This window comes from Sphingomonas sp. SFZ2018-12 (genome assembly GCF_022496715.1).
Classification (GTDB): domain Bacteria; phylum Pseudomonadota; class Alphaproteobacteria; order Sphingomonadales; family Sphingomonadaceae; genus Sphingomonas.
Genome location: NZ_WTFM01000004.1, coordinates 54909 through 110988, shown reverse-complemented (window position 1 = coordinate 110988; position 56080 = coordinate 54909). Strand labels below are relative to the sequence as shown.

Sequence of the window (56080 nt, the reverse complement as noted above, 5' to 3'; positions counted from 1 at the left end):
CCATTCCGCGCGAATATGGCGGCTTCGGCGCCGAACCCGACATCCTCACCTCGCGCATCATCGCCGAGGAGTTCGCCGCGGCGGGCGTGCCGGGCGGGCTGTCGAACCAGGGCATCTCGATGCTCGTTCCGACGCTGCTCGAGCTCGGCACGGAGGAGCAGAAGCGCCGCTGGATCGCGCCGACGCTGCGCGGCGAGATCGTCTGGTGCCAGGGGTATTCGGAACCGGGCGCGGGCTCTGATCTGGCGGCGCTGCGCACCAGCGCGCGCGAGGAGAACGGCGAGTTCGTCATCAACGGGCAGAAGATCTGGACCAGCACCGCGCATCAGGCGGACATGATCTTCTGCCTCGTGCGGACGGAAGCGGACGCGCCCAAGCATGCGGGGATCAGCTACCTCATCTTCTCCATGAAAACACCCGGGATCGAGGTGCGCCCGCTGCGCACGATGACGGGCCACGCCGAGTTCAACGAAACCTTCTTCACCGACGTGCGCGTGCCCGTGGACCAGATCGTCGGCCAGCGCGGGCAGGGCTGGATGGTGGCCAACGCCACGCTCGGTTACGAGCGTGGCATGCTGGGCGACCCGGCGGCGCTGGAGAATCGCCTCGCCGCGCTCGTGCAGCTGATGCACGATGAACGGATCGACGGCGTGCGCGCGATCGACAACGCGGCATTGTGCGACCGGCTGGTGGCGCTGCAGGCCGAAGTCGCGGCGATGAAGTTCAACGGCCTGCGGCTGCTGTCCAATTCGCTGAAGGGCGAACCCGGCGGCCTCGCCAAGCTGATCGTCAAGCTCCAGTCGTGCGAACTGGCGCACCAGATCTCGGCGCTGGCGATCGACGCCATGGGGGAGCTCGGCCTGCTGTACGGCGGCAGCCGGCGCGAGCGGGCGGGCGGAAGCTGGCAGTGGAACTACATGTTCCAGCTCGGCCTCATCGTCGGCGGCGGCACCGCGCAGATCCAGAAGAACATCATCGCCGAGCGGGGGCTCGGCATGCCGCGCGAGCCGAAGCTGGAGCACGCGCGCGCACCCAAGGCGGAGGCGGCATAGATGGATTTCGGTCTTTCCCCCGAGCAGCGGATGCTGCGCGACGCGGTCGATCGGCTGCTGCGCGAACATTGCCCGCTCGATCACGTCCGCGAGGTCGCGGAGGGCGGCCATGCCGTCAGTGCGGCGGTGGTGGCGGCGCTGTCCGAGCTTGGCCTTTCCGGCATCATGGTGCTCGAGGAGCACGGCGGCCTCGGCCTGGGCCTGCTCGATGCCTTAGTAGTGGCGGAGGCGCTCGGCGCAGCGGTGGCGCCGGTGCCGTTCGTGGCGCGCTGCGTCCTCGCCCCGCTTGCGCTGCGGCTTGCCGGCACGCCGGCGCAGCAGGCGCGCTGGCTGCCGCGCATTGCCGACGGCAGCGCGCGCTTCGGCGTCGGGCTGACCGAGGTCGTCAACCGTCGCGACGGCGGCGGCGTCACGGCCGCGGACGGCACGCTCAGCGGCTCCGCGCTGTTCGTGCTCGACAGCGCCGACGCCGATGCCTTTGTCATCGCCGACCAGGGCGGCCAATTGCATCTGGTCGCCGGCGAGGCGGACGGGCTCGAACGCCTTCCGCTGTCCACGATCGACCTCACGCGGTCGGTGGGAGAGTTGCGGCTCGACGGCGTCGCGGCCGAGCCGCTCGGCGAGGACGACGGCGGGACCGCCAACCGGCTTGTCGCCGCGGGCCGCGTGCTGCTCGCGGCGGACAGCGTGGGCGCGGGCGACGTGATGATCGCGCGGGCGGTCGATTATGCCGGGGAGCGCGAGCAGTTCGGGCGCGTCATCGGCAGCTTCCAGGCGGTCAAGCACATGTGCGCCGAGATGGCGGCGCGGCTGGAGCCGTGCCGATCGCTCGTCTGGTACGCGGCGCATGCGTTCGACGCGGTCCCGGATGAGGCTTTGCTGATGGCATGTCATGCCAAGTCTCACACCGGGGAGGTGGGCCGATTCGTCGCGCGTACCGCCACGGAGGTCCACGGCGGGATGGGGTTCACCGACCTGCTCGGCCTCCATTACTGGTTCAAGCGCATCGGCTTCGACCGGCAGTTGCTCGGCGGGCCGGAGATCGTGCGCGCGGAGGCGGCCGCGCTGCAGGGCTGGGGCAAACGCGCCGCCTGAGACGAGGAGCAGCAGGCATGACGCAGTGGAACCTGGGCGACATCCTCGACGCGATCGAGCCCGTAATGCCCCACAACGCCCCCGCGCTGATCCACGGCGACCGGGTCATCACCTGGCCCGAGATGGCGCGCCGTTCAAACAACATCGCGCGGGCGCTGCGTGCGCGGGGCGCGGGACCGGGCGCCAAGGTCGCCTTCTATATGCGCAACCGGCCCGAATACGGCGAGCTGATGGCGGCGTGCTTCAAGGGACGCCTGACCCACGTCAACATCAACTACCGTTATCGGCCCGACGAGGTGTTCTACATCTTCGACGACAGCGACAGCGAGGTCGTGGTCTACAGCGCCGAGTTCCGCGCCTGCATCGAGGAGCTGCACGGCCGGCTCGGCAAGGTGCACACCTTCGTGGAGATCGGTCCTGAGGCGGAGCGCGCCTCGTTCGCGCTGCCCTACGAGGCGCTCGCGCGGGAGGGCGACGGCGCGCCGCTCGGCATCGCGCGCTCGCCCGACGACGAGTTGTTCATCTACACCGGCGGCACGACGGGGATGCCGAAGGGCGTGATGTGGCGGCACACCGACATGCGCGAGGCGCAACTCGACGCGCAGCGGCTGATGGGGCCGACGCCCGCCGACCTTGCAGAAACCGCGGCGCTGACCGCGCGCGACGGACCGGGCCGGCGTACGATGCCCGCCTGCCCGATGATGCACGGCACCGGCTTCATCACGTCCATCGGCACGCTGATGAGCGGCGGCTGCATCGTGACGCTCGGCGGTGAATCGTTCGATGCCGACGAGCTGTGGCGGTCGGTCGATCGCGACCGCGTCGAATCGATCGCGATCGTCGGCGACGCCTTCGCCAAGCCGATGCTGGCCGCGCTGGATGCCGCGCCCGGGCGCTACGACACGTCCAGCCTCGTCACGATCGTTTCATCCGGGGTGATGTGGAGCCGCGAGGTGAAGGCTGGGTTGATCCGGCACATCCCGCAAGTCGTGCTGATGGACAGCTTCGGCGCGTCGGAAGGGCTGGGGTTCGGCCTGTCGGTCACCAGCGCGGCGGGCGAGACGGCGACCGCACGCTTCACCATCGGCGGGCTGTGCGACGTGTTCGACGAGCATGACCGGCCGGTCGTGCCGGGCAGCGGCACGCCCGGTTTCATCGCGCGTAAGGGCGCGATCCCGATCGGCTACTACAAGGATCCGGAGAAAAGCGCGAAGACGTTCCGCACCATCAACGGCGTCCGTTACTCGATGCCTGGCGACTGGTGCACCGTCGCCGCGGACGGGACGCTGACGCTGCTCGGGCGCGGCAGCGTGTGCATCAACACGGCGGGTGAGAAGGTCTATCCGGAAGAGGTGGAGGAGGTGCTGAAGACGCATCCAGCGGTCGCGGACGCGCTTGTGGTCGGCGTGCCCGACGAGAAATGGGGCCAGGCGGTGACGGCGGTGGTCCATGCCGCACCGGGGGCGACAGTAGACGAGGCGGCGGTGCGCGCTCACGTGCGCGCCGCGCTCGCCGGCTACAAGACGCCCAAAGCGATCGTCGTCACGGACCGACCGCTGCGCGCGCCGAACGGCAAGGCGGATTACAAGGCGGCGACCGACATCGCCGTCGCGGCAGTCGCTGCGCGATGACGGGCGTGCCCGACATCGACGCGCTGGTGATCGGCGCGGGCTTCAGCGGGATCTACCTGCTCGGGAAGTTGCGCGAGAACGGCTTCAACGTTCGGCTGGTGGATGCGGCGGCGGAGCCGGGCGGCATCTGGTACTGGAACTGCTACCCTGGCGCGCGAGTCGATTCGCATGTTCCGATCTACGAGTTCTCGGACGAGCGGGTGTGGCGCGACTGGACCTGGTCGGAACGCTTCCCAGGCTGGCGCGAGTTGCGTCGCTATTTCCGACATGCCTGCGACGTTCTCGACCTCTGGCCTGCAATGACGCTCGGCGTCAGGATGCGCTCCGCCGTGTTCGACGAACATGCCGGCTTCTGGCGAGTGGAACTCGCCGATGGAGAGCGGCTGACCACCCGCTATCTGCTACCGTGTACCGGCTTTGCGGCCAAGGCGTACATCCCGTCACTTTCGGGACTCGACAGCTTTGCCGGCCCGGCCCACCACACCGCCCACTGGCCGCAGGAGGGCATCGACTTTGGCGGCAAGCGCGTCGCGATCATCGGGACCGGCGCGAGCGGTGTGCAGGTCGCTCAGGAGGCGGCACGCGAGGCTGCGCAGCTGACGATCTACCAGCGCACACCTATACTGGCTCTGCCGATGCGCCAGCGCCCATTGACCGCGGCTGAGCAGGAGCAGGCCAAGCCCGGTTACCCCGAGATCTTCCGTCAACGCCGACTGAGCAGCGGCGGGTTCGAGATCCTGCGGCTCGACCAGTCCGCGCTCGAGGTGTCAAGCGAGGAGCGCACCGCGGCGTTCGAGCGGCTGTGGGCGGCGGGCGGCTTCCACTATTGGGTCGGCAACTACGCCGACATCCTGGTGGACGAGCGCGCCAACCGGCTGGCCTACGATTTCTGGCGAGACAAGGTGCGCGAGCGGATCACCGACCCAGCGTTGCAGGAGAAGCTCGCACCCAGCGACCCGCCGCATCCGTTCGGGGTCAAGCGGCCGTCGCTCGAGCAGACTTATTACGACATCTTCAACCAGCCGAACGTCGAACTCGTCGACCTGCGGGAAGAGCCGATCGAACGGATCCTGCCCGACGGCATAGCCACGAGCGTCGGTGAGCGCCGACACGACGTCCTGGTGCTCGCGACCGGTTTCGACGCAGTGACGGGAGGGCTGATGCAGATGGACATTCGCGGGCGCGGCGGGGCGACGCTGGCGCACGCGTGGGGCGAAGGCGCACGCACGCATCTCGGCTACGCGGTTTCGGGCTTCCCTAACATGGTGTTCCTCTACGGCCCGCAGAGCCCGTCCGGCTTCTCCAATGGTCCGACTGCCGCGGAGGTGCAGGGTGACTGGGTCATCCGGTTCCTCGAGCATCTGCGCACGGGCGGGTGGTCCCGCTTCGAGGCCGAGCCGGACGCGCACGCGGCATGGGCGCGCCACATCGACGAGATCGCCGCCATGACGCTCTTTCCCAGGGCCGATTCCTGGTACATGGGAGCGAACATCCCAGGCAAACCGCGTCAGCTACTCAACTATCCGTCTGTGGTCGGCTATGCCGAGATCTGCGATGCGGTCGCCGAGGCGGGCTATAGCGGTTTCCGGCTGTCGGCATGAGCGCCGCCGAGGCTACCGGATCGTCGGACATCGACCCGATATGGGCCGAGGACGGGTCGCACCTGCCGGACTGGTTCGTCGATGCGCTGGCCGTTCCGCGGGAAGAAGGCTTCGTCACCGTAGAGGGCGCGCAGATCCACTACCTGCGCTGGGGCGACCGCGCAAAGCCGGGCGTGCTCATGGCGCACGGCTTTCTTGCCCATGCGCGCTGCTGGGCGTTTATCGCGCCGTTGCTCGCCGCGGACTACCATGTGGTCGCCTATGATCTTGCGGGCATGGGCGACAGCGACGCGCGCGTGGGGATCGATGGTGACGGCCGCGGGCGCGAGATGATCGCGGTGGCGGAGGCGACCGGGCTGTTCGACGGTGCTGCGCCGCCCGTGATCATCGGCCACAGCTTCGGCGCGGGGGTCGCGGTGACCGCGATGACGATCGCGGCCGAACGGTTCGCGGGCGCGATCATCTGCGACCTGATGATCATGCGGCCGGAGGCGCTTGCCGCCTACTGGCGTGGCGGACGCGGCAGCCCCGGCTCGGGCGACCCGAACAAGCCCGCCAGCCGGTATCCCGATTACCCGACCGCACGCGCGCGCTACGTGCTCGCGCCGCCACAGCCCGCGGGTGAGCCGTTCCTGATGGACTACATGGCCTATCATTCGCTCCGGCGGGACGGGGACGCGTGGACGTGGAAGTTCTCGCCCGCGGTGTTCGCGCGCGGCAACTCGGCGGACGAATGGATGACGATGGGTCGCCGTGTCGCCGCGGCGCCCGGTCGGCTGGCAATCATCTACGGCGAGCACAGCGCGCTCTTCGGCAGGGATTCCGCGGCATATCTGCGCGAACTGGGAGCCGGCGCGATCCCGATCGTCGCGGTGCCCAACGCGCGCCATCACCTGATGCTGGATGAGCCGCTCGCCTTCGCGACGGCGCTCAGAAGCATCCTTGCTCTCTGGAGATCGGCCCGCTGAACCAATCAGGAATGTCGGGTGTGATCCTCGTCTCCGGAGGATTGTCCGACGGCGAATTCCAGCTGCGCAAGGCACAGTTTTCCGGTTCCGTTTCGCTCGACGCCTTCGGCATGCACCACTGCGACACGACGCCCTACGCGCACCAGCGTCGGCGTCGTGCTGACTGCGCCCAGTCTGACCGGGGCGAGAAATTGAAGGTTCATGCTGATCAGCCGGCAGGACTGCCCTGGCGAGAGTGTGCGGGAGAGAGCAAGCTGTGCGGCCAGCTCAAGAAAGGACGCGATCGCGCCTCCATGCAAGGCGGGCAGAATGGGATTCCCGACAAGCTCCTCCGTGGGGATCAGCGTGAACGTTTCACCGCTTTGCGTCATCATGGTACCGAGTAGCTTCGCAAAGCCGTTCCGCCCGGTACTGGCCCCGATCGCGCCTTCGTTCATGGGGCGACAGCCCGATTGATCGAAAAGACGCCTTGGGCAGTCGCGATCAGGTGAGACGGATCTGTATCCCAGACTTCGGCGCGTACGAACGCACGGTGCTCGGTCGCGTCGTAGCAGTGAGCCCACGCCGTCGCGGGGCATCTCGCCTCGGCGGATCGCACATGGTCCACCTTCAGGTTAAGGGTGGAGATCGCCAGCCGTCTGCCCAATCGGGACATCACGGCAACGCCGCAGGCCTGATCGATGAGGCTCGTCAACACGCCGGTTGCGAGAACCTCGTCCTCGTCCGCCAGCTCCCGACGCCAACCGACCCGCAGCGAGCTGAGGCCATCGCCGATAGAAACCACCTCAAGGCCAAGCCTATTGCCCCATGGTATGCTTCCTGGTTGCAGGCTCCAGTCTCCAGCCACAAACCCCTCCTTGCCCTGACCCTTACTGATCCGCACTGCACCCACACGCCAGCCGGATCAGAAACGGTACGGTTTACTTACCTTTGTCTCCGCTTTAATGCCTGCGTCTTGAGATGGAAACGCAATCCAACAAATTCCTTGTGCTCGCGGTCACCAGCCTTCTGCTGGGCACGCTCCTCGTCTTTACCCTTTGGCTGTTTGATGCACGCAATGGAGACGGAAACCCCTATCTGATCCGTTTCACCGGGAGCGTCGCCGGCCTGGAAAAGGGATCGCCAGTGACCTTCTCGGGCGTCCCGGCGGGCCATGTCACGTCCATACGTTTCGACAAAGATGATCCGTCAGCGGTTCTCGTCACCGTCAGCCTCGAACCGAGGACTCCGATCGTCGCAGGCGTAAAGGCGACGATCGCGCGATCGGCGCTGGCGGGAACGGCGAACATCAGTCTCGACGGCGCGACATCCGGTGCGCCCCGGATTGTTGCGAGGAGCGACGGCGAGCTCCCCATCATCCCCGCCAAGGAAGGTGGGCTTCTTGGCGGGGGAGGGGATCCCGTCGCACTCGTGGAGAAGATCAGCCAGACAATCGATTCCGTGTCGCGCAACCTTGATGCCGCTCAGCAGCAGCGCGCCAGCGATCGGCTGGCGGCGCTGGCGGAGAGCTCCGCGGGCTGGTCGGACAAGGCGGGAGCGGCGTCCGACGCGCTTACCGGCACGCGCGGGCGTGTCGTGGCCGTGGGGAACGCCTTGCAGCGATCCGGCGACAGCGCCGAACGGCTGGGAGGCGTTCTGGAGGATCGCGGCGCGACTATTCTCACCAGAGCGAATCGCGCGTTGCTGAACGCCCGTGACGGATCCGAGCGGTTCACGGCTCGCGTCGAGGCTATTCGGCCTACAATACGCGACACCACCACCGAGCAGTCCAAGCTGGCCGAGACGGTTCGTTCAGCAAGGAACAAGGTTGGCGGCGTCAGGGAAACGGCGGCCCGCATCGATCAGGAGGGGCTGGGAGTGGGTGCTCCGTCTCTCCCGACCTACAAGCCGACGTCACGGCGGTGAACAACCACGGAACAATCGATGAGCCCTCGCCCGAGAGCGGGCGGGAGGCAAGCAACCGCCCCTCTCGGCTTGATTTCTCGTAAACGGGTCCGGATCGCGCTACCCTCGATCCAGGAGAACGAGATTGAGTGATGACGAAAAGAAACGCCGGCGCCCGAGGAAGATGGGCAGACCGACCACCGAGGACGCGCTCCGCCTGACATCGCACATCCTCAAGAGCGCTCGCGAGCTGTTCTTCGAACACGGTTTCGACGGTGCCAGTGCCGACATGATTGCCGAACAGGCGCGCATCTCCAAGCGGACCCTGTACGCGCGCTTCGGTAGCAAGGCCCGCGTGTTCGAGGCGGTGATCCTCGATGAGATCGACACGCAGCTGCGCGCGCTCGAACCCTCCGGCAGCGACGAGCCGGACATCGGATCGCGCCTTCGCGTGATCGCCGATCGCCTGCTCGAGTGGCTTCTGACACCCCGGATCGCCTCCATGGAACGCGTCGTCATTGCGCAAGCCGTGCGCTTTCCCGCGCTAGCGGCGAACATCCATGACTTCGGTTACCAGCGGGCCGTCCAATGGGTGGCGTCGATCCTCGCCCACGCCGATGCGAAGGGAGAACTGTCGCTGGCGGACCCCGTGTTCGCTGCCGAGCAGTTCGTCACGCTCGTCGTGGTCGCACCCATGCGCCGCGCAGCGCTGGGGCTGTCTCCTCCAGCATACGACGAGGCAGCGCGGGATCGCATTTCACGCGGCATCGACCTGTTCCTCGATGGCTGCCGCCCGCGGCAGGAGGATGGTTGCAGCGCGTGATGCCCACCACCGACGACGAGTCTCAAATCGGTGAGCGCGCGCGGCTGGCCGAGCTCATCCAGATTATGGGGCGCCATGGGCTGAACGGGCTCGCCTCGCGCCTGGGCCTGCTGCCCGGTCGCTCGGAGCAGCCAGTGGACGTCGGTACGCCCGAGCGGGTCGTCGCGCTGCTGCGGGACCTTGGACCTGTCGCAGTCAAGCTGGGGCAAGTGCTAGCCACCCGCGAGGACCTGCTCGGGCCGGAATGGGTGCGGGCGCTGTCGACGCTGCAGGATCGCGTGACCCCGCTGCCGTTCGAGGCGCTGGAGCCGACGATCCTGGCCGCGCTCGGCTCCCCGATCGCTGATGTGTTCGCGAACTTCAACCGCGAGCCGATCGCGGCGGCGTCGATTGCGCAGGTTCATGCTGCAACCTTGCGCGACGGAACCGAGGTTGTGGTCAAGGTACGCCGGCCGGGGATTGCGGAACGCGTCGATGCCGACCTACGGCTGCTCCGCCGCATCGCGCGGCTCGCGGCCCGGCACTCACCGGAGATCCGCCGCCTCAAGCCCGACGAACTGCTCCGATTCTTTGCGGAGAGCTTGTCGCAGGAAATGGACCTCAGCGCAGAAGCGGCAGCCTGCGAGAGCATCGGCGCGTTCCTGCAGCCGCTCGGCGTCCGGACGCCGGCCTTCTACTGGGATCAGGTCGGCCGCCGTATCAACGTGCAGGAGCGGCTTGACGGCATGCCGGTCCGCGAAATCCTCGACGGGGTGGGTGAGGGCGGTGCGGGTGTCGCCGGCAGATATGCCGATGCGGTATTGCGGATGATAATCTTCAACGGCCGGTTCCACGCGGACCCCCATCCCGGCAACGTCTTCGTCCTGGCCGATGGCTCTCTGGCGTTTATCGACTTCGGAGCCGTTGGCGTGCTCAGCCCCGCCCGGCGGAATGAGGTGGTCACGCTCGTCCTCGCCATCGCCGGCGAGGACACGCGATCGGTGACGGACGTGCTGCTGCAATGGTCGGGCGAGACCGACGTCGATCGCCAGGCGCTGACCCGCGACCTCGACGCGCTGATCGGCCAGTTCCGCGGGGCGGTACTTCAGCAGATCGAGCTGGCCGACATCTTCGGACGCGTCTTCGCGCTGCTACGAACGTACCGCCTGGCGCTGCCACCCGACCTCGCCCTGCTGCTGCGCACCCTGCTGATCGCCGAAGGGTTCGTGCGACGGCTCGATCCTGGCTTCGACATTGCGGCGCGCGCCGCGCCGATCGCGCGCGAACTGCTGCGGGAGCGGATCGGCCCGGCCGGCCTCAAGCGGGGCGGACGCCGGCTGGCGACGAGCCTTGGCCGTCTGGCCGCCGCCTCGCCCGAGCTGGTGGCCTTCGCCGAGCGGGTTGCGCGGTCGGGCGCGCTGCCGATCGAATTACAGGGAGGCGCGGTTTCCCCAACGCCGACGTCGCCCCGGCGCGCCGATCCCAACATCCTGTCAGCCGGACTGCTTGTCGCCGGCGCGATCCTTCAGCGCGACCATGATGTTGTCGGCGCAATGATGATGGCGTCTGCGGTGCTGCCAGCAGCCTGGGCCTGGTTCGCGAGCAGATAGAGGCGCTGACCTCCGGCTGCCCAGCCTTCCGCATATCCGGATCCCCGCCCTTGACCTATCACGCGCTTGTTCGCCTATCGGGCCTCATCACGGAGGAGTGGAACAACCCGGGAGAGGTGGCGTTTTCGAGTAAGTAAACCAGTCGGTGTATAAACGGCGCCCTGGTTCGATCGAGCAAGGGCTGTCGCGTGTCGGAACAACCGGATCAAGAACCGCATGTACCGGATGAGGAGTGGTCTGACTTCGGTGCTGCACTGAGCGACCTGACGCCCAGGCTGGCGAGCTACGCGCGATCGCTGACCAGGGATCCCGATGCTGCCCAGGATCTCGTTCAGGAAACCGTACTGAAAGCCTGGCGCAGCCGTGCGTCATTCGAGCCCGGCACGAATTTGAAGGCGTGGACCTTCCGTATCCTTCGCAACTCCTTTCTGTCGCAGGTTCGTCGTAAAGTTGCGGGACAGGCAGGCGGGACCGCCGAACTCATCGATATCCCGGTGGCTTCAAACCAGGAATCGGTCGTGACGTTGGGCGATGTTCGCCGTCTGTGGCCGCGTCTGACACCCGAGCAGCAGCGGTGCATCCAATTTGTCGGGATCGAGGGTTTGAGCTACGAAGAGACAGCCACGATCGAACGTGTTCCTGTCGGCACGATCAAGAGCCGGGTCGTGAGAGGGCGGCAACTGCTGCGTGCACTGCTGGATCACGCTAACAGTAGCAGGCGCTACAAATCGGAACCTCAAATCGAGGCGAGCGATACAACCTGTCAGGTTGAGCCAGCGATAATTGACGATGTACATAAAAAGCAGATCGAGCTGTTGCAAAGCTGGCGTACGAAGCGTGCTGCTGATCGCTGTTTGGCAAGCTGAATGGCCCGGGATCGAATGATCCCGGTCTGATGCCGCAAATTTCAGGTCTCCCACCGAATTGGCCAGCAGAAGAAATGTCGCTGGCGATATCGCACAAAAGGACGAAGCGATCACGGTTGGTCGAACAGATAAATCCTGTGGTCTGCCCTACCACCCGACATCCTCCAGCGCGTCCTGTGCGGGCTGACTTCCGGGCTGCACCCCCATCCACTTCCGGGCATCCAGGCGCTTACCCGTCACCGCCGCGGCAGCATCGGAACAGAGCCAGAGCAAGGGCGGCACCACGATCTCGGGCGACAGCAGTCCGTCGCGTGCACTATCCGGCAGTCCTTCGGGAATCATGCCGGTCAGCGTCGCGCCCCCCGGCAGGAGCGCGTTCACCGTGATGCCGCTGTCCGCAAGGTCCTGCGCCCAGATCGCGGTCTCCGATTCCAGCGCCGCCTTGGACGGGCCGTAGGGCGAGAAGCCGCGCCGTCGCATCGTCTCGCGGTTCATCGAGATGTTGACGATTCGGCCCCATCCCGCCTCCAGCATGGCGGGGACGGCGGCGCGCGCCATCAGGAACGGGCCGTTGACGTTGGTGTCGGTCACCATGCGCCAAGTGTCGGGGGCGACCTCCCAGAACCGGGTCGGTTCTGTCAGGAAGGTGTCGCTCACATACTTCATGCCGCGCCCGGCATTGTTGACCAGGATGTCGAGCCGGCCGAAGCGCACGAGCGCGGCGCGCACGACTGCGGCACAATCCTCCGCCCGCGTCACGTCGGCGAGCAGCGGCCGCACCCGATCGTCGCCGCATGCCCGCTCTGCCTCCCGTGCGACCGCTTCGACCTCGGCGAGTTCGCGCGCGGCGGTGGCGACGACCCGCACGCCGGCCTGCGCCAGCCCGAGCGTCATCGCGCGGCCCAGCCCGCGACCGCCGCCCGTCACGATCGCGACGCGGCCGGCAAGGCCGTGTCCGTCGCTCCCGCTCATCGGTTCAGCGCCTGCATCTGCGGCGCGGCGTAGCGCTCGCCCGCCGTTGCCCCCTTCGGCGCCGCGCGGTCGAGCCGCTCCAGTTCCCCTCGGGTGAGCGTCACGTCGAGCGCGCCGACATTCTCCTCCAGGTAGCGGCGGCGCTTGGTGCCCGGGATCGGCACGATGTCTTCGCCCTGCGCCAGCACCCAGGCGAGCGCCAGCTGGGAAGGGGTGCAGCCCTTCTCCCGCGACATCGCCTCGACCGCCGCGACGAGATCGAGATTGCGCTGGAAGTTCTCGCCTTGGAAGCGGGGGCTGTGCCGGCGATAGTCGTCAGGCGCGAGATCCTCCACCCGCCGGATCGCGCCGGTCAGGAAACCGCGGCCGAGCGGGCTGTACGGCACGAAGCCGATGCCGAGCTCGCGCACCGTGTCGAGGATCTCGCCCTCGGGATCGCGGCTCCACAGCGAATATTCGGTCTGCAGCGCCGCGATCGGATGCACGGCGTGCGCGCGCCTGACCGTGGCGGGCGCCGCTTCGGAGAGGCCGAGGTGGCGCACCTTGCCCTCGCGGACCAGCCCGGCCATCGCGCCCACCGTGTCCTCGATCGGCGTGTCGGGGTCGACGCGGTGCTGATAGTAGAGGTCGATCGTCTCGACGCCGAGCCGTCGCAGGCTCGCCTCGCAGGCGGAGCGGACGTAATCCGGGCGCCCGCACACGCCCGTGAAGGTGCCGTCCTCGCCGCGAACGTTGCCGAACTTGGTGGCGAGAACCACCGCGTCGCGGCGATCGCGGATCGCACGCCCGACCAGCTCCTCGTTACGGCCTACCCCGTACATGTCGGCGGTGTCCAGAAACGTCACGCCGAGATCGATCGCGCGGTGAATGGTCGCGACCGCCTCGGCTTCGTCGGCCTGCCCATAGAATTCGGACATGCCCATGCAACCGATGCCCAGCGCAGATACGCGCAGCCCGTCGCCCAGCTTTCGTTGCTCAAGCACCAATTATCTCCTATTGTAAGATCATGCCGGTTGGCCGGTCGTCGGTAGCAAGGCGGGCCGGCACCGGTTCAGCCTTCTGACAGCAACTGCTCGGCGAGCTGGCTGTGCTTTTCGTCGGCCTGCTTGGCCTCGTCCGCGCACGCCTTCATGTCGCGCGCCGCATCGTCCATGCCGGTCTGCCGGCAGTAATTGGCCATGGTCCCGAACGAAGCGATCCAGTAATGAAGCGCGAGCTGCCCGCTGGCGATGATGCCGAGGTCGCGTGAGGCATCGTCCGGTGCCGCTTCGCGGATCCTGCGGCTCACCTCGTAATGCGCTTCGAGCACAGGGTTGTCCTGCTGATCGGCCGGGCCCGCCTGCTCGGCGGCGCGACGGATGCGGTCCGCCCATTGGCGGGAAGTCCGGTTGCCCTCTTCGAGCGCGGATCGCAGCGCCGGGTGGCGCGCGTCGTTGTTGATCTCGTCGGTCGCCTTGGCGGCGACGTCGCTGCCGGCCTGCATCGCGGACAATCCTTGCGCGACCAGCTTCTTCAGGTTGTTCTCGTTCATCAGGTTCGTCCTCGTCCTGCCGTGCCTCGGTCAGGCACGGTGAGGGGTTCTAATCTCGTCGCTTCGTTCTGTTCCGTCGGTCCTTCCTCGATCAAACCGCAATCAACATTTGGAGCTCATGGCCGACCTCCGGGCCTGCACCTCCTGGGGCTTGCAGGAGCGGGCTGCGTGAACCAGCGCGGCAGGGCAGGCATGCGGGAAGCTCGGACCGGCGTTGCAGGCGTGAATAGCGTCGTAAGCGGTCCGAACCGAGCCGAAGCGGACCTTCTTGAGAGCCTTCCCGACAGGAGCATGCTGACGGTGGCTCCAGGCTGAATTGATTGGACGGAGGCGCTGCAGTGACGGGAGCCCGCGGAAGATGACGCTCGCATGTTTAACATAATCACTATTACAATCTGCTAGGCTGATAATAGTGATTATGTAAAATCGTAGATCGTTTGGCAGGTAGTCAGGCCGCCTCGAGCCAGTCCGCCATCGACTCCCGTGGCAGATACCCGCGATTGCGCAGGATCGTAACGATGACGCTGTCGCGTACCCCGAAGCGGCTCGCGGCGCGCACGATCTGCTCGCGGGTCGGACGGTTCACGTCGACGACGTTGCGCAGCGCCTCCATCGGACAGAGCAGCGCCTGGGCGAACGCGCGCTGGAACTTCTGGCGGTCGGTTCGCGACCGGCTGATCACGCCGAAGCCTTGGCCACCGGTCCAAACCTCGTCGCCGATCATCCTCGCCAGCTCGAACCGGCGATCGTTGAGGGGTTTCATCGCCAAGGCCAATCGCGACTGTGAGCCGTTACCTTCCGTCTTGGCGGAGAACGGCAGATGACGCGCCGTCGCCGTTGCTTCCTTGAGCAACTCCCACCGGACCTGAAGAATGTCGCCCAGATCGGCCCAGCGCACGGTATTGCCGAGGTTGAGGGCAGCACGCAGCGCGATCGCGGCGTCTTCGGCCGCCTGCCACGGGGTCTGGCCGGGCAGCGTTGCCGGATCGATTTGACCCTGTACCGAGGCGAAGTCGACAACGACGTCGGACGCCTCGACTGCCTCCAGCACCGCTTCCAGCGCAACTGGCGCAGCTTGCCCCTTGGTCGCGAGCGCAGCTTCGTCGATCGCCGCCTCGCCGACCCTCTCCTCGAAGCCGAGCAGCGCCTCGACGACCGCCTGGGGAGCCTGGTCGGGATCGTAGCCGAGACATGCTTCCAGACGTCGCCATCCCGCGAGCTCGTCGTCTGCGCGCTCGCGGGCGAGTTGCCCGATGAGATCGGCAAAGGCCGCGCTGTCGGGCAGATCGCGACAGCGCAGCAACGCGTCGAAGAAGCGCTCGAGGCCGGTCTCGAACTCGTCCGAGAGCATCGTCAGGGGGCGCTCATGGAGATAGCGGATGACGCTGCCATCGTCCTCGACCCCGGTAACCGGCGCTACCATCACCCGCGGTCCCATCCCATAGATCATGAAGGGCGGCAGGACGGTATCGCCGGACGCGGCGCTGAGCTCATGGCGCAGTCGCCATTCGGTGCTCGGAAAATGAGGATCGTCGAGCGGCTCCCAGCGCAGCCGCCAGAAATTGTCGACGAACCAGAAGCCGAGCAGGAGCGGCGACGCCCGAAAATAGTCTCGCCGGGTCCCCTCATGTTCGTCGAGCAGGCGAGTGAACACCGTTCGACCGACCGCCATGCGGATGTCGGCGACCCCCTGCGACCGGTCCCCTGCCGGCCAGTCAAGATCGATGTCGAAGCTCACAGCTCTATCTATACCGCTCCTGGGCTCCTCGCAACGCGGCAAGCATTGCGGGCTGTCTCTGCGCGCGCGACAGCGACAGATACCAGTTCTCGAAACGCGCAATCACCTTGCGGCCCAGTGCATTGGTCGGCAGCAAAGGATAACCGTGGTAGAGCGCGCGCCCGGGAATGGTTTGCCGCAATTCGTAGATCCATCCATCGTCGTCCAGCGTCCAGAGCATCGTCGGGTCGCCTTGCCGGACGAGGTCGCCGAACAGGCCGGCGTCAATTCCTCGCCGCAACAGCTGCGGAATACGTTGCTGATCGGCGATCCCGAAGCCGGTGTCCTCACAAAATGTCCGATCGGGAGCACGGCCACGATACGGTTCCAGCCCCCAGGCATAGGGATCGCGCTTGTGCTTGGCATACCCGCCGTATGTTGCGCGACCGCTTAGTTGGGCGCGCTCGGCGGCCGATGGCATCCCCGGCGAAAGGTCACGCTTCTCGTTCTCGCTACGACGTGGTTGAAGGATGCGGGGCGATGGCTTGCGACGCATGCTTGGCAGACTGGGAATCAATCAGCGATAAGTCGGTCAAGCGGAAGATCGAAGCGAACCCGCAGTCCTGTAGGCTCGAAATCTCGGTTCCACTTGCCCCCGAACTGTCGCACTAGGCTCCGCTCGATGAGCTTGCTCCCGAACCCGTCGCGCAACGGAGGCGTGACGTCGCTCACGCCGACCTCGATCCAGCTGAACTGCAACTGCTCGTCCTGAGCAGTCCAGCTTACCTCGACGAAACCCTCAGGGTTCCTCAATGCCCCGTACTTTGCAGCATTGGTGCAGAGTTCGTGAAGCGCCAAGGAGAAGGCGGTCACCGCCTGCGCCTTAATCACGAGCTGCGGCCCCGAGGAGCGTATGCGCCCGGCCGCCCCTACCTGCGCCGAACAGGCTCTAAGGACGACGGACTCAAGCGACGCCTTACGCCAGTTGTCCTGCGTAAGCGCTTCATTGGCCGCCCCGAGCGCAGTGAGACGCGCGTGAAAGGTGTCGAGCGCGTCCTCGACGCCTTCGCCTTGAAAGGTCTGCGTGGCGATCGCCTGGACCACCGCCAGCATGTTCTTGACGCGGTGATGGAGTTCGCCCGTCAGCAGTTCGCGCGCATCCTCGGCACGTCGCCGTTCGATCGCCTCACGCGTCCGACGAAGCGCCTCCTGCAGAAAGGCCAGCTTGTCATCGGACCAATGCCGAACGTTACGGTCATGCAGGAAGATCAGGGCTACCAGCCGGCCATGCTCAAGCAGCGGCACGTTCACCAGCGCGCGAATGGTAAGCGTACGGAACCTCTCGGCATGGCCGGCAGTGTGCGGATCAGACTCGATGTCGTCGATGACGACAGGCTGTCCCGCTGCGAGTTGGTCGAGCGGCAGGCCATAGTCCTCGAATTGGTAGGAACCGGCGAGACCCGCTACACCTTGCGATGTCCAGTCGCGGTCGATTGTGAGCGTCCCCGCAGCCTGATCAATCGTCCCATAGCCGGCACGGGTAAGTTCGAATGTTCGCCCGAGGATCTCGCCGAGCGCCTGCGTCATCTCCGACGTATGCCGGGCTCGTCCCAAACGATCGGAGAGTTCGACCAGCGCCGCAGCCCAGAGTTCCCGCGTTTTTCGACGCGTGATATCCAGCGCCGTTCCTGGCAGCCGCGTTGATCGGCCTTCGTGGTCGAAGGTTGGTCGACCCTGAAGAGTGATCCAGCGCGGAAGTTGGGCATGCTGTGGAACCCGATAGTCGATCGCAACCGCCACGCCATCGTTACGGGCGCTCTCAAGCGCGCTCTGGACATGCGCGCGATCGGCGTCATGAACCGCTCCCAGAAAGCGCGTAAGCGACTGTTCTTGCTCGTCGCTTGCTGACAGTCGGTGCAGCTGCCAGAAGCGATTGTCGCCGCGCAGGACACCTGACGGAAGATCGAGCTCGAAAGTGGTCAACCCAGGGCTGGCCGCAAGCGCCGCTTTAAGGCGCTCGTCCATGCGCGCGCGACGCTCTGCCTCTTCCCGCTGGCGGGTACGGTCGCGCAGGATCTTGACGAAGCCCTGCTCCTGGCCCTCGACGAGGAGCGGCATCATCATGCCGGTGGCGAAAAACCGCTTACCTCCCTTATGCAGGTGCCAGCGGTCGTCTTCGGCACAGCCGTTCTCCCGGGCGCCGAGCATCTCTTGCTTCGGTACGCCTGCAGCGCGATCTTCGGGTGTGAAGATGAGGTCGGCAGAAAGCCCCCTCACCTCTTCAAACTCCCACCCGAGAATGCGCCGCGCACCCTCGTTCCAATCAGTGATCACGCCCTCTACATCCATGATGATGATGGCGTAGTCGGTCGTGCTGTCCAGCAAGGATCGATAGCGCGCCTGATCGGTCGCTTGCCGCTCCGCGACACGCTCCAGTGCCCACTCGAGCGAGTGGAAGCTCTCGGGCCCGAGCGGGCCACGGCTGCTCTGAAGCTTGACGACTTCTGCCCGCAAGCGGGCAAGTTCGTCCTGTGGATCGGTCATGATGGTTGGCGTCCCCTGCAGCGCAGAGAGCGCCCAACCTCCAACCTATTATCCGATCAGACGAAGTTCCAGCATCTTCAATGGATCGCGGACGGATATGCCGGGTTGAGCGAGTGTGAGCACCTCCAGTCTACACACAATCCTCGTCGTCGACGACGATCCCCTGTTGCGCATGCTGGCGGCGGACACCTTCACCGATGCCGGCTACACCGTATTTGAAGCGGATAGCGGCAGTGCCGCGCTCCAGCTGTTGGAATCGGGAGCGGATGTCTGCGCCGTGTTCACGGACATCCAGATGCCGGGCGATCCCGACGGCCTCAAGCTTGCGAGTCTCCTGCGGACCATGTGCCCGGATTGCGCCATTCTTGTCACCTCCGGGCAGGTTACGCCTGAACCGCAGGATCTGGCCAGCGGCGCCCGGTTCGTTCCCAAGCCATACCGGCCCCGCGAGCTGCTGGCGCTGGTAAGAGAGATGCTGGAGCGGACGTAGACCGGAGCTTGCGCCCGGCACACAAGTTCCAGCGCAACGCCTCCCCCTCGCCTCAAGCAGCCATCATCAGGACGTTCCGCCCTGCCCGCTTCGCGCTGTACAAGGCAGCATCGGCGACGGCCATCGTGGCATCGAGGCTCGTGTCCGCACTGAGCGGCGCAATGCCTCCGCTTACGGTGATGCGGATCGTCGCTCCGCCGACCGATACTGCCATCTTCTGGGTCGCATCGCGAAGCCGGTCACACACTGCGAGCGCCTGTTCGGAGTTCGCGCGAGGCAGCAGGACCGCGAACTCTTCGCCGCCGAGCCGGGCGACGACATCGCCTTCCCGCACCATCCCTTTGGCCAAAGCCGCGAACCGCTTCAGGACCAAATCGCCGGCCGCGTGGCCGTGGCGATCGTTGACCTGCTTGAAAAGATCGATGTCAAAGGTTGCGATCGCGCCGCCCCCGCCCCCGGCAAGGTGACGTTCGCAGCAGCGTTCGAACGATCGGCGGTTCGCAAGTCCGGTCAGCGGATCGGTTATCGCTGGGATGGCGAGGCTTGGTATGGCGGCGACATCAACCGCTTCGTTGCGAAGACCGAGGGCGAAGGCACGTTCGGCAAGGGCATCGAGAGTGCCGAGGTGCAGGCGCTCTACTCGCGCACGATCGGCCCCTATTGGAACCTGCAGGGTGGCATCCGCTACGACTTCAAGCCCAATCCGTCGCGCACCTATGCCACATTCGGCATCGAGGGATTGGCTCCGAATATGTTTGATCTCGAAGCTGCCGCCTTTCTGTCCGACAAGGGCGACGTGCTGGCGCGGATCGAGGGCTATTACGATCAACGGCTGACCCAGCGCTTCATTCTCCAACCCCGCGCCGAGTTCAACCTGGCCGCGCAGGACGTGCCTCGTGACGGCTACGGTGCCGGGCTGATCGACGCCGAGCTGGGGCTTCGACTTCGGTACGAGCTCCGGCGCGAGTTCGCCCCTTATTTCGGCGTATCGTGGGAGCGCCAGTTCGGCGACACCCGCCGCTACTCGCGTGCGCCGGGCGAGAACACGGGCGGGTTCAGCTTCGTCGCCGGTATCAGGACGTGGTTCTGAGGAGCCGGCGCGCCCGTCTGCACCTGTTCGCGAGCCGCACGCATAGGTGGCTTGGGCTCATCATCGGCGCGCAGCTCCTCTTGTGGTTCACCAGCGGCGCATTGATGAGCTTCCTGCCCATCGACCGCGTGCATGGCGATCACCTGATTAATCGCAAGGCCGTGGCGGCGCTGCCTACCGGCGTCCCGCTTGCACCGCCATCGGCGATCACCGAGGCCAGTGCCGCGCCGGTCGAGGCCGTCACCTATCGCCTGTGGCTGGGCCGCCCCATTGCCGAGGTGACGGCGGCCAAGGGCACACGGCTGTTTGACGCGCGGACCGGCGCGGCGCTGCCCGCCCCAACCGCGATTGATGCCGAGGCGGTCGCCCGCGCCGCGTGGCGCGGAGACGGCCGACCGGAGGCCAAGGTGGACCGCATCCAGTGTCCCAGCCCCGAATATCGCGGTCCGCTCCCCGCATGGCGTGTCGCCTTCGCCGACGCAGACGCGACTCGCGTCTTCGTCGCGGGCGACACCGGCCGCATCGCGGCGGTCAGGACCGGGACGTGGCGGCTCTACGACTTCTTCTGGGGGCTACACATCATGGACTGGAGCAACCACGAGAACTTCAACACGCCTTGGCTGCTTGCGTTCGCGATTGGCGGCGTGGCGCTTTGGCTGGGCGGAGCGGTGCTCCTTTACATGCGCTGGCCGAAGCGGTCGCGACGGGCGTCCAAGGATCAATCAACGCTCCAGCAGGGGCATGCGTGACGGACGACAAACCCGACAAGATGAAGCTGATGATGGGAACGGGCCGGGCCGCTTAACCGCGGTGACGTTCACGCTCGTGATGTATGGCCTCATGGCCCTTAGCATCTAAGCGCTCACCCGCCAGTTCAGGTCTGCCCCCCTCCGGCGTCCTGGCGGCGTCTCTGCTCAGCCACTTGCACCTTGATAGGGAGATTGCGTGCGCGGCCTGTCGCTCATCAGGTCTTAGTGGCGGGCTCAAGCCTTGAAATAAAACGTTGAGGGGTGAGCGGCTGCGCCGCGTAGCAGATGGGGGTAGCACGAGGAGTTCGAAGGAAATGCGCTCTATTTCGATATTCACCGCTTTGGCGCTCGTCGCCACGCCCGCGTTTGCCCAACAGAGCGGGAAGCAGGCGATGGACCACGGCCAAATGCAAGGCATGGACCATGGCCAGATGCAGGGCATGGATCACGGCGATATGGCCGGCATGATGGCGGGCAATCCCTACGGCCAGGCCGAAATGGACATGCACCGGAAGATGATGGCGGCCAAGCAGGGTGATGCGGCAGAAATGTGGACCCGCAAGATGATCGAGCATCACCGCGGCGCGATCGCGATGGCGCGGGTCGCTCAACGTGATGCGAAGGATGCCGAGACCCGCCAGATGGCGACGATGACGATCTCGAAGCAGGAAAAGGACATCGCGGAGCTGCAAGCCTGGCTTCGTAAGCATGGCAAGCGCGCGCAGTAAGGCGCGCTGCACCCGCCCTGCCGTCCCCCCAACCACCCGCGGCAGGGCGGGATCACTTCCGTTGGAGCTGACCCATGACCCATCGCCCTCGCTTCCTAGCCGCAATGCTCTTGATCGCCGTTCCGAGCGTCGCATCGGCTGCGGCGGATATCGTCATGCACCGCGACCCCGGCTGCGGCTGTTGCGAGAAGTGGGCGGCGCAAGTGCGCCAGCAGTTCGGCCGCAACGTGCAAATCGTTGATGATGCCAACCGCGCCGCGTACCAACGCCGGCTCGGCGTGCCGACCTCAATTGCGTCCTGCCACACCGCCATCATCGACGGCATGGCATTCGAGGGCCACGTTCCAATCGCCGACATGAAGCGGGTGATCGCCCAGCACCCAAAGGGTGTGCGCGGCCTGGCCGTCGCCGGAATGCCGATGGGTTCTCCCGGCATGGAGGTCGCGGGCATGCGGCCCCAAGCCTATGACGTGATCGCGTTCGGCCCGAGCGGCCAGCGCGTCTATGCTCGCCACGGCGGCTAGACGAGGGTCTTAGCGAGAACGGGGGCGGTTGCCCGCCCCCGCCCCGTTTCAGTGGTTCATGCCTGGCATCGGTGCAGGCTTGGAATCACCCGGCTTCGCCTTCATCTTGTCGCAGCAGTCCGCGCAATCCTTTGCAGCACGCCTTGTCGGCGCCGCAGCAGCAGCCCGCATCGGTCGCGAACGCCGCGGTCGGGAGGGCGAGCGCCAGGGCGGCGCGGATCAGTTTCAGTCATGTCATCAGTATCTCCGTCGGTTGAACGTGTGAGCTGTCGAGGAGGTCACACCGTTCGCGGCGGGGGCGTTGCCGGTGGCACCGGCAGCCCGGCCAACTCTTAAGCCGGAGCAGGAATTGGCGTTGTCGACGGCAAGCGCCACGGCGCAGGCCTAATTAGGGTAGGCTGGTGGACGGCCGCGCATGGTGTTGTGCATGCCGACCCGGGTGCCTTCTTCGTCGGCGTCCCCTTTCAGTCGCAACCGGCCATGACCGGCGCCACCGGCGCGGCGCTCGCCGCCGCCTCGCACCACGGTCCCAGGCGCAGGAGCAGGAGCGCCGCGAGCACGCCGAGCAGGGCGACGCGGAGCAGGCTGGCGGAAGGTTGCGACCTGGTTCCCACGTTCCCTATCCGCGCGCGCGCCGCTTCGATGTCAATTGCAGCCTCAGTGCGCCATCGACAGCGCGGACGGGGCGAACAGCATCCACAGCGCCATTCCCACCATCATCAGGTTCTCGGTCAGCGAGATGAAGCCGAGCGGCACGCTGCTTGCGCCGCCGACGCAGGCGCACTTCAGCTCGCGCTTGTCGATATAGACGGCCTTGAAGACCGACACCGCCCCGATCGTGCCGATGACGAGCGCGACGGGCACCGACAGCCAAGTCAGCGCGCCCGCGATCATCAGCACGCCCGCGCCGCCTTCGGCGAAGGGGTAGATGTAGCCGTATGGCACCCAGCGCCTGGCGAGCAGATCGTAGTTGAGGAACATGGTCGAGAACTTCTCGACGTCTTGGAGCTTCAACAGCGCCAGCACGCACATCGAGAAGGCGATGAACCACTCGCCCGCACGGACGGTGAACGGCGTGCCAAGCACGGCATAGCTGGCGGTGAGCGCCATCAACGCCGTCATCGCGAACACCGCGATCACCGGCTTGTAGCTGGTCTCGTCCTTCGCCGGCACGTGACCGCCGAAGAAGCGGGTGAGGTCGTCGTTGCCGCCGATCCGCTTGGCCCCGATGAACGTCTGCGGCGTGGTCTTGACGTCGTGCTTCGCCTTGAACGCCTCGGTCTCTTCCTTGGTGCGCAGCCAGTGATCCTCGACCTCATAGCCGTGCCGCTCGAGCTGCCACTTGGACTTTAGGCCATAGGGGCAAGTATGCTCGGGCATCACCATACGGTAGAGCGCCGCCTTCTTGGGCGCGGTGGTCGCCATATCGCTTCTCCAATTGGTTACACGACTTATATAGGGTCTGTACCATAGTCCGGAGTCAAGGCATGACGAGCATGACGATCGCGGGGCTTGCGCGCGAAGGCGGCGTCGGTGTCGAGACAGTTCGCTTCTACCAGCGCCGCGGCCTGCTGGGTACGCCCGAGCGGCCCGGCGGGTCGGGATCGGCCGGCGGATTTCGGCGCTATGGGGACGACGACGTTCGACGGCTCCGTTTCATCCGCGCGGCGCAGTCGGCCGGGTTCACGCTGGAGCAGATCGGCGAGCTGCTGGCGCTGGACGCGACCGACGATCGCGCGCGCGCGCGCCTGCTCGCCAACGAGCGCATTGCCGCGCTGGATGCCAAGATCGAGGAACTCGAGCGGGTCCGCACAGCGCTGCGCCGGCTTGCGATGGAGTGCGGGTCCGGGTCGGATGGGCCGTGTCCGATCCTGAGGGCATTTGAGAAGTAGCGAGCTAGGTTCTCTCCCTATGCCCAGGATGCTCTCCGGCACGTTGCGGGAGAACGACGATCAGCAGCAGGATGGCGGCCGCCAGGACTGCGGACGCGAGCGGCCGACTGAACGCGAGCCCGCCATGATCGAACGGCTTGTCGAGAAAGTCGCCCACCGCAGCGCCAAGGGGTCGCGTCATAACAAAGGCGGCCCAGAACAGCACCACGCGGCTGGCGTTCGTCATTAAGTAGAGCAGCGCCAAAACGGCCAGCAGACCCGCGAAGATGCCAGCCGCACCGATATAGCCGAGGTTGCCCGTATCAGCCGTCCAGTCTCCAAGCGCGGTGCCGAGTGTCTGCGAGAAGGTGATCGTGACCCAGTAGAACAGCTCGGCCTTCGGCTCGCGCACGGTGCTGACCGAGATCGAGCCCAGCGTTTGATACCAGACCAACAGCGAGGCCAGCACGCAGCCGAGCAGCAGCGCTGATCCCCCGGTATAGCCGATGCCGAGCGAGCGCGTGGCGAAGTCCGCCATCGTCGTTCCCGCGGTCGTGGAGGCGATGATCGTTGCCCAATAAAGGAACGGGTGAAAGCGCGTTGACGCGACCTGCCACCAGACCAGGGCGACCAGCACCGTCAGGAATATCGCGGTCCCGACCAGATAACCGAGGTCCATCGTCATCGAGACGGTATCGCCGCCCGTTTCGCCGAGCGTGGTGGCGAGGATTTTGATGATCCAGAAGCCCAGCGTGACGGCCGGCACTTTACTCGCAAGTTCCCGGTTCGTTGTGTCCAACACAGCGCGCGTGCTTGCCCTCGCCAACGCCGCACCGGCGTTCGCCGGGCCGATCCCGCAACCCTATTACTTCCCGAACGGGTCGCGGGGTGTGAAGATCAACTATGCGCTTCCGGCCGCCTGCGACGCCAACACCAAGGCCGCGGTCGACACGATCAACGCCGCAGGGCGCTCGTTCCAGCTCACCGGAACGACGCAGAACTACACGTCGACTTACTACTCGGCGACCGAGGACCCGGATTTCATCAACATCCAGGACGGCTCCAGCATGTCGGCGATCATGCGGACCATCATTTACGGCTATTCCGGGCCAGCACCTGCGCAGGCGATCGACGCGACCGTGTACGTCAATACCGACCGCATCTACTACGACACGGGCCACACGGCGCAATCGACCGATTTGATCTGCGGTTCGTCGATCACGTCGAGCAACATCGGCCAGCATATCGACTGGCAGTCCGCGATGACGCATGAGATGGGTCACGTGAAAGGGATGGACCACCGCACCGATGGTTCGACAGGGCCATGCTTGATGACGACCTATCTCAACCCTGGGCAGATCAAGCGGAGCCTATGCTCTGACGAGCGGGCGCTGCTGGTCGGGTTCTATGGCTGACCGAGGCAAGGCCTCGACCGGGGCGGGATGGCTTTTGGCCTTCATCGCCCTGGCAGGGTGCGACCGCGGCTCCGAGAAGGAGCCGCGGCCCACCGAGCTCTCCGGCCCCGTCGGAACCGAGTATTCGATCCACCCCCGCAATGTGGCCGGCGACCGCCTACTGATCGCCGGCTGCTGCACGTTCGACGTGGGACAGGCGCGAATCACTAAGTTGGAGGGCGACGTTGACGGCCGCATGGTCGAGGGGGAGGGTTATCGGGTGGAGATTTCATTCGGGAACGGCCTGGCTCGCCGGCCCCTTTCCGCGGCCGCGCCCTCGACGCTCAACATCGATGGGGTGACTCTCCGGAAGTTCAGGCCAGCAAGCCCCGGACAGAAAGAGCCCGATCTCCTCTACGCCGCTATCGTCCCTCTCGATGCAGAGGCGCAACGTCGTCGTGTTCGGAGCCCGGGCCTTGAAGTCAGGGCTTGGTGCGCGACCACCGCGAGCTGCCAGGCCGCAACTCGGTTGGTCGAGGGGATCAGATTCTGACCAGTCCCGTCAGTAGCGCTGAGCGTGAGCGCGGGGCGCTGATTGCGAGCAGCCGCGGGAGATCGCGAGCATATTGTCAAAAAGCGTGAGCAGACGCGCGCTCTGACTGTCAGCTAATCCGAGCAGAAAAGTGGTCTGTTTGCGAGCAGGAGCCCATCCGATTGCGAGCGGCTACAAATAGGGCACCCACCGTTTGGCGAGGAGATCGTAGCCGAGGAACATGCTCGAAAAGCTCTCGATATCCTGGAGCTTCAGCATGGCGAGGACGATCATCGAGAAGCCGATGAACCACTCGGCCGCGCGGATGGTGAACGGTGCCCCGACCACGGCGTAGCTCGCCGCCAACGCCATCAGCGCCGTCATCGAGAATACCGCGATCACCGGCCGATACGTGACCGCCTTGGGATCGCGGACGGCCTTGCCGAAGTATCGGCGCAGATCGTCGAAGCCGCCGACCCGCTCGCCGTTAATGAACATCTGCGGCGTCGTCTTCACGTCGTACTTGGCCTTGAAGGCGTCCTGCTCCTCGCGCGTCGTCAGCCAGTGGTCCTCGACCGAATAGCCCTCGCGCCGCAGCAGGTCCTTGGCCTTCAGGCCATAGGGACAGGTGTGCGTCGGCATCACCATCCGATAAATACTGGCGCTCTTCGCTGCCGCGGCCATGTCACTTCTCCGGGGGATCGTAACGCCTATATGGGGTCCGTACCATAGTCCGGAGTCAACCCATGCCCGCCATGACGATTGCAGGTCTCGCATCGGTGCTACCGATACAGATGTGACCGATCCTCGCAGCCGTCGCCCGGACCCTCGATTTGCACCGTGCTATGCTCGATATCGAACCGTTTGGCGAGCAGGCCGCTGACGGACCGGCGAACGGCATCCGGGTCCGCCCCTTCCGCGAGCGTCACATGCAGGGTGTGCACCGGTGAGAGGATGGTCGAGCACGTACGCTAAGCGTTCCGACCTTGCTGGTGGAGCCGGAGCGACCTGAACTGTTCACGGGGTTTGTCGATGTCGCCTCAGAGAATGTCGCCGTTGAGGCCGACGTACTCCCAGCGCAATGGCGCGACGTGAGCGAGCAGTTCGTCGGGCACGTCGACCCGGTTGCCAAGCAGATTCCGGACGACGCGGTCGAGATAGACGGTGTTCCATAGCGTCGGTGCGGGCGAAGGCGGCCACCATCAGCGTCGGCCGTTGCCGGAGGACTCTCGCTGCGCCGCCGCGTCGAGCTCGGCCACGGCCTGCGCTGCGGCCTCACAATCGCTGCCGGTCTCTTGGCCCCGCTCGCAGCGTGTGACGACCAGTCTCGCCTCTTCCGCGTGGAAGCGGAAATAGCCGGCGTCGCGTGGTTTAATCAGCCCGCATCCGGACAGAACGATTGTTGCGGCAACGGCGATGATCGCCTGCTGCTTGCTGTTCCCCATTATGTCGATCCTCTCCATATTCCGGCCCAACGCCACTTCCCTCCGTTGCGACGCCATGCGTGAAATCCGCTGCGGTGAAGCCTTCCAACCAATCTGATGAGGATGATCGAGCTGGCTGGTGAGATCAGGCTAAAAGCACGTGCAAAGCGTGTGATGCGGACAAGCATCGAAGCTGCCATGAGCCAAAGGCCGGCAGGAAACGCGGGCAGCAGGTCAGCCATCAATGGCCACCCCTTGATCGCCCGAAAGTCGCGACCCGCCAAAGATACCAGATGACGGCCAGCGCGAGCACGGCGTTGCTGATCGGTTCGATGACGCTCGCCACCTGGCTATAGCGTTCGCCCAGCTCATAGCCCGCCAGCACGAGGATAACGGTCCATATGGCCGAGCCGGTGAGCGTCGAGACCAAGAATGGACCAAGGGGCATCCCGCTGACCCCTGCGGGCACCGAAATCAGGGTCCGGACTCCCGGGACCATGCGCCCGAACAGAACCGCCCAACGACCGTAGCGGTCGAACCAGCGGTCGACATGATCGACCTCACCGCGCGTCAACGTCAGCCATCGGCCGTGGCGGGAAGCAAAGCGCTTCAATCGTTCGATGCCGATCCAGCGGCCGACATAGTACCACAGCACCGCCCCTGCAGCCGATCCGAGGGTGCCGGCGATTGCCACCACCCACAGCGAGCCGCGCCCCTGCGCAGCGGTGTAGCCGGCAAGTGGCAAAATCACTTCCGATGGGATCGGCGGAAAGACGTTCTCAGCCAGCATCAACAGGAAGACGCCAAAGCCGCCGAGTGACGCGAGGATCGATGTTATGATGTCGAACACAAACCAGCCTCGTCAGAAGATCCAATAGGAGATCGCGCAAGTCACGAGCAGGAGGGCGACGACGGACCCAACGATCCGACTTTCCAGGCGCGGACATTCGACGTCCTGATCCGCACGGCGACCTGCCAAGCGGGTCGAACCGGACACCGCCACGAACCTGCGGCAATCCGATCCAGCTCGGCATCCGACAACCCGAAGAACGATTTTGCTTCACCTCGCGATCGTCCCGCCAACCCCATCACCCGCAGCACCACGTCGCTCCATGCGACGTCGATCGCGCTCGGCCGATCGACCATCGTGCTGCGCGCGTCGCCGCCCGCCCACGAGGGGACAGCAGGCCGATTATCTGGTGGGGATTGCGCTCCAGCAGCGTCGCCCAGCGCAGCAAGCGATGTTGGCGGTCTCGCGCCGCGATGGTCGTCGCCGGTGACCAGCGCCGGGTAAGGGATCGCACAGGCCGCATCCATCGGCTCGCCCAAGGGCTCGTCATGGGCTCGCCGAGCTGCCAACGTCGCCATTGGTGGCACGCTTGAGCGGACGAGAGCAGCGCAGGGTGAGGAAGGTAGTGGCGCTCAGGATGAAGGCGATGTCGTATAGGCCGTAGCCTACGGCCGCGCCGAGTGCCCCAGTCGCCCACAGACTGGCCGCCGTCGCCGTACCTGACGCCTTGTCGCCCTTCTTCAGAATCGCGCCGCCCCCGATGAAGCCGACGCCCGTAATCAGACCTTCGAGCAACCTGGCTTGCGCTGGAGACGTGCGGCCGAGGATCGCGATGCCCACCAGCACGAAGCCGCAACTGGCGATGGCAACCAACGGGAATGTACGGATGCCTGCGCTGCGGGCGTCCTTCTCGCGATCCCAGCCAACAGGAAGGGCGAGCGCGTAGGCGACGGCGAGACTGATGATATGGGTGGCGATCTCCCACCACGAGCTTTGAAACATGCCGGCCTGCCTGTTCTACGCGATTGCTCCAGATCGGAGGTAAAGGGCTAAGGTCGGGACGAGAGTCCCACAGACGTTCAGGCCCAAGGCGGGGATCGCGAACATCGGCGATCCCTACCGGTGCAGACATGCGATGATGGCTGTCACGACGGCGGTGGTTTCCGCAACGTCGCGCACTCTCACCGTATCGAGGCCAATTTCAGCGGCGGGATAGTCATTCCCACCGGGGAAGATCGCGTCGCCGATGAACAGCATCCCGTCGAGCGGGACGCCGCTTTCAGCACTCAGGCGCTTCAGGCCATAGCCCTTGTCCACCCCTGCCCTGGTCACGTCGATCGATGTCGTGCCACCTAGATTGATCGAGAGGTCCGGCAGCGTCGCGCGCAACGTGGCCTGCAACGCGGTCCTCTTCTTTCGGTCGGGATCCCACGCTTCCTTTTCCTTTAGCGGCGCTGCCTGCCCCAGCCCCGAAAAGGTGATCTGGCTGCCCCGGTCCTCGATCCGTTCGCCCCAGATACGTTCGTCGGCGAGGCTGGCATCGGTCAGGGCTTGATCGAAGGCCGCGCGGATCGTCGCCTTCTCTGCGTCGTCGAACAGCTCGGCATAGACCGCGCGCCAAGCGCCGTTGATGAACCGATAGAGTTTTGTGCCTGTGGTCGGCATCAACCAGAGACGGTCAAGCGCGGCGCCGGCAGGAAGACGCGAGGCGACCTGCTTTTCGAACTGCGGCCAGTCCCCGCCCGAGATCACCGCCACATCCGTGACGGCGAGCAATCGGGCGAGGGTTGTGGCCATATCCTCCGACAGCGGCCGCTTGCTCTCGGCAAGCGTGCCGTCGAGGTCGAAGGCGATCATCCACTTCATGCCGCCTTCCCCGCCGGATCGCGGTAGGCGAGCAGCCTGAGCGCATTGATGACAACAAGCAGCGTTGATCCCTCATGAACCGCCACCGCTGGCCCAATACCGAGGCCCAGGATGGTGGCAGGAACGAGGAAGGCGACCACGCCCAGGCTGACGAAGACGTTCTGGCGGATGATCCCGCGTGTGTGACGGCTCAAGCCGACCGCGAACGGCAGGTGCGCCAGATCGTCGGCCATCAATGCGACGTCGGCTGTCTCCAGCGCCACGTCCGAGCCCGCCGCGCCCATTGCAATGCCGACCGTTGCACTGGCCATCGCCGGCGCGTCGTTCACGCCGTCGCCGACCATCGCGACCTTGTCTTCACCGGCGAGCTTCTTGATCGCGGCAACCTTGTCTTCGGGCATGAGGTCGCCCCACGCCTCATCGATCCCGACTTCGTTGGCGATCGCTTCGGCGACTTTCTGGTGGTCGCCAGAGATCATTATCATCCGCGACACGCCCATCTCGTGCAGCCGGCGCAGCGCGGTCTTTGCCGCTTCGCGGGGCGTGTCCATCAGGCCGATCGCGCCCAGGTCGCGGTCCCCCTTGCGGACCACCATCGTCGTGCGACCGTTCTCGCGCAGTTTCGCGATCGCGTCCTGCGCTCCCTGCCCCAGCGCCGGAATACCCTCACTCCCGAACATCTCGGCCTTCCCGATCCAGACCGTCTCGCCATCCACGCTCGCGGTGACGCCCCGACCGGTCAGGCTCTTGAGGTCGCCGGCAGTCGGCACGGCACGATCGTTCAGTCGTTCGCGGCCGTCCTTGACGATCGCTTGGGCCAGAGGATGGTCGCTCAACGCTTCGACGGCGACGGCCAGCGCCAGCAGCTCGCCTTCATCGGCGCCATCGACGGGCACCACATCGGTGATGCGCGGACGACCTTCGGTCAGCGTGCCCGTCTTGTCGAAAGCGATCGCCTTGAGCGACCCAAGGTTTTCGAGCGGTGCACCGCCCTTCACGAGCACGCCGCCCCGCGCTGCACGGGCAACGCCAGACAGGACAGCGCTCGGAGTTGCGATGGCGAGCGCGCACGGGCTTGCCGCCACCAGTACCGCCATCGCGCGATAGAAGCTGTCGCGGAACGGCTCGTCGACGACCACCCATGCGAAGAGCAGGAGCACCGACAGGATCAGGACAGCAGGCACGAAGATCCGCTCAAACCGATCGGTGAAGCGCTGCGTCGGCGACTTCTGCGTCTCCGCTTCGCTCACCATCTTCACGACCTTGGCGAGTGCGCTTTCGTTGGAACGGCGCGTCACCTCGATCTCGATCGCGCCGCCGCCGTTGATCGTACCGGCAAAAACCCGGCTTTCCGCGTCCAACGCATCGGGCTTTGCGCGTGCCGCCGCAGCGTCGGCGACCGGCACCTTGTCGACCGGGATGCTTTCACCCGTCACCGGGGCCTGGTTGATCGCGCTCGTGCCCTTGATGACGAAGCCGTCGGCGGGCAGGCGCTCATTCGGGCGCACGATGGCGATGTCCCCGACGACCATCTGTTCGACAGGGATTTCGCTAGTTTCCCCGTCGCGACGCACGGTCGCGGTTTCCGGGGCGAGCTTCGCCAGCGCCTCGATCGCCTTCTTGGCGCGACCCATCGCGTAATGCTCGAGCGCGTGACCAAGGCTGAACAGGAACAGCAGCAGCGCGCCTTCGGCCCATGCGCCCAGCGCAGCGGCGCCGGCGGCAGCGACCAACATCAGCGTGTCGATCTCGAACTTCTTCATCCGAAGGTTATCGATCGCCTCGCGCAGCGTGAAGAATCCGCCGAAAAAGTAGGCTGTGATGTAGCAGGCGGTCGGCAGCCACTCCGGTGCGCCGGCAACTAGCTTCTCGATCGCATAGCCGATCCCCAGCAGCGCGCCGCAGGCGAGCGCGAAGATCAGCTCGGTGTTGGGGCCAAGAAACTCGGCATGGCTATGGTCGTGGCCATCGCCGGGACCGTGCTTCTCCTCGCTCATGCCGTGGCCCCCCGGCCCGTGGTCGTGGCCGGCATGGTCGTCGGCCGCGACCCGCTTGCCCACACCGACCTTCAGCTTGCCAAGTGCAGCGCGGACCTCCTCTTCGGTGGTTTCGCGTCGATCATACTCGACCCGAACCGAGCCGCTGGTGCTGGCGCTTGCCTGGACCACGCCGGGCAAGGCGCACAGCGCATCGCTGACGGTGCGTGCCCGACGCTCGTGATTGATACCTGTAACCTGCCAGATTGCATGGCCATAGCGGTCGGTGATCTCGGCGCCCGCGGCGCGCACCATCTCGCGCACGCGCGGCAGCGGCAGCTTGGCAGCATCGAAATGGATGCACAGCGCCGCCGGCGTGTCGCCGTCGAGGCAGATCACATGCGCCCGCTCCACGCCTTCGCGCTTGGATAGGGTCGACACAAGACGGTCCAGGCAGGCATCGGCCGCATCAGGCAGGTCCGGCAACAGCACTGGAATATCGAGTTCGAGCTTGTCGTTCATGACGACCTCCTTTCGCTTTTCTTGGTTTCGGCGCGCGCATCGCGCAGGATTTCGACACCGCCCTTGATGGCGATGATGGCGGTGGCGAAGCCGACCAGCAGGTCCGGCCAGTTGGTGCCCAGCCACAAAACCAGCACGCCGGCGATCAGGATGCCGCCGTTGGAAATGAAGTCGTTGAAGCTGAAGGTGGTGGCGGCCCGGAGATTGACGTCCGGATCCTTGAGGCGCTGAAGCAGCCGCAGGCAGAGGTAATTCACGACACCGGCAATCGCCGACATGACCATCATCGTCGGTCCGATCGGCTCGCTGCCTTGCACGTAGCGCCGTGCGACATCGAGCAGAATGCCGCCCGCGAAGATCAGCAGCATGACGCCCGACGCCATCGCGGCGCGTGTCTTCCATGTCTTGCCCCGGGTGAGCGCCACGAGGCTCAGCGCGTACACGGCGGTGTCTGACAGGTTGTCGACGCCGTTGGCGATCAGCGCGCTCGAATCCGCGAAGAAGCCCGAGACGAAGAAGCCTGCCGCAATCGCCGCGTTCAGCAGCAGGACGATCCAGAGGGTGCGGCGCTCCTGTCCGCCTTTGTTGTCATTGCTCGAGATCATCCCATAATCTCCTCAAGCGTGAGCAGGGCCAGGAACCCCACGAAGAACATCGAGCTGATGAGCGGGGTGTCGGGTTTCTCGTGCGCCTCGACCAGCAGCTCCTCCGTGACGAGATAGAGCAGCGCCATCAGCCCGAAGCTGAGGAAGCCGGCGACCATCACCGGCGACAGCGTGGCGACGGGCACGGCCGCAAGCGCGCCGAGCGGCAGCAGCAGCGCCAATGCCGACACGATCACGATAATGCGAAGGCGCGAGCGATAGGTTTCCGCCAGCTCGTCGGTCAGCGTCAGCCCTAGGAACAACACTTCCAGCGTCAGCGCGATCGTCAGCAGGAAACCCGCCTTTTCGCCCGCCACGAAAGCGAGGCCGAGCACCAAGCCGTCGACCAGAATGTCAATGCCGATCGCGGCGAGCAGCGCCATCGGTCCTTTGAAGCGGGCTTCGAATGCCTTGAGCCCTAGCATCGTCGCGACGCCCGCCGCCCCGCCGATCAACGTCGCGCTGGGCGACGCCTCATGCTTGACCTGCGGCAGGATTTCAGTCGCGGCCGCCGCGAACACGACCCCTGCCGCGAGATGCTGGAGGCCGGCCACAAGGTTGGGCTTCAACTTGGAGCGGCTCGCTATAATCGCGCCGAGCACGACCGCCAGCACAGGCGCAAGCGTGTAAAGCAGTGCCTGCATATCCTATGATCCCTCCGGGGTTCGGTGACAGACGTGGATTTTCCCGCGCCGCATGAAGGCGATCGCCCCGCCCGCCACGACGGCCCGTGACTGGTTGCCGCGAAATTCATCACCGGTTCGCTGGGCGCGCAGGATCTCGGTCCTGCCCTTCGGCAGCCAGGTGACGGCCATCTTCAGGCCGTCGTCGATGAAGTCGACATCGGCGCGGGTGCCGTCGTCGCAATACATGATGCGCTGCGCGATCAGCCTTGGCGTCACACGCTTGTCGTGAGCCGGTTCGACAGGTTCGCTCGGAGCCGGGTTGCACGCCCCTACAATCACGCCGGTGACGAGAACGACGCCAACGCGCGCGATCGTCAGCCCGGGCAGATGCAGCAAGGCGCGCATGCCCATCACCACAGCACCCCGTGGTCAGGTGTCAGCGGCTCGGGGGCCGGAAGTCCCGCGGTTTGGAGAAGGTCGATCTCGATCGTGCGACACATTGCCGTGAGCGGGACATCGTGGACGCTATTGGCGAACGGATCGGTCAGATCCTCGCCGATGCTCAGCACCGCGAGGAAGACGAGTCCGATCAGCGTCGATCCGATCGGCGTGGCAAGGCCCAGGGATTCGACCAGCGCGATCGGGAGCAGCACGCAGAACACACGCGTGAAGAGGTTCGGGAAGAACCGAAAGCCATTGGGCAGCGGCGTGTTCTTGATCCGCTCCATGCCGCCCTGCGCATTGGCGATGTCGATCAGGACGCGCTCCACAGTTGCCTGCTGGATTTCGGTGATCCGACCTTCCGCGAGCGCGTCGGCGTAAATGCCCGATATGTCCTCCAGGAGCGCGTTGGCAGGGTTCAGGCGGGCGACCGCCATATCGGCGACTTCCGTTCCAGCGACCCGGGCAATCTCTTCATAGGGCGACTGTCGGCGAAGCTGGCAGCGCATCGAGTGCGCAAAGGCGATCTGCCGCAGGATGATGTTGTGCCGCATCTCACTGCCCTCGGGTTCCCCCTTGGTCAGGCTGCGCGTGATCCGGGCCAAGCTGCGCGAGGCATTGATGAGCGCGCCCCAAAGAGTTCGCGCTTCCCACCAGCGTGCATAAGCGGCGTTGGTCCGAAACCCCATGAAGAGCGCGATGGCAGTGCCGAACAGCGCCGTCGGCAAAGGCGGTTCCTTGATCGGGGTCATCATGTGGAATGCCGTCACCGCCACGTCCCACACGAACAGGATCGTGAGAGGCTTCCAAACCTCGACAATAATCTGCTTGAATCGTGGCCTTGTGCCGACAATCATACCAATACCGCCTTAGTTATCTTCGCGATCGTCATCCGATCGGCATGTTCATGATGTCTCGATATGCAGACAGCAGCTTGTTCCGGACTTGCAGCGTCGCCTCGAAAGTAATGGATGCACGGCTCTGGATGAGCGCGACGGTTGCAATGTCGGTGGTTTCGCCCCGTTCATATGCTTCGGTGACGACATCCTCCTGCTCCTGGGTCTCGTTGACCTTCGCCACCACGGCATTGAGGGTGTCGGCAAAGGTTGAGGCTGGAGCGGTCGGCGTCACGCCGGGCGGTGCCGTCGGCTGCGCCTCGCGCAAGGCGCGGCTTCGCGCGATTACTTCGGCGCGAATGGCCATCACATTCGAGATCGACGTGTCAGACATCGTTTCTCTCCCGTTGCGGTGCGACGTGTCGGAAGACATGACGGTTCATCGGGTGCCCTCCCGTTCGCAGGTCCGCGTGCGGCCTTCGCCTTCCACGATGGTGAGCTGCGACCCCTTGAAGGTCGCGGTGGCTGTCTCGCCGACATATTGGAGGCCCTGCGCTGGCGCGGTCAGCGTCATGGGCACGGCGCTGCTGGAGCGCCGCAAATCGATCTGCAGGCCGTTGTCCTTGTAGTCGACGAACAGCGGTTCCCCGTCGGAACAGCGATAGGGATGGCGCCCCATTTCCCCGGTCGCCACGGCGCTGTCGGATGAATGGATTTGCTGCTCCGTTGGCGGGGCTGGCGGCTTGCTTTCCGTGCAAGCCGCCAGCCCGACAACGAGGATGAGGGCGGGCAGTACCCGCTTCAACGGCGTCATCGCGCCTTCCTCCTGTAGCGGGAGGGGACGCGCTGACGATTGATCCCACGGGCAGGCTGACCCACCCGCCAGCGCAGATAGGTCGCAAGTCGATCGTCGGCATCGACCATCAGGGACCGCAGACGACGCAACATCATCGCCGCGAACGGCAAAGACAGCGCCCCGCGCAGCGTGCAGCTATGTGTTAGCCTGGTGCCACCGTCGTCCCCTGCCAGCTCGTACCGCTCTTCGAGCGTGAACAGATAAGGGATGCCGCAGGACCAAGCGAAGGCGTGCGGCTTGTCGAATTGATCGACCAGGGCCGGCGTCCGAATTGGCCGGGTGATGCCCTGGATCGCGAAGGTACATTCCGTCTCGCCAAGCTGGCACGGGTTGTCGAGGAATACGAGCGGACTCCAAGCCCGGCGATGATCCGGATCGGTGATCGCCGACCAGATCCGCAGTGGCCCGCCGTGAAGCATTGAGCTGGTTATGGTGCGAGGCATATCCCCATCTCCCAGAGATGAGCGGGGCGATCGCGGATCGCCCCGCGCACCCATCAGGCCAAGTTGTTCACGAAGGTCTGACCGTGGTCGTCCCCTTCATGCTCCTCATTGTAGTGCTCGGGCTTCTCGATCGCCTTCTGCCCGAACCGGGCGTAGAGCGTCGGCAGCACGAACAGCGTCAGCAACGTCGCCGAGATCAGGCCGCCGATGACGACGGTCGCCAATGGCTTTTGCACCTCCGCGCCCGCGCCCTCGCCAAGCGCCATCGGAACGAAGCCGAGGCTGGCGACGAGCGCGGTCATGACGACTGGCCGCAGACGCTGCATTGCGCCGACATGGGCCGCCTCCTCGCGCGATAGCCCCGACCGGATCAGATCCTGGATTGAGCTGACCATGACGAGGCCGTTGAGGACCGCGATGCCCGACAAGGCGATGAAGCCCACCGCCGCCGAGATCGAGAAGTCCATGCCGCGCAGGAAGAGCAGCAGGACGCCGCCCACCAGCGCGAAGGGCACGCCGGTGAACACGATCGCGGCATCGCGGACCGATCCAAGCGCACCGTAAAGGAGCAACAGGATCAGGATGAAACAGGCCGGAATGACTAGCTTCAGCCGTTCGCTCGCCGATTGCAGGTTCTCGAACTGACCGCCCCATTCGAGATAGGCACCGGCAGGCAGCCGGACCTGGCTGCCGATCGCCGCCTGCGCGTCTGCAACGACGCTACCGACGTCGCGACCACGCACGTTGGCTTGCACCACCACGCGTCGCTTCCCGTTTTCGCGGCTGATCTGATTGGGACCGTCGACGACCTTGATGTCAGCGACACTGGACAGCGGCACATAGCCGCCCCCCGCCACCGGCACCTGCACCTGTTCCAGCAGGCCAATGTCAGCGCGCTGCGTCTCCGACAGGCGGATCACCACCGGGAATCGGCGGTCGCCCTCGAAGATCTGGCCCGAGGTGCGTCCGCCGATTGTCGCGGTGACGGTATCCTGCACATCCTGCGCGGTGACGCCCAGGCGCGCCATCGCGTCACGATTGACGCGAATGTCGAGCATGGGCAGGCCCGTCGTTTGCTCGACCTTCACGTCCGCCGCGCCCTGCGTTTTGCGCAGTACGGCGGCGATTTGCTCGGCCGTCCGGTTCATCGTGTTGAAGTCGTCGCCGAACACCTTCACCGCGATGTCACCGCGCACGCCGGCGATCAGCTCGTTGAAGCGCATTTGGATAGGCTGGGTGATCTCATAGGCGTTGCCCGGGATTTTTGCGAGATTTCCCTCGATCCGGCTGACCAGCTCCTCCTTGGCAAGATCGGGATTTGGCCAATCCTTGCGCGGCTTCAGGATGACGAACATGTCGGTGGCGTTGGGCGGCATCGGGTCGGAAGCGAGTTCCGCCGTGCCCGTCTTGGAATAGACGAACGCCACCTCCGGCTGCTTCGACATCATCCGTTCGATCGGCACCTGCATCGCCTGACTTTGCTGGACCGACGTGGCGGGGATGCGCAGCGATTGGATCAGCAGGTCGCCTTCATCGAGCTGTGGCAGGAACACCGAGCCGAGCGTCGTGAAGGCGAGCGCCGCCACGACAAGGCTGCCGACACCCGCGCCGATCGTCAGGGTCGGGCGCTTCATTGCCCGGTCAAGACCGGGCTCGTAGCGCTTCTTCAGCCACGTGATGATGCGGCCGTCCTTCTCCTCAACCTTCTTCGACAGCCAGATCGCGATCATGGCCGGCACGAAGGTGATCGAGAGGATGAAGGCGAAGGCGAGCGCGATGATGACGGTGAGCGCCATCGGCACGAACGTCTTGCCCTCCACGCCGGTCAGCGTGAGCAGCGGCACATAGACAAGGATGATGATCGCCTGCCCGTATACCGAGGGGCGGATCATCTCGCGCGCGGCGGCCGCCACGGTCGCGAGCCGTTCCCTTACGCTCAGCAAGCGACCTTCATGATGCTGTTGCTCGGCAAGCCGTCTCAGCGCGTTCTCCACGATGATGACAGCGCCGTCGACGATCAGACCAAAGTCCAAGGCGCCAAGGCTCATCAGGTTCGCCGAGACGCCGGCACGCAGCATCCCGAAGCCGGTCAGCATCATGGTGATCGGGATGACCAGCGCCGCGATCAGCGCCGCGCGGAAATTGCCGAGCAGCAGGAAGAGCACGACGATGACCAGCACCGCGCCTTCCGACAGGTTCTTGGCGACCGTCTTGATCGTCGAGTTGACCAGCTCGGTGCGGTTGAGCACCGGCTGAACCACGACGTCGGGTGGCAGCGAGGCGTTGATCGACTTCAGCTTCTCGGCGACGGCCGTGGACACGACGCGGCTGTTCTCGCCGATCCGCATGATCGCGGTGCCGACAACGACTTCCGTGCCGTTCTCCGAGGCCGAACCCATGCGGATCGCCTGCCCCGTCTTCACGGTCGCGACTTGTTCGACCGTGATCGGCACGCCGTTACGTGTCGCGATCACGGTCCTGGCCAACTCGCCGGCATTGCGCACGAGCGCATCCGAGCGGACAGCCAGACCTTCGCCATTGCGATTGACGAAGCCGCCGCCGACGCTGGTGTTGTTGCGCTCCAGCGCGTTGCCCAGGTCCGTCAGCGTGATGCCGAGTGAAGCCAGCTTCTGCACATCGGGCACGACGAGGAACTGCTTGGCGTACCCGCCAATCGAGTCGACGCCGGCGAGGCCCGGTGTGTTCTTCAGAAGCGGCGTGACGATCCAGTCCTGCGCGGTGCGCAGGTAGGTCGCCTTGTCCTCTTCAGTCGTCAGTCGCTCACCCTCTGGCGTGATGTAACTGCCATCGGGCTGTTGGCCCGGTTCACCGGGCTTGTGCTTGTCGTCCTCACGATGCTCGAGCCGGACGGTGTACATGTACACCTCGCCCAGGCCCGTCGCGATCGGACCCATTTCGGGGTTCACGCCATCGGGCAGGTTCTCTTGCACGCCCTGCAGACGCTCGCCCACCTGCTGGCGGGCGAAATAGATGTCCGTAGAGTCGGAGAAGACCGCAGTGATCTGCGCGAAGCCATTACGGCTCAGCGAGCGCGTATATTCGATGCCGGGGGTGCCGGCGAGCGCGGTTTCGATCGGGAATGACACCTGCTTCTCGACCAGCTCGGGCGAGAGCGCGGGTGCGCGGACGTTAATCTGCACCTGGTTGTTGGTGATGTCCGGCACTGCGTCGATCGGCAGCCGGTAAAGCGAAAACGCGCCAATAACGGCGACGATGGCGGTGAGCAGCAGGACAAGCCAGCGCTTCTCGACCGCCCATGTGACGATGCGGGCGATCATGGCTTAATCCTCGTGGCTCGCTTCGCCCTTGCCGATCTCGGCCTTGAGCGTGAAGCTTCCGGTGGTGGCGATTTGTTCGTTGCCGGTGAGACCCGAGCGGACGATCACCGTGTCGCCCGACGCATCGCCGAGCTGCACCGGGGTCGCCTTGAAGCCCGTAGGTGTGCGAACGAACACGACCGACTTGCCCTCGAAGCTCTGCACGGCCGTCGTCGGCACGCGGATTGCGCCGCTACCCCCGCTGCCCGTGAGCTGGACGGCGGCCGTCACCGGTTCGCCGACCCGCCATTCGCCGCCCCTGTTGTCGAGGGTGGCGAGCGCGGGCACGAGCCGCGTTTGCGGATCGAGCGCCGGCGACACGAAAGTGACGCGCGCGGTCGCCTGACGGCCCGCCGCCTTGACCAGCACCGTGTTGCCGGGACGCACCCGACCCGCATCCTTAGCCTTCAGGTTGAGGGCGATCGACACCTGGCTCAGGTTCGCAATGCGATAGAGTTCCGCGTCCGCCGCAACCGTCTGTCCCAGCGTCACGGGGCGAGCAATGATCTGGCCCGAGATCGGCGCGGCGATGCCGAGCCGGTTGAGACCGCCGCCGCCGACGCCCGCAGCCGACACCATGCTCTGTGCCTGCGTCAGCGCGATCCGCGCCTCCGTCGCGGCCGTGCGAGCTGCGATCAGATCCTGCTCGGGCGACACCTTCTGCGCGAACAACCGCTGCTCGCGTGCGAGGTTCGAATTGGCGAGCTGGAGCCGCGCACGCGCCGCCTCGACCTCGCCCTTGATCTGCGCCGCCTCGCGGCTCTCGATGACCGCAATGGTCTGGCCGCGGCCGACCGATTGGCCGAGGTTGCGGGTTAGCGAAACTACGCGTCCCGCGATGGCGGCCGACACCACTTGCGTCCCTTGCGGGTCGCCCTCAATGATCGCAGGCAGCTCGATCGTCCCGGCCCCACCGATAATCGGCCGTCCAATCTGCACGCCCGCTGCGGCGATCTGATCGGCGCCCAGCGTGACCACGCCTTCATCGGCATGACCGCCTTCGGCACCGCCCTTTTCCGCGCCTGCCGCTTCGTTACCGGCTGCGGCATTGGCGGTCGCCTCGTTCCCGGCATCCTTGCCGCCACAGGCAGCCAGCAGCAGGGCGAGCGATGCGACGCCCGCGAGATAGAAGTTCTTCATCACTGGTTTCCCCCATTGGGCGCAGGAGCGGTCAATCGCTCCACCTGCGCGCGGGCATTTTGATAGTTGGCGAGCGCGTCGATCGCGGCGACCCGCGTCTCGGCGAGGGTGCGTTCCGCATCGAGCAATTCGAGCTGGCCGAACTTGCCCTCGCGATAGCCAATCCGGGCGATGCGGGCGGCCTCCTGCGCAGCCGCCAGCGCCGGCCCCGACGCCGCGCGTGCGGTCGTCGCGGCATTGGCCGCCTGTGCCTGCGCGTCCGTGATGGCCTGTTCGATGTCGAGCGCGGTCACGCGGCGCTGTGCATCCGCCTGCGTCCGCTGCGCGGTCGCCTGCGCGATCGCCGCGCGACCGTTGTTGAACACCGGGATCGGGATCGACACGGTGAACACCGCCGCCATGTCGTTGGTCGCTTCCAGTCGGCGGATCGCAGGTCCGACGTTCAGGTCAGGGACGCGATTAGCGCGCGCGAGCCGCACGCCGGCCTCGGCGATCGAGAAATCCGCGTTGGCCGCCGCCAGCGCCAGCGTGCCGGTCGTGTCAGCCGGCGCGATCGGCCCATAGACGTTCGCCCCCGGGAGGCGATCGAGCAGCGTGTCATCGAGCGCACCGTCAATCGGTCGCCCGATCCGGCGCGCCAGATTGGCCCGCGCCGCCTCAGCCAAGCGAAGCTGCCGCTCCACATTGGCGTCGGCGTTGATGCGCGCGACATCTGCGCGCTGTTGCTCGAGCGGGGAGGCGCGCCCCGCCTGCACGCGAACGCTCGCAGCCCGCAGCGCGTCGCTGGCGATCCGGGCCTGATCCCGCGCCGTCGCCACCCGGCGATCGGCCGCGACCGCTTCGACATAAAGCTGCGTCACCTGAAGCCGGACATCCGCCGCGATGATCGCGGCCTGGATCTCGGCCCGGGATAATTGCGCATTGGCGACCGCGACGCGGGCGCCGCGCTTGCCGCCTAGCTCGATCGGGATCGCAAAGCCGACCGTGGATTCCGCGCTGCGGACCCCACGATACGGACCCGAGCCGATGACGTTCTCAACCTGGCCCTGGACAACCGGGTTGGGCCGCAGTCCGGCGACCGTGCGGCCCGCGCGGGCCGCATCGATCGCGGCTGTTGCCGCTTCGGCAGCAGGGGCCGAACCGCCCGCTGCACTGACCGCTTGGTCAAGCGTGTAGACCGGCGCGTCCTGCGCAAAAGGCGCGGACGGTCCGACCTGCGCCTGCGCCATAGTGGCGCACGACGCTGCGGCCAGCATGGCCGCGAGGATACGATGCATGAAAATAGGACTCCTGACGATGATCGACAGGGGCGCGCCAACGCGCGCCCAAATCGGACGTCAGGCTTGGGGGGGTCTCAAATGGACCATGCCGGTGCGGCCATCGAGCGACGCAGAGGCGGAGATAGTTGGTTTGGGCGTCGTGAGGACGTGGGTATATTCCATCGTCGTGCGCGCAGGCGCACCAACGTCATGCCCGTGGCAATAATTGTGATGGTGGGGGACGTTCTTGTCCGAATCCGATGGCACTTGATCGATGTCGCCATCGGTATGGATTGTGAACTCGACGCCCGCGATGCTCCCCCCCGCCAGATCGGCGGCGTGAGCCATGCCGGAGAAACTGGTGAGGACCAGCATCAGGCATGTCAGGAGAGGCAAAAAGGCTCGCACGAACCCGCCCTTACCACGGAGAGGTTTCCATGTCATTGCAATAACTCGCGAGCCGGTGCCTTCGCGGCATGCCATGCCGGCCAGGCTTCCCGAAGCACGCGCCATGCCGAGCGCAGGAAGATCACGGCGATCAATCCGCCGACGATGATGTCCGGCCAAGCCGAGCCGGTCAGGCCGACCAATCCGGCAGCCGCGAGAACCCCGACGTTCGACGCGACATCATTGCGCGAGCACTCGAACGTGCTCGACATGTTCACATTCTCGCGGCGGAAGCGCCAAAGCAGCGCGAGGCAGATCAGGTTCGCAACCAGCGCGGCGCTGCCGACCCCGAGCATCAAGCCCGATGCCGGAGGAACGCCGTTCGCAATCTTGTCAGCGATCTCGAAAATGACCGCGACGCCGAAAGCCAGGATGATGCCACCCTTCGCCAGCGCCGCACCCGCTTCCCAGCGCGCGCCTCGATGCAATGCATAGAGACTGAGCGCATAGACCACCGCGTCGCCGAACATGTCGACCGAATCCGCCATCAAGGCAGAGGAACGCGCGACGACGCCGCCACCAAACTCGACCACGAACATCGCGAGATTGATGAGCATCACGATGATGAGCACGCGGCGCTGCTCGGCCTTGCGACCAAGTTCCGCGATCGTGTCGCGTTTCGATGAGCAACAAGCGTCTGCCATTATCGAAGCTCGATTCGTGGATCAGACGCCCTATATGAACCCTCATCCTACTAGAGGGTCAAGAGGTTGAGCGATGAAAATCGGTGAGATCGCAAAGCGCACCGGGTTGAAGATCGAGACGGTCCGTTTCTACGAGGCCGAAGGGCTGGTTCCCGCTCCCATCCGTAGCGGTGGCAACTATCGACTCTATGATCGCTCGCACCTTGATCGTCTGTCGTTCATCAAACGCTCGCGTGATCTGGGTTTCACCCTGGATCAGGTTCGTGCGCTCCTGCGGCTTTCAGATGATCCGCGCGGTTCCTGTGCCGAGGCCGACCAAATTGCTGCGGTCCACATCGCGGAAATCGATCGCAAGCTGGCCGACCTTACAGCGTTGAGAACGGAAATCGCTCAGTGGGGTGACACCTGCAACGCCAGCATCGTTGCCGAATGCAAGGTTATCGACGCCCTGTCGTTGAGTCCTGGTGTCAAAACCGTCCAGTTGTGACACCGGCGGGACACCCCAGCATTTCCGCCGTTTTACAGGTGGCGGAATGCCTTGTCAGAATGGGAGTTTGGAAACGATTATGCGCAGATATCCTGCGGTGGCACCCAGGGTCTCGCTCCGTAGCTCCGCGCGTTGACCGATGCGCGGTGCGGTTCGGTCTAACACGACCCGCAGGTGAAACATGGATAGTACTCAGCTGGTCCTCTGCGGCTGAGCTGCCCTCGAGCGGTGGAGCGCGGTCACGCGCTTGACATGGGCGATGCTGCACCCGGCGAGCTCTGCCGTCTTCGCGATGCTCATGCCCGCCTCCCGCAGACCTACGATGCGCCGGTGGTGGGCGAGGTCCGGCTTGCGGCCGGTGTACCGCCCCGCCCGCTTGGCGATCTCGATCCCCTCGCGTTGCCGCTCGCGCCGGGTCTCGTAGTCGTCCCGCGCCGTCTGCAGCGCGACCCTCAGCAGCATGTCCTGCACCGCCTCCAGCACGATGCGAGCCACACCGGCACTGTCAGCTACTAGGTCCGACAGGTCGACGATGCCCGGCACCGCCAGCCGCGCCCCCCTGCCCCGGATTGTATCCACCAACAGTTCCGCTTCCTGCAGAGGCAGGCGGCTGATGCGGTCGATCTTCTCGGCCACTACCACCTCGCCCGGCTGCAGGTCCGCCACCATCCGCAGCAGCTCGGGTCGGTCGGGCCGCGCGCCCGACGCCTTCTCCCGGTACACCGCCGCGACGTAAAAGCCGGCCGCCCGCGCGCCGGCCACGATGCTCTCCTGACGCGTCAGGTCCTGCTCGTCCGTGCTCACCCGCAGGTACACCCGCGCCGCTCTAACCTCACTACCTGCCACCTGCTCGTCACTCCTGCCCGGCGTTCTTGTGTATACCCTTGTGAGCCATCGTTGCCGCAGCTGGCTCGGAATAGCAACGATCGATGCTGCGGAGCCTAGCCAAACGAGCGGAGCCAAAATGGCCAAGGGTCCGATAAGGCAGTTTATCGGACAGAGGCAACCTGGCGAAGAGCGGAGCTCTTGCCTCATCGAGCGTAAGACGCCAGACTAGGACTTGTCCGCCATATTGAGGCAGCGGAGGTGTGCAATGACATTACAGGTCACAGTGACAGCCAGTGGGCGCATGAGCCTACCGGCTGACATACGAAAACGCTTAGGGCTTGCCCAAGGCGGCGCAGTCTATGTCGACGAGACGGACGACGGTATCGTGCTGCGCACTGCGGCGCAGGCCGTGGCGCGCGCTCAGGCGCTCGCCAAACAATTCACCGGCGGCAACCCCGACGCTTCGGTCGACGCTTTCCTTGCCCGCCGACGCGACGAAAGTGGCGAATGAGCGTCGTCTTCGATGCGTCCGCCCTCATTGCCATGCTCAAAGGGGAGCGCGGCGCTGCGAAGGTGGCCGGTGCCATCGCCGACGCGCGGGTGAGCAGCGTAAACTATGCCGAGGTCGTCAGTCACTTCATCCATGCCGGCATGCCTGCCCGCGAGGTCGACGCGATGCTCGATCCGTTGCCGATGAGCGTGGTGCCGGTCGACAAGAGTCTCGCTCAGCTTGCCGGCCGGCTTCGTGCCGTCACAGCTGAAGCGGGGCTGAGCCTGGGCGACCGGGTCTGTCTTGCGTTGGCGCAGCGCGACGGTCTGCCCGCCTGGACCAGCGATCTCGACTGGAAGAAGGTCGCCGACGCTGCCGGCGTCAAGGTCATGGCGATCCGGTGATGCCTGACGCCAACGCAGGCGCGTCATTGACCATCGGCGCGCAATGGCATCGCTGGGACCCGCACGTTCACGCGCCCGGCACCAAGCTAAACGACCAGTTCGGCGGCGCCACCTCATGGGACGACTATCTCGATCGACTCGAGCAGGCGCAGCCGACGCTGCGCGCGATCGGCGTGACCGACTATTACAGCCTGGACTGCTATGAGCGCCTTCGCGCGGATAAGAGCGCCGGGCGACTACCCAATTGCGCCCTGCTGTTTCCGAACATCGAGATGCGCCTTGGGATCGGCACGGTCCGGAACGCCTTCGTCAATGTGCATCTTCTGGTCAGCCCCGAAACCGACGATCATGTCAGCCAGATCAAACGCCTGCTCACCCGCCTGACCTTCCGTGCCCATGGCGAGACGTTCGCCTGCACGCCTGAGGAGCTAGCGGAGCTGGGACGCCGCAGCGTCCCCGAGATCCGGGACACGGTAGCGGCGCTCTCGGAAGGGTCACGGCAATTCAAGGTCTCGCTCGACCAGCTGCGCGACGCCTATGCGAACAGCGACTGGGCGCAGGAGAACGTGCTGATCGCGGTCGCCGGCGGCAGCACCGATGGCGCTTCGGGCGTGCGCGACGCAGCCGATCGGACGCTTCGCCAGGAGATCGAGGCGTTTGCGCACATCATCTTCGCAAGCACACCGTCGCAGCGGGACTATTGGCTGGGTCACAAGTCGTCGACCGCGGACATTATCGGCCGCTACGGCGCGCTGAAGCCCTGCCTCCACGGCAGCGACGCGCACAGCCTGGAGAAGGTGGCGGCTCCCGACCTCAACCGCTACTCGTGGATAAAGGGAGCACCACACTTCGACGCCTTGCGCCAGGCGCAGATCGAGCCAGCCGGCCGGGCGTGGATCGGGGACGCACCGCCTGCGACCGCAAGCTTTTCTCAAGTATTGTCGACCGTCGATCTGGTCGATGCGCCATGGGCGGTGACGCCCCGAATCCCGCTGAACCCCGGACTTGTCGCCATCATCGGTGCGCGTGGCTCCGGAAAGACCGCACTCGCCGACGCGATCGCGCACGGGTGCGACGCAACCGAGGATCCACCAAATGCCATGTCGTTCCTGGCGCGCGCTTCCGAGCTGCTCGCCGGCAACAGCGTCCGCCTGACCTGGGGTGACGGCACGACCGACACGCGGCCACTCGACGGCAGCTATGATCCCGACGCCTCGGATTATCCGAAAGCCCGTTACCTGTCCCAGCAATTTGTCGATGGGCTGTGCTCGGCCGACGGTATGACCGACGCTTTGCTCGCCGAGGTCGAGCGTGTCGTGTTCGATGCCCACGACGCGAACAGCCGTGATGGCGCAGTCGATTTCCAAGATCTCCTGGAAGCCCGGGTCAGCCGCCACCGTCTCGCACGCGGACGTGAGGAAGAGGCGCTGGTGTCGCTATCCGACCGCATCGGCAGCGAGATCGAGAAGACCAAAGGCGTGGCTGCCTTGGCCAAGCAGGTCGAGGACAAACGCCAGACGGTCGCCCGGTACACCGCCGATCGTGCGCGGCTCGTGTCGAAGGGGACGGAAGAAAGAGCCGAGCGTCTGGCGGAAGTCGCAACGGCTGCGGAGAAGGCGGCGGGCAATGTGCGATGGTTCACCAACCGCGAGGCGGCGCTGCTCGTCCTGCGCGACGAAGTGGCCGACCTGCGGACCAACCGCGCCCCGGCCACGCTGCGCGCCACGAAGGAGCGTCATAAGGCCAGTCGGATCAAGGAGCCGGATTGGGCACCCTTCCTGCTGGACTATGAGGGCGACGTCGATGCTCTCATCACGGCCGAGGTGGCGAGCGCCCGTTCCGGCGCCGCGGGCTGGCGTGGAAAGCCGGTGGCCGTACCCGCGGACATGACCGTCCCGTTGATCGCCGCCGACGCCGACCTGTCGAAGCAGACGCAAGCCTTGCTCGACGCCGAAGTCGCACGGCTCACAAAGTTGGTGGCGCTCGACACCGACACCCAAAAGCGCTTCACCGCCCTGACACAGAAGATCGCGGCTGAGAACATCGAGCTCGGCAAGCTGTCTGATCGCCTGGCGGACTATCAGGCCGCCAAGGATCGTATCCCACCGCTGCTACAAGATCGGGAAAGCGGCTATGCGCGGGTCTTCGACTTCATCCTCGCCGAAGAGCAAGTCCTGCGGGATCTGTATGCACCAATCCGGCAGAGGCTGGAGGCCGAGAAAGGCACACTCGGCAAACTGTCGTTTAGCGTGCGCCGCTCGGTCGATGTGGAACGCTGGGCCACGGCTGGGGAGAAGCTGCTCGACCTTCGCCATACCGGAAAGTTTCAGGGCCGCGGCTCCGTGGCGGAGCGAGCCGAGCGTGGCTTGGCGTCGGCGTGGCGCACCGGCGACGCGGCAGCGATGACCGCGGCGATGGCCTCGTTTCGTGACGACAACCAGGAGGAGCTGCTGGAGGCTGCGCGTGTGCCGAAGGGCAACCCCGTTGACTACCGGGCATGGCTCAAGCGGTTCGCGCAGTGGCTCTACAGCACCGATCACATCCAGGTTCGCTACAGTGTCGATTATGACGGCACCGACATCCGAAGCCTGTCCCCCGGCACGCGCGGGATCGTGCTGCTCCTGCTCTATCTCGCGCTCGACACGGAAGACGATCGCCCGCTGATCATCGACCAACCCGAAGAGAACCTTGATCCCAAGTCCATCTTTGACGAGCTCGTCGGGCTGTTCATTGCTGCCAAGGCCAAGCGCCAGGTGATCATGGTCACGCACAATGCCAACCTAGTCGTCAACACGGACGCCGATCAGATCATCATTGCGGAAGCCGGGCCACGTGAGGCGGGCGGCCTGCCGGGGATCAGCTACATGGCGGGCGGCTTGGAGGACGCGCCCATTCGAGAACGCGTCTGCGAGATCTTGGAAGGCGGCGAGCACGCCTTCCGCGAACGAGCACGGCGGCTTCGCGTCCGCTTCCGGCGTTGACCTAACATGGCGTCGATGAAGTCACGCTTCCTGCAGCTTGTCGACCTCCCGCCGTTTCGTCCCGATCATAGGTTGTCGAAGAGGTGCTGAGCATCGATTCGAACAGCTGAAGCCTGATGAAGTCAGCCGTTACGCGTCTCCGCAAGGAGCTCGTCAAGCTCGCTAAAATGACCCCAATCGGCACCCATTATTACGCGCAATCTAGCGAACCATTCGCGCGTCACCGATCGACCGTACTGAACCTCATCCCTACAATGAGCATTGTAGATGCAACATGCGGCGTAAAGCGCCTGCTTGTCAGCCTCATAAGCGCTTGACCGTTCGCCATGGCGCTTTCGAGTGCCTATGCTCTCCACATAGGCTAAACGCGACTCCATCATCTGCCCTGCTCGCGCGAAAAGCTGGTCGAGAGCTGCCCGTGCTTCCTCGGGAAGCTGATCGAATGCAGCCAAGTGCCTATCATAGGCTCTGTCATCGCGAGGACGTAGAAGACGTCGAGGAGTGGCTTTCGTCACGGCCACCGGAGCTGCGGCCCCAGGAAGCGACGATCGTTGCAGCTCCCGACGAACATTGTCGGAATAACGCAAGGCTGGGCGATCGTGACGGAGCTTGGTCATAGCGCGTGACCATAACCGGAGCCGTCCGGTGGTTGAAGCAACCCGATGACCACCGTTCAACGCGGGCTAATCGCCAATTCGTACCCAAAAGCACGAATCGATGCGCCATGATGACGACCTGACGGGTTGAACGTCGCACGTCAGCCCCATTCTCCCTTGAGTTCGGGCGTGGTGTGATCGACTATCAGCCGAACGCCGACGACATAGGGTGGCAGAGGTGTCGAGCTGCTGGTTCACGGTCGACGTCGAACCCGATGTCCATCTCGCCTGCTTCCGACTTGCTGGCACCTTCGCGGCCGAAGACGTTGAACGCCTGATTGCAGAACGCGACCGCGCTTTCGGCTCCCTGACCTCGGCACAGAACCGACACGTCGCTCTTGTCGACATCAGGAAGATGACGCCACAGGGATTGAGCGGGTTCGCCGCCTTCGGTCAGCTGCTGTTGCGGCAGGAACCGCGCGCCCTGCGCCTCGCTTTCCTGATCGTGACAAACCTTGCGAGCATGCAGGCGCAGCTCGCCGCGCACGGGCGCGGGGCGCAATTCTTCTTCGACGAGGCACAAGCGAGGACCTGGCTGCTTGCCCACAACGCCTCGCCTCTTGCATTCCCCGTCGTCGCACCCGCGAAAGCTCGGGAGGCGGGATAAACGACGGCTCTCGCCCCACTCGTTGCAGGACCGTAGTCGATCTCAGGCGCACTCTAGCCGCAAGGCTCTCGTGGAGCTGTTGCGCGACGCCCGGCTCTGGCCGATCACGGCCCGGATTGCTCGATCCTCCTTCGTCCGGCCGAGCGTATCGCCCGACTTCACGATCGGCCGAGCAACCCTGCCGCGTGTTCCGGAAATCGAAAATGGACCGCCACAGCCCAGCCGCACGCCGCGAGCATCAACCACAGCGCGAGCGGAAGCCGCGGCGTACGGGCGTTCGGCGCCGTGCCCCACACGGACTCGCGATAGCCCTGCCAAGCCCGATTGACCCGGTGGCGGCCACGACCTCCGGCCGGACCCGATCTATCCGGCCGCATAGAGGGCGATCGCCAGGGACATGCAGAAGATCGACAACCAGATCACGATCTGGCCGAAGATGTGGAGCACGAGGCCCATCCAGTTGTAGCGACGGCGAAGCGCGATCCCGCTCGCGACCGCAACGAAGAATGCGATGGTAACGGGCATCGAGATCGACGGCGAGCGCTTCAGACTCGCCTCGACGATCGGCATGAGGCCGACCGCCATAACCAGCATCCACGAAAACCCGAATACCGCCGTGTCCGCGAGGTTCAGGTCGTCCAGCGGGCTTTTCCGATCCTCTTGCCGGGGCTGCCGCGTCGCCATTCAGCTGCTCCCTGCTCTGCTTGTGAACAAACCTCGAACCTTGTATGTTGGAAAGGTTCGGAGGTTCGTCACATGCTGGACACGCACACTCTCTTGGTCACGCAAGATCGGCCGTCGGGGCCTCTTTTGCTGATCGAAGATGCTCCGGTGGTTGCTGACACCGATGAGCCCCAGACTGTGGGAACCGTTATCGGCCAAATTCTCGGCGTCGCACTCGTCATCGCTCTCGGCGTTTACATGACGCTGGCAATCTAACACCGCGATCACTCCCGCAGCTTCGGATCGACGAAGAAGCCGCGGTTGTGATCGCGGTTCACCTCGCTCTGCACGTCAACGGAACCCTGCACGGCGCCGGTGCGCGCGGCACGAGCCGCCGCTCGGTCGCCCTCAAGCTGCTCCCCACCCCTTTCGATGACAGCCTGTGCCGCTCCACGGTTGCCGTCTCCAGGTCCGGCCGGGATGCCAGAAACGCCATGCGGTCGGTACGATCCGCTTACGTCGGCCGCACTGTCGACCCCCGGCCTGTGGACCTGAACGAGATCCGGCTCCTGCAGCCTCCCGGCGATCTCCTCTCGAATGCCGTCCTGCTTCTCGCGCATCCAACGTGTGATCATCTCGCCACGGACCGCCCGCTGATGATCGCTGAGGTCGGTCGCCCAGAGCTCCGGCGCGTCAAGGCCGGGATTGGATACCTGCTGCGCCCGATACCATTGCGCGAGATCCTGGCTCACGTTCTCGCTCAGCTGCATGCCGTGAGTCTCGGCGTAGCTGGCATCACGCGATAGCGACTGCGACAGCTCCTCCAGCTTCCGAGCCGTTTCGGTGTACGACCGCGCACGGGCGAGCGCCTGTTCGTGGGTCAGCGACGAGCTCGACGTGCTCGACGCGCGACTGAAGACGCCGGAACGATCGTAGGTGCCATCGGACGATGTCGCGCCCGTACCGTTCGAGTGCTCATCACGAACGCCGCTGCTGGAAGTGCTTGAGCTGTCCGAGGAGCGTGCGTTGTCAGTGCTGTGTCGCAGCGTGTCTTGCTGGCTCCCCGTCTTGCTAACGGAGAGCCCCGCGCCGGGCAGGGCGCCGAGCACCCGACCAAGAGCGCCACCCCGGCCGCCGCTTCCACCACCGCCGCCGCGGTTCCCACCGATGCCCGCATCAAGTCGTCCGCCGACTTGGTCCACGGTCCCGGCGTTCCGATCGTGACCATCCGAGACTCTCTGGCTCTGCCCCGTCGACGACCTATCCTCGAGGCCTTGCGAACTGCTGCCGGTCGTGCGGTCAAACTGCTCGATCGAGGTGTTCGCCGAACGGCCGCTACTCGAGTCCCAACCCGAGGATCGTTCGCTCGACGTGCCGTAGGCGCTGCGGTCCGTCTTGCTCCAGGTGAGCATCTCTTGAGCAGCGTTGTCGAAGGCCTGCGACTGACGGTGCGCCTCGCTCGCCATCTGCCGCCATTCCGAGACGGTGCCCGTGGATACGGTGGGCGTGAAGCCCAGCCGGGAGATAGCGCCGCCGGTATCGAACACATCCTGCCCGTTCCCGAAGCCGTTGATGACGGCGCCGTTGTCCTGCCGCCACCCCACGCTCGCCGCACCGCCCATGAAGCTCGGAGCAGTCGACCACTGGTCAGCCTGCCGCATGTTCGAGGTCGAATTGGCCCAGCTCACGTTCCCGTAGGAATAGTTGCCGGTGGTCTGCTCGACCGCAGCCGCCTCGGCCGCATTCTGCGCGGGAGCGAGCATCGACGTCGCTTGTCCGGCGATTGACATAGCCCCGCGCGCGAGACCTGCCGCGAGGAATGGGATGCTCATCAGCATGAAGCCGGCGATCGTCGCGGTTTCCCCGTTCACCGCGCCAATCCCGGCATAGCTACCGAGCGACATGCCACCGGCCGCGACGCCGTTGGCGGCGCTCTCTGCTCGCGTCATGCAGATCATGTGGAGGATGACGTAGAGCGGTCCCCAGGACGCGAGATAGAAGAACCCCATCGCGTAACCCTTCAAGGTACTGAGACCTGTCTGGGGCAGCAGGAAGAGCGGGAAAATGACGGGGAACATCGCGAAGAACACGACTGTCAGCACGATGTTGAGGATAGGCACCCACGCCATCGCCTGCTGAGCGATCGAATTGTACGTGTTGCGCGCCTGAATGTCGGCGCGAGTCTGCGCGAAGGTGTCGATAGCGGCGGCGCCGCTGCCACCCGCCATCGAGTTGCGCGCCTGCATGAAGGCGTTGATCGCGGTGTTCTGGCGCATGACGCCGGTGAAGTCGTTCCCCGACCCGGTGAAGGCCTGGTTCACGATCGGGACGTCGTGTTTCAGCTTCGCGGCCGCGACGGCGTTGCTGAGCTTCGGATAGACCTCCTTCGCCCAGGGCTCGGCGTTGGCCTCGATCATCGCCGTCCACTGCCCGTCGAGCGTCTGATAGGCCTGCCGGCAGGTGATGATATAGTTCTGGACGGAGCCGTCCCCTTGGCGCTCCAGCCATTCCTGCGAGCGCGCCTCCGACCCCGGCCCGATAGCGGCCCACAGGTCGGTCGCCTTGGCGAGGTTGGTGAGCGACTTCTGGTAGAGCATTACGTCGCCGAAAAGGCAGTTCTTAAAGTGGTTCTCCAGGTTAGTGGAAAACTCGGCATCGCGGATCACGAAGTTGCGCGTCGCGTCGAAAAGGCGCGCGCCATAGACCATCCCGTTCGTCGTGTAGTTCAGCTCCCCGGGCATCACGAATACGGTTTCCGCGGTGCGAGTGAGCCAGTCCCCGATCTGCGTCGTAAAGCTCGCGAGCACGCCCAGCCCGAGCGGAACGTTGGCGACCGTCGCCGGCGCAAGGCTCGGGTTGATGCGGTCCGTGACCTTGATGTCGATCGTCGGCACCATCAAGCACAGGTAGATGCCGGTCGCCTGCAGGAACCAGTTCATCCAGGCGCGGAAGTTGAGGGTGAAGGCGACGACGAGCAGCGAGTAGATGAGGCCCATCACCATTACGACGCGGAGGAGCGAGCGATAGCCCCCTCCCCCGGCCCAGGCGGCGACGGCGTTGAAGGTGTTGACGAGATACTCGCCCCCGCCGACGGTGAAGACTTCAAGCACGTCGCTACCCTCCCTCTACGCGCTTAGAGCAAGCCCTGCGCGTTCAGCCCCCGCGAGAAATTGAGCGCCGAGGACATGCCCGGCGTCATCGTGTTCTGAAGGGTGGACTCCAGCATGATGCTGCGATTGATGATCTGCATCGTCACCTGGAGCTTGTTGCTCAGCTTTACGTCGCGTTGGGCGAACTTGGCGCGTGTCGCGGCGATCTGCTGGCGCCACTGCCCAGCCGTCTCCTGGTCCGCCGTCTGGTAGAAGACCTTCGCCTGCTCGACGCGATCGAGCATGTTGTCGAGCATGGCGTTGAGCAGGTCGACCGCGACGATCTCGGAGAGCGTCTGGATCTCGCCGTCGGTCAGCGCATAGTGGGCGTACGCCTGGACAGCGAGGATCTTGTAAACCGGCACCGTCGCCATGTTCAGGAGCTGCTTTTCGGCCGCGTTCAGCGCGGTGTCGCTACGGATCTTCGAGCTCATGCTCTTGATCATCGTCGCGATGCGCGGCCGCAGCGCGGTCGCCTCGGGAACGCTCAGGGTCTGGTCCGAGACGTCCGTGCAAGGGTCGTTGTTGCACTTCAGGATCTTGACCGGCGGAGCATTGGCCGTGCCGTCGAGCAGCGCCGTGACCACCGCCTCCTCGGCCGGACCGTAGATCACCACCTTCGGCCCGCTGCTGCTGTCCGCCGGCGGCGTGGTGACGATCGTGCCGACGAGCGTCATGACGTACTCGGAGAAGTCCTGGTCGAACGCGCCAAACTTGGCGGACTTCTTCAGCGCCTCCCAGGTATAGTTGTGGGGGTCGCCGACGATCTGATCCTTCATGTGCGGGTCGGTGTTGCCGGCGAGCGTACCGTCACGCTGGCCGCCGTTGTTGCAGCCCTGCCGCGAAGCCGCCCAGTCGGAGAACACGCCCTGGCTGTTGCCAACAGCCTCGCAGATCGTGGATCGCGTCGTCTCCATCTGGGGCCAGATGCCGCCCACCAGCGCCTGAGCCGTCTCGCAGCTGGAGATGTTCATCTGGTTGAGGAGCTGAGCCTTCTGGCTGAACTCGTCCATCACCTTGCCGATCTCGGGCGAGACGCTGTCGATGGCCAGCTTGAAGGCGAATCCGAGCGCGTTGTTGGCGGTCGCCTTCAGCATCGCCACGATCTCGCTCGCGTTGATAAAGCTGAACGACCCCGAGAAGAGGTCGATGCCACCGCAGCCTGCACGCGCGCTAGGGAGCTGGAGGTTGAAGGGCGACACGCTCTTCTGCGGGAAGCGCGTCCACACGTTGCCGAGCGAATAATAGCCGGCCGACTGCCCTTGGAAGGCGGTCGGGCCGGTCACGTTCGCGGCGCCGCCGGCATCGTTGAAGAAGCCGTTCATCTCCGAGGCGACGTCAGCGCGAGCGACGCCGATCAGGGCAAAGTGCGTGGCGGCAACCATCGTCAGGGCGGTGCCCGCGCGCCGCGCGAGCCTCCGCAGGCGGCCATGCTGGCGCGGACTGGTCATCAGTAGTCGCTCCCCACCTTGGTGTTGGTGAGCATGAAGATGCGATCCATGATCTCATCCGCGCTCAGGATGCCGTAGCCGACCGGGATCGTCCGCTTGGTAGCGGTGTCGAACAGCACCAGCGCCGGGGTCTCGTTGCCCGAAATGCCCATCCGGGCGCGCTGCCCGGAGTCGACCACGTAGTTCGGAAAGTCGCGGCTCGGGCCGCCGTCCATCGAGACCGCCATCACGGCCATGCGGTGACTGTCCGCCACGGAGCGAAGGATGGGCGCGAACACCTCGCACGCACCGCAGCTCTGCGCGTAGAAGTAGAACAGGCCGTAGCGCTGGCTGAGGTTCGTCAGCACCTGGTCGCGGTCGGCCTTGCGGTTGTCGAGCCACGCGCGCTTCGCGACCGTGTTGACCGGCCGCTGCAGCGTGTAGTCGATGTCCGGGTTCTGCCAGAGCGCGCGCTGCCAGGTGTCGGAGAAGGTCGACGCCCGGTCGAGCTGCTCGCGCTGGAATCGCACATAGGCGATGACGTTCTCCTCGGACGGGTCGAGGATCGCCTTGGCCTTGAGCTCGTCGAGCTGGTGGGTGATCGCCGCGAGGCGCTCGGCCGCGCTCTTCTCGGGCACCTGGGGTTGGGCCTTCGCCGTCTCGGCCGGCTTCGGCCGGGTGCAATAGAACCACTGCCCGAGCTTGCGCTTTCCGCAGTAAAAGTCGTCGCCGCGACCCGTCGCCTCGACGCTCTCATCCCTGCTTTGCGCTTCCTGCGCGAGCGACGGTGTCGCGATCGGCGCTACCGTCAGCAGGAGCATCGCCAGTTTCGCCATCCTCGACATGGTTATCGTCCTTCCTTCTGATCGGCCGCGACGTCCGACGACGATTGCGCGGGGTTGCTGGGGGTGGTGGAGGCCGGTGCGCTCCACCTCGCGAGGTGGAGGCAGCAATCGAAAGCGGCGGTGGACGCTTGGCCGGCACCGCAGCTTGAGACGGCGGGCAGTCGTGCGGCCGGCCGAGTGGGCGCCGGGGCCACCGCGGCGAGCAGCGCGGCGACGAGCGCGGGCTCAACGATCACGAACGCCATTGTCCAGCTCTCCTTTCGACAAGCGCAGCACCGACATCATCAGGGCTACGTCGATCAGGCGCGTCCCCTGATCGAGCAGCCGGATCATGCCGTTCATCAGCGGCCGGGCCGCTCGACGGCCCTCCTCGGTCGCCCGAAAGCAGCGGCCGTCCTCGGAGACCCAGTGGTTCGCGAGCATGTTCTCGATCGGCGCGGACGCGGCCGGCGGGTCGACGGCGCACTCGAACCACGACCCGATCACCTGACAGATCTCCTCCACCCGCGGCGGATGGCTGGCCCGGAACACGCACATGAAGATGGCGAGCTCGAACACCGTCATTGACCAGTCGCAGGCTGGAGGGCCGGCGGAGACAAGGTCATTCGCCACTGCCGTCATGTTGATCACTTAGCCC

59 protein-coding genes and 3 pseudogenes (1 of these 62 running past the window's edge) are annotated in these 56080 nt (G+C 65.4%); 22 read left to right on the top strand and 40 right to left on the bottom strand.

From position 1 onward, the window contains the following. The 5 genes in view from GO308_RS15000 to GO308_RS14980 are tightly spaced (at most 17 nt apart) and all read left to right on the top strand, a layout consistent with a single transcriptional unit that may run on beyond the window. Window positions 1-1052, top strand: the 3' portion of a protein-coding gene (locus tag GO308_RS15000; protein WP_191320878.1) for an acyl-CoA dehydrogenase family protein. It extends 169 nt beyond the left edge of the window; only the last 1052 of its 1221 coding nucleotides appear in the window; its start codon lies off the left edge, out of view; the stop codon is at window positions 1050-1052. Next, window positions 1053-2147 (top strand): acyl-CoA dehydrogenase family protein, encoded by a 1095-nt coding sequence (locus tag GO308_RS14995; protein WP_191320877.1) that lies wholly within the window; start codon window positions 1053-1055, stop codon window positions 2145-2147. It begins immediately after the preceding gene. Between the two features lie 17 nt (window positions 2148-2164). Then, the gene (locus GO308_RS14990) at window positions 2165-3778 is read left to right on the top strand and encodes an acyl-CoA synthetase (protein WP_191320876.1); all 1614 of its coding nucleotides are present in this window, start codon (window positions 2165-2167) and stop codon (window positions 3776-3778) included. Between the two features lie 5 nt (window positions 3779-3783). Beyond that, window positions 3784-5379 (top strand): NAD(P)/FAD-dependent oxidoreductase, encoded by a 1596-nt coding sequence (locus GO308_RS14985; RefSeq protein ID WP_240886013.1) that lies wholly within the window; start codon window positions 3784-3786, stop codon window positions 5377-5379. Continuing rightward, the gene (locus GO308_RS14980; protein ID WP_046408737.1) at window positions 5376-6347 is read left to right on the top strand and encodes an alpha/beta hydrolase; all 972 of its coding nucleotides are present in this window, start codon (window positions 5376-5378) and stop codon (window positions 6345-6347) included. Before GO308_RS14985 ends, GO308_RS14980 begins: the two co-directional genes overlap by 4 nt. 5 nt (window positions 6348-6352) lie before the next feature. On the opposite strand, the gene GO308_RS14975 is transcribed toward GO308_RS14980, so the two are convergent. Beyond that, the gene (locus GO308_RS14975; protein ID WP_052742494.1) at window positions 6353-6784 is read right to left on the bottom strand and encodes a hotdog domain-containing protein; all 432 of its coding nucleotides are present in this window, start codon (window positions 6782-6784) and stop codon (window positions 6353-6355) included. Further along, on the bottom strand, window positions 6781-7194 hold the full coding sequence (locus GO308_RS14970) for a PaaI family thioesterase (protein ID WP_191320874.1): 414 nt from the start codon (window positions 7192-7194) through the stop codon (window positions 6781-6783). Before GO308_RS14970 ends, GO308_RS14975 begins: the two co-directional genes overlap by 4 nt. Window positions 7195-7307: 113 nt before the next feature. On the opposite strand from GO308_RS14970, the gene GO308_RS14965 reads away from it, so the two are divergent. The 4 genes from GO308_RS14965 to GO308_RS14950 all read left to right on the top strand — a co-directional run bounded on the left by GO308_RS14965 (window position 7308) and on the right by GO308_RS14950 (window position 11509). After that, entirely contained in the window at window positions 7308-8252 is a 945-nt protein-coding gene (locus GO308_RS14965; protein WP_191320873.1) for an MlaD family protein, read from the top strand. A gap of 124 nt (window positions 8253-8376) precedes the next feature. Then, complete coding sequence (locus GO308_RS14960; protein ID WP_210319907.1) at window positions 8377-9054, top strand: TetR/AcrR family transcriptional regulator; 678 nt, start codon at window positions 8377-8379, stop codon at window positions 9052-9054. Then, entirely contained in the window at window positions 9054-10643 is a 1590-nt protein-coding gene (locus GO308_RS14955; RefSeq protein WP_191320881.1) for an AarF/UbiB family protein, read from the top strand. The genes GO308_RS14960 and GO308_RS14955 overlap by 1 nt, the downstream gene beginning before the upstream one ends. Window positions 10644-10831: 188 nt before the next feature. Continuing rightward, window positions 10832-11509 (top strand): sigma-70 family RNA polymerase sigma factor, encoded by a 678-nt coding sequence (locus GO308_RS14950; RefSeq protein ID WP_240886012.1) that lies wholly within the window; start codon window positions 10832-10834, stop codon window positions 11507-11509. A gap of 147 nt (window positions 11510-11656) precedes the next feature. Here GO308_RS14950 and GO308_RS14945 read toward each other — a convergent pair whose 3' ends face one another. The 6 genes from GO308_RS14945 to GO308_RS14920 form a co-directional block, all read right to left on the bottom strand. Beyond that, window positions 11657-12481 (bottom strand): SDR family oxidoreductase, encoded by an 825-nt coding sequence (locus tag GO308_RS14945; RefSeq protein WP_240886011.1) that lies wholly within the window; start codon window positions 12479-12481, stop codon window positions 11657-11659. Continuing rightward, on the bottom strand, window positions 12478-13464 hold the full coding sequence (locus tag GO308_RS14940; RefSeq protein ID WP_346769094.1) for an aldo/keto reductase: 987 nt from the start codon (window positions 13462-13464) through the stop codon (window positions 12478-12480). Before GO308_RS14940 ends, GO308_RS14945 begins: the two co-directional genes overlap by 4 nt. 68 nt (window positions 13465-13532) lie before the next feature. Beyond that, window positions 13533-14012, bottom strand: a complete 480-nt coding sequence (locus GO308_RS14935; RefSeq protein ID WP_066690551.1) for a DUF892 family protein — start codon at window positions 14010-14012, stop codon at window positions 13533-13535. 448 nt (window positions 14013-14460) lie between these two features. Then, the gene (locus GO308_RS14930) at window positions 14461-15750 is read right to left on the bottom strand and encodes a hypothetical protein (RefSeq protein ID WP_115381597.1); all 1290 of its coding nucleotides are present in this window, start codon (window positions 15748-15750) and stop codon (window positions 14461-14463) included. Between the two features lie 4 nt (window positions 15751-15754). Continuing rightward, the gene (locus GO308_RS14925) at window positions 15755-16306 is read right to left on the bottom strand and encodes a hypothetical protein (RefSeq protein ID WP_240886010.1); all 552 of its coding nucleotides are present in this window, start codon (window positions 16304-16306) and stop codon (window positions 15755-15757) included. Further along, window positions 16303-18273 (bottom strand): HWE histidine kinase domain-containing protein, encoded by a 1971-nt coding sequence (locus GO308_RS14920; protein WP_115381601.1) that lies wholly within the window; start codon window positions 18271-18273, stop codon window positions 16303-16305. Before GO308_RS14920 ends, GO308_RS14925 begins: the two co-directional genes overlap by 4 nt. A gap of 115 nt (window positions 18274-18388) precedes the next feature. On the opposite strand from GO308_RS14920, the gene GO308_RS14915 reads away from it, so the two are divergent. After that, window positions 18389-18763 carry a response regulator gene (locus tag GO308_RS14915; protein WP_232834228.1) on the top strand — a complete coding sequence of 125 codons (375 nt, stop codon included), beginning with the start codon at window positions 18389-18391 and terminating at the stop codon, window positions 18761-18763. A gap of 52 nt (window positions 18764-18815) precedes the next feature. Here GO308_RS14915 and GO308_RS14910 read toward each other — a convergent pair whose 3' ends face one another. Further along, window positions 18816-19277, bottom strand: a complete 462-nt coding sequence (locus GO308_RS14910) for a GGDEF domain-containing protein (protein WP_240886058.1) — start codon at window positions 19275-19277, stop codon at window positions 18816-18818. Here GO308_RS14910 and GO308_RS14905 point away from each other — a divergent pair. The 4 genes and pseudogenes from GO308_RS14905 to GO308_RS14890 form a co-directional block, all read left to right on the top strand. Then, window positions 19278-19853 (top strand): annotated as a pseudogene (locus tag GO308_RS14905) (copper resistance protein B); the annotation flags it as partial. Continuing rightward, a complete protein-coding gene (locus GO308_RS14900) occupies window positions 19844-20602 on the top strand; it encodes a PepSY domain-containing protein (RefSeq protein ID WP_115381605.1) in 759 nt (252 codons plus the stop codon). The pseudogene GO308_RS14905 and the gene GO308_RS14900, both read left to right, overlap by 10 nt. A gap of 341 nt (window positions 20603-20943) precedes the next feature. After that, window positions 20944-21330 (top strand): DUF305 domain-containing protein, encoded by a 387-nt coding sequence (locus tag GO308_RS14895; RefSeq protein WP_240886009.1) that lies wholly within the window; start codon window positions 20944-20946, stop codon window positions 21328-21330. 104 nt (window positions 21331-21434) lie between these two features. Beyond that, window positions 21435-21854, top strand: coding sequence for a DUF411 domain-containing protein (locus GO308_RS14890; RefSeq protein WP_240886008.1), 420 nt, complete (start codon window positions 21435-21437; stop codon window positions 21852-21854). Window positions 21855-22318: 464 nt separating this feature from the next. Here the strand turns inward: GO308_RS14890 and GO308_RS14885 are convergent, their stop codons facing one another. Then, a complete protein-coding gene (locus tag GO308_RS14885; protein WP_157968820.1) occupies window positions 22319-22468 on the bottom strand; it encodes a hypothetical protein in 150 nt (49 codons plus the stop codon). 43 nt (window positions 22469-22511) lie between these two features. Then, a complete protein-coding gene (locus GO308_RS14880) occupies window positions 22512-23279 on the bottom strand; it encodes a MauE/DoxX family redox-associated membrane protein (protein WP_115381609.1) in 768 nt (255 codons plus the stop codon). 62 nt (window positions 23280-23341) lie between these two features. Here GO308_RS14880 and GO308_RS14875 point away from each other — a divergent pair, with 62 nt between their 5' ends. Further along, window positions 23342-23746: a MerR family transcriptional regulator gene (locus tag GO308_RS14875; RefSeq protein ID WP_115381611.1), complete on the top strand. Its 405-nt coding sequence runs from the start codon at window positions 23342-23344 to the stop codon at window positions 23744-23746. A gap of 4 nt (window positions 23747-23750) precedes the next feature. On the opposite strand, the gene GO308_RS14870 is transcribed toward GO308_RS14875, so the two are convergent. Further along, a complete protein-coding gene (locus GO308_RS14870) occupies window positions 23751-24491 on the bottom strand; it encodes a hypothetical protein (RefSeq protein WP_232834229.1) in 741 nt (246 codons plus the stop codon). Between GO308_RS14870 and GO308_RS14865 the strand changes: the two genes are divergently transcribed. Together GO308_RS14865 and GO308_RS14860 are read left to right on the top strand one after the other, a co-directional pair. Beyond that, window positions 24460-25140, top strand: coding sequence for a hypothetical protein (locus GO308_RS14865; RefSeq protein ID WP_198665982.1), 681 nt, complete (start codon window positions 24460-24462; stop codon window positions 25138-25140). The genes GO308_RS14870 and GO308_RS14865 overlap by 32 nt on opposite strands. 34 nt (window positions 25141-25174) lie before the next feature. Continuing rightward, on the top strand, window positions 25175-25672 hold the full coding sequence (locus GO308_RS14860; protein WP_125471581.1) for a hypothetical protein: 498 nt from the start codon (window positions 25175-25177) through the stop codon (window positions 25670-25672). 174 nt (window positions 25673-25846) lie between these two features. Here GO308_RS14860 and GO308_RS14855 read toward each other — a convergent pair. The 20 genes and pseudogenes from GO308_RS14855 to GO308_RS14760 all read right to left on the bottom strand — a co-directional run. Continuing rightward, window positions 25847-26335: pseudogene (locus GO308_RS14855) on the bottom strand (glutaredoxin); the annotation flags it as partial. A 287-nt stretch (window positions 26336-26622) separates the two neighbouring features. Next, window positions 26623-26841 (bottom strand): annotated as a pseudogene (locus tag GO308_RS18735) (Tn3 family transposase); the annotation flags it as partial. A 12-nt stretch (window positions 26842-26853) separates the two neighbouring features. Further along, complete coding sequence (locus tag GO308_RS14845; RefSeq protein WP_240886007.1) at window positions 26854-27096, bottom strand: hypothetical protein; 243 nt, start codon at window positions 27094-27096, stop codon at window positions 26854-26856. A 220-nt stretch (window positions 27097-27316) separates the two neighbouring features. Then, complete coding sequence (locus GO308_RS14840; RefSeq protein ID WP_115381624.1) at window positions 27317-27925, bottom strand: DedA family protein; 609 nt, start codon at window positions 27923-27925, stop codon at window positions 27317-27319. Between the two features lie 41 nt (window positions 27926-27966). After that, window positions 27967-28404, bottom strand: coding sequence for a hypothetical protein (locus GO308_RS14835; protein ID WP_232834231.1), 438 nt, complete (start codon window positions 28402-28404; stop codon window positions 27967-27969). A 7-nt stretch (window positions 28405-28411) separates the two neighbouring features. After that, complete coding sequence (locus tag GO308_RS14830; RefSeq protein ID WP_053556572.1) at window positions 28412-28867, bottom strand: MgtC/SapB family protein; 456 nt, start codon at window positions 28865-28867, stop codon at window positions 28412-28414. A gap of 114 nt (window positions 28868-28981) precedes the next feature. Further along, the gene (locus tag GO308_RS14825) at window positions 28982-29731 is read right to left on the bottom strand and encodes an HAD-IIB family hydrolase (protein ID WP_115381626.1); all 750 of its coding nucleotides are present in this window, start codon (window positions 29729-29731) and stop codon (window positions 28982-28984) included. Further along, entirely contained in the window at window positions 29728-32229 is a 2502-nt protein-coding gene (locus GO308_RS14820) for a heavy metal translocating P-type ATPase (RefSeq protein ID WP_115381628.1), read from the bottom strand. The genes GO308_RS14825 and GO308_RS14820 overlap by 4 nt, the downstream gene beginning before the upstream one ends. Beyond that, the gene (locus tag GO308_RS14815) at window positions 32226-32834 is read right to left on the bottom strand and encodes a cation transporter (protein ID WP_115381630.1); all 609 of its coding nucleotides are present in this window, start codon (window positions 32832-32834) and stop codon (window positions 32226-32228) included. Before GO308_RS14815 ends, GO308_RS14820 begins: the two co-directional genes overlap by 4 nt. Further along, window positions 32831-33517, bottom strand: a complete 687-nt coding sequence (locus GO308_RS14810) for a transporter (protein ID WP_115381632.1) — start codon at window positions 33515-33517, stop codon at window positions 32831-32833. Before GO308_RS14810 ends, GO308_RS14815 begins: the two co-directional genes overlap by 4 nt. A 3-nt stretch (window positions 33518-33520) precedes the next feature. Then, complete coding sequence (locus GO308_RS14805; protein ID WP_053556597.1) at window positions 33521-33904, bottom strand: hypothetical protein; 384 nt, start codon at window positions 33902-33904, stop codon at window positions 33521-33523. 5 nt (window positions 33905-33909) lie between these two features. Continuing rightward, complete coding sequence (locus tag GO308_RS14800) at window positions 33910-34797, bottom strand: bestrophin family ion channel (RefSeq protein ID WP_053556567.1); 888 nt, start codon at window positions 34795-34797, stop codon at window positions 33910-33912. Window positions 34798-34828: 31 nt separating this feature from the next. Further along, window positions 34829-35170, bottom strand: a complete 342-nt coding sequence (gene fliE / locus GO308_RS14795; protein ID WP_007406845.1) for a flagellar hook-basal body complex protein FliE — start codon at window positions 35168-35170, stop codon at window positions 34829-34831. A 45-nt stretch (window positions 35171-35215) separates the two neighbouring features. After that, a complete protein-coding gene (locus tag GO308_RS14790) occupies window positions 35216-35590 on the bottom strand; it encodes a hypothetical protein (protein WP_053556566.1) in 375 nt (124 codons plus the stop codon). Further along, on the bottom strand, window positions 35587-36075 hold the full coding sequence (locus tag GO308_RS14785; RefSeq protein WP_084280108.1) for an SRPBCC family protein: 489 nt from the start codon (window positions 36073-36075) through the stop codon (window positions 35587-35589). Before GO308_RS14785 ends, GO308_RS14790 begins: the two co-directional genes overlap by 4 nt. 53 nt (window positions 36076-36128) lie before the next feature. Then, a complete protein-coding gene (locus GO308_RS14780; protein ID WP_053556564.1) occupies window positions 36129-39374 on the bottom strand; it encodes a CusA/CzcA family heavy metal efflux RND transporter in 3246 nt (1081 codons plus the stop codon). A 3-nt stretch (window positions 39375-39377) separates the two neighbouring features. Next, on the bottom strand, window positions 39378-40553 hold the full coding sequence (locus GO308_RS14775; RefSeq protein WP_240886006.1) for an efflux RND transporter periplasmic adaptor subunit: 1176 nt from the start codon (window positions 40551-40553) through the stop codon (window positions 39378-39380). After that, window positions 40553-41830: a TolC family protein gene (locus tag GO308_RS14770; protein WP_053556562.1), complete on the bottom strand. Its 1278-nt coding sequence runs from the start codon at window positions 41828-41830 to the stop codon at window positions 40553-40555. The genes GO308_RS14775 and GO308_RS14770 overlap by 1 nt, the downstream gene beginning before the upstream one ends. A gap of 60 nt (window positions 41831-41890) precedes the next feature. Continuing rightward, window positions 41891-42187 (bottom strand): hypothetical protein, encoded by a 297-nt coding sequence (locus GO308_RS14765; protein ID WP_115381638.1) that lies wholly within the window; start codon window positions 42185-42187, stop codon window positions 41891-41893. Between the two features lie 65 nt (window positions 42188-42252). Further along, a complete protein-coding gene (locus GO308_RS14760) occupies window positions 42253-42903 on the bottom strand; it encodes a cation diffusion facilitator family transporter (RefSeq protein WP_115381640.1) in 651 nt (216 codons plus the stop codon). Between the two features lie 73 nt (window positions 42904-42976). Here GO308_RS14760 and GO308_RS14755 point away from each other — a divergent pair, with 73 nt between their 5' ends. Continuing rightward, the gene (locus tag GO308_RS14755) at window positions 42977-43390 is read left to right on the top strand and encodes a helix-turn-helix domain-containing protein (RefSeq protein WP_240886005.1); all 414 of its coding nucleotides are present in this window, start codon (window positions 42977-42979) and stop codon (window positions 43388-43390) included. A 192-nt stretch (window positions 43391-43582) separates the two neighbouring features. Here GO308_RS14755 and GO308_RS14750 read toward each other — a convergent pair whose 3' ends face one another. Beyond that, a complete protein-coding gene (locus tag GO308_RS14750; RefSeq protein WP_115381685.1) occupies window positions 43583-44236 on the bottom strand; it encodes a recombinase family protein in 654 nt (217 codons plus the stop codon). A gap of 247 nt (window positions 44237-44483) precedes the next feature. Between GO308_RS14750 and GO308_RS14745 the strand changes: the two genes are divergently transcribed. From GO308_RS14745 to GO308_RS14735, 3 genes are read left to right on the top strand one after another with little or no spacing between them, the layout of a single operon-like run. Then, window positions 44484-44729, top strand: a complete 246-nt coding sequence (locus tag GO308_RS14745) for an AbrB/MazE/SpoVT family DNA-binding domain-containing protein (RefSeq protein WP_064311443.1) — start codon at window positions 44484-44486, stop codon at window positions 44727-44729. Continuing rightward, complete coding sequence (locus GO308_RS14740; protein ID WP_240886004.1) at window positions 44726-45112, top strand: type II toxin-antitoxin system VapC family toxin; 387 nt, start codon at window positions 44726-44728, stop codon at window positions 45110-45112. The genes GO308_RS14745 and GO308_RS14740 overlap by 4 nt, the downstream gene beginning before the upstream one ends. Beyond that, on the top strand, window positions 45112-48093 hold the full coding sequence (locus GO308_RS14735; RefSeq protein ID WP_240886003.1) for a TrlF family AAA-like ATPase: 2982 nt from the start codon (window positions 45112-45114) through the stop codon (window positions 48091-48093). Before GO308_RS14740 ends, GO308_RS14735 begins: the two co-directional genes overlap by 1 nt. Window positions 48094-48894: 801 nt before the next feature. Here GO308_RS14735 and GO308_RS14730 read toward each other — a convergent pair. After that, window positions 48895-49236 (bottom strand): hypothetical protein, encoded by a 342-nt coding sequence (locus GO308_RS14730; RefSeq protein WP_240886002.1) that lies wholly within the window; start codon window positions 49234-49236, stop codon window positions 48895-48897. A 483-nt stretch (window positions 49237-49719) separates the two neighbouring features. Further along, window positions 49720-50040, bottom strand: coding sequence for a hypothetical protein (locus GO308_RS14725; protein ID WP_240886001.1), 321 nt, complete (start codon window positions 50038-50040; stop codon window positions 49720-49722). Window positions 50041-50112: 72 nt separating this feature from the next. On the opposite strand from GO308_RS14725, the gene GO308_RS14720 reads away from it, so the two are divergent. Beyond that, window positions 50113-50295 carry a hypothetical protein gene (locus tag GO308_RS14720; protein ID WP_064311449.1) on the top strand — a complete coding sequence of 61 codons (183 nt, stop codon included), beginning with the start codon at window positions 50113-50115 and terminating at the stop codon, window positions 50293-50295. An 8-nt stretch (window positions 50296-50303) separates the two neighbouring features. Here the strand turns inward: GO308_RS14720 and GO308_RS14715 are convergent, their stop codons facing one another. The 5 genes from GO308_RS14715 to GO308_RS14695 form a co-directional block, all read right to left on the bottom strand. After that, complete coding sequence (locus tag GO308_RS14715; protein WP_240886000.1) at window positions 50304-53129, bottom strand: conjugal transfer protein TraG N-terminal domain-containing protein; 2826 nt, start codon at window positions 53127-53129, stop codon at window positions 50304-50306. A gap of 23 nt (window positions 53130-53152) precedes the next feature. Further along, window positions 53153-54553 (bottom strand): conjugal transfer protein TraH, encoded by a 1401-nt coding sequence (locus GO308_RS14710; protein WP_240886057.1) that lies wholly within the window; start codon window positions 54551-54553, stop codon window positions 53153-53155. A gap of 65 nt (window positions 54554-54618) precedes the next feature. Then, complete coding sequence (locus tag GO308_RS14705; protein WP_240885999.1) at window positions 54619-55443, bottom strand: conjugal transfer protein TraF; 825 nt, start codon at window positions 55441-55443, stop codon at window positions 54619-54621. 2 nt (window positions 55444-55445) lie between these two features. Further along, window positions 55446-55688 (bottom strand): hypothetical protein, encoded by a 243-nt coding sequence (locus GO308_RS14700; protein ID WP_240885998.1) that lies wholly within the window; start codon window positions 55686-55688, stop codon window positions 55446-55448. After that, window positions 55669-56007: a hypothetical protein gene (locus tag GO308_RS14695; RefSeq protein WP_240885997.1), complete on the bottom strand. Its 339-nt coding sequence runs from the start codon at window positions 56005-56007 to the stop codon at window positions 55669-55671. The genes GO308_RS14700 and GO308_RS14695 overlap by 20 nt, the downstream gene beginning before the upstream one ends. Window positions 56008-56080 lie beyond the last annotated feature (73 nt).

Bases quoted from the DNA above. Each gene is read 5' to 3' on its own strand.
- GO308_RS14995 (WP_191320877.1), top strand. From the start codon at position 1,053: ATGGATTTCGGTCTTTCCCCCGAGCAGCGGATGCTGCGCGACGCGGTC.
- GO308_RS14990 (WP_191320876.1), top strand. From the start codon at position 2,165: ATGACGCAGTGGAACCTGGGCGACATCCTCGACGCGATCGAGCCCGTA.
- GO308_RS14980 (WP_046408737.1), top strand. From the start codon at position 5,376: ATGAGCGCCGCCGAGGCTACCGGATCGTCGGACATCGACCCGATATGG.
- GO308_RS14975 (WP_052742494.1), bottom strand. From the start codon at position 6,784: ATGAACGAAGGCGCGATCGGGGCCAGTACCGGGCGGAACGGCTTTGCG.
- GO308_RS14965 (WP_191320873.1), top strand. From the start codon at position 7,308: ATGGAAACGCAATCCAACAAATTCCTTGTGCTCGCGGTCACCAGCCTT.
- GO308_RS14955 (WP_191320881.1), top strand. From the start codon at position 9,054: ATGCCCACCACCGACGACGAGTCTCAAATCGGTGAGCGCGCGCGGCTG.
- GO308_RS14945 (WP_240886011.1), bottom strand. From the start codon at position 12,481: ATGAGCGGGAGCGACGGACACGGCCTTGCCGGCCGCGTCGCGATCGTG.
- GO308_RS14935 (WP_066690551.1), bottom strand. From the start codon at position 14,012: ATGAACGAGAACAACCTGAAGAAGCTGGTCGCGCAAGGATTGTCCGCG.
- GO308_RS14920 (WP_115381601.1), bottom strand. From the start codon at position 18,273: ATGACCGATCCACAGGACGAACTTGCCCGCTTGCGGGCAGAAGTCGTC.
- GO308_RS14890 (WP_240886008.1), top strand. From the start codon at position 21,435: ATGCTCTTGATCGCCGTTCCGAGCGTCGCATCGGCTGCGGCGGATATC.
- GO308_RS14880 (WP_115381609.1), bottom strand. From the start codon at position 23,279: ATGGCGACCACCGCGCCCAAGAAGGCGGCGCTCTACCGTATGGTGATG.
- GO308_RS14875 (WP_115381611.1), top strand. From the start codon at position 23,342: ATGACGAGCATGACGATCGCGGGGCTTGCGCGCGAAGGCGGCGTCGGT.
- GO308_RS14865 (WP_198665982.1), top strand. From the start codon at position 24,460: ATGATCCAGAAGCCCAGCGTGACGGCCGGCACTTTACTCGCAAGTTCC.
- GO308_RS14845 (WP_240886007.1), bottom strand. From the start codon at position 27,096: ATGGGGAACAGCAAGCAGCAGGCGATCATCGCCGTTGCCGCAACAATC.
- GO308_RS14830 (WP_053556572.1), bottom strand. From the start codon at position 28,867: ATGTTTCAAAGCTCGTGGTGGGAGATCGCCACCCATATCATCAGTCTC.
- GO308_RS14825 (WP_115381626.1), bottom strand. From the start codon at position 29,731: ATGAAGTGGATGATCGCCTTCGACCTCGACGGCACGCTTGCCGAGAGC.
- GO308_RS14820 (WP_115381628.1), bottom strand. From the start codon at position 32,229: ATGAACGACAAGCTCGAACTCGATATTCCAGTGCTGTTGCCGGACCTG.
- GO308_RS14815 (WP_115381630.1), bottom strand. From the start codon at position 32,834: ATGATCTCGAGCAATGACAACAAAGGCGGACAGGAGCGCCGCACCCTC.
- GO308_RS14810 (WP_115381632.1), bottom strand. From the start codon at position 33,517: ATGCAGGCACTGCTTTACACGCTTGCGCCTGTGCTGGCGGTCGTGCTC.
- GO308_RS14805 (WP_053556597.1), bottom strand. From the start codon at position 33,904: ATGCGCGCCTTGCTGCATCTGCCCGGGCTGACGATCGCGCGCGTTGGC.
- GO308_RS14800 (WP_053556567.1), bottom strand. From the start codon at position 34,797: ATGATTGTCGGCACAAGGCCACGATTCAAGCAGATTATTGTCGAGGTT.
- fliE (WP_007406845.1), bottom strand. From the start codon at position 35,170: ATGTCTGACACGTCGATCTCGAATGTGATGGCCATTCGCGCCGAAGTA.
- GO308_RS14790 (WP_053556566.1), bottom strand. From the start codon at position 35,590: ATGACGCCGTTGAAGCGGGTACTGCCCGCCCTCATCCTCGTTGTCGGG.
- GO308_RS14785 (WP_084280108.1), bottom strand. From the start codon at position 36,075: ATGCCTCGCACCATAACCAGCTCAATGCTTCACGGCGGGCCACTGCGG.
- GO308_RS14780 (WP_053556564.1), bottom strand. From the start codon at position 39,374: ATGATCGCCCGCATCGTCACATGGGCGGTCGAGAAGCGCTGGCTTGTC.
- GO308_RS14775 (WP_240886006.1), bottom strand. From the start codon at position 40,553: ATGAAGAACTTCTATCTCGCGGGCGTCGCATCGCTCGCCCTGCTGCTG.
- GO308_RS14770 (WP_053556562.1), bottom strand. From the start codon at position 41,830: ATGCATCGTATCCTCGCGGCCATGCTGGCCGCAGCGTCGTGCGCCACT.
- GO308_RS14765 (WP_115381638.1), bottom strand. From the start codon at position 42,187: ATGCTGGTCCTCACCAGTTTCTCCGGCATGGCTCACGCCGCCGATCTG.
- GO308_RS14760 (WP_115381640.1), bottom strand. From the start codon at position 42,903: ATGGCAGACGCTTGTTGCTCATCGAAACGCGACACGATCGCGGAACTT.
- GO308_RS14755 (WP_240886005.1), top strand. From the start codon at position 42,977: ATGAAAATCGGTGAGATCGCAAAGCGCACCGGGTTGAAGATCGAGACG.
- GO308_RS14745 (WP_064311443.1), top strand. From the start codon at position 44,484: ATGACATTACAGGTCACAGTGACAGCCAGTGGGCGCATGAGCCTACCG.
- GO308_RS14740 (WP_240886004.1), top strand. From the start codon at position 44,726: ATGAGCGTCGTCTTCGATGCGTCCGCCCTCATTGCCATGCTCAAAGGG.
- GO308_RS14735 (WP_240886003.1), top strand. From the start codon at position 45,112: ATGCCTGACGCCAACGCAGGCGCGTCATTGACCATCGGCGCGCAATGG.
- GO308_RS14725 (WP_240886001.1), bottom strand. From the start codon at position 50,040: ATGGCGACGCGGCAGCCCCGGCAAGAGGATCGGAAAAGCCCGCTGGAC.
- GO308_RS14720 (WP_064311449.1), top strand. From the start codon at position 50,113: ATGCTGGACACGCACACTCTCTTGGTCACGCAAGATCGGCCGTCGGGG.
- GO308_RS14710 (WP_240886057.1), bottom strand. From the start codon at position 54,553: ATGGTTGCCGCCACGCACTTTGCCCTGATCGGCGTCGCTCGCGCTGAC.
- GO308_RS14705 (WP_240885999.1), bottom strand. From the start codon at position 55,443: ATGTCGAGGATGGCGAAACTGGCGATGCTCCTGCTGACGGTAGCGCCG.
- GO308_RS14700 (WP_240885998.1), bottom strand. From the start codon at position 55,688: ATGGCGTTCGTGATCGTTGAGCCCGCGCTCGTCGCCGCGCTGCTCGCC.
- GO308_RS14695 (WP_240885997.1), bottom strand. From the start codon at position 56,007: ATGACGGTGTTCGAGCTCGCCATCTTCATGTGCGTGTTCCGGGCCAGC.